The following is a 57,671-nucleotide window of genomic DNA, read 5'->3' as shown; positions in this document are numbered from 1 at the left end:
TTTGAATACGGGTACTCACTGGCATCGCCCAATGCATTAGTAATATGGGAAGCTCAGTTTGGCGATTTTGCAAACGGCGCCCAAACCATCATTGACCAATTTATCACCAGTGGTGAACAGAAGTGGAATAGGATGAGTGGATTGGTAATGTTATTGCCGCACGGTTATGAAGGACAAGGGCCAGAGCATAGTAGTGCACGTATGGAACGCTTTCTCATAGCTTGTGCAGAGCTCAATATTGTTGTAACCAATATTACCACTGCAGCTAATTACTTCCATGCATTGCGCCGTCAGCTGGCATGGCCGTTCAGAAAACCTTTAATCAACTTTGCACCTAAGGCATACTTGCGCCATCCGGGAACTTATTCCTCAAAAGAAGAATTCCTGAATGGTTCATTTAAGGAAGTAATTGATGACAGCGACGCTAATCCGGCGGATGTGAAAAAAGTACTCTTTTGTACTGGTAAAGTGTATTACGAATTATTGGAGAAAAAATTGGCCGATAACCGTAAAGATGTGGCCATCGTAAGACTCGAACAGATATATCCTTTACCTACTAAGCAATTGGAAGCATTGTATGCAAAATATAAAAATGCCGTTTGGTATTGGGTACAGGAAGAGCCCTTGAATATGGGTGCCGCTTCCTTCCTACAAATGAACCTCAAGAGTCTGAACTATGGCATTATCGGCCGTAAAGCGAGTGCTTCTACCGCTTCCGGATTTATGAAAGTGCACAAAGCTGAGCAGGCAGAGATTATCAATACTGCTTTTTCTATTTAGTAGCTGAATTAACAAATTAGGTATAATAAAGTATCGGGCGGAATAGACATTCCGCCCTCTTGTATTCAAAACTAAACATGAGATGTTTTAAATAAGCTTTTTGTTCAAGGCTTTTACTACAGCTTCCGCCACAGAATTTACCTGCAACTTTTCGTATATTTTTTTGATATGAGTATTGACGGTGTGAATACTTAACCCACAGGCAGAAGCTACCATTTTATGACTATAGCCTTTTACCAGGAAACCTAGCATTTCTCTTTCCCGGGGTGTTAATGAAATTTCCTGGTCATTCTCATAAAACACGTTTTTTTGAAAAGCAGTTAATACTTTTTTGGCTATAGAAGCAGTCATCGCTGCATCTCCGTTATATACGTCTTCGATCGCTTGTAAGAGTTGTGCAGGACTCGATTTTTTTAAGATATAACCCGATGCCCCCGCGCAAATGGAAGCAAAGATTTTATCATCATCTTCAAATACGGTTTGCATCAACACTTGAACTTTTGGGAAATTCACCCGGATTAACTTTACACCTTCGATGCCGTTTACATTAGGCATGTCAATATCCATCAATACCACATCGGGGGCCGATCTTCTCACATCGGCAATAACATTACTACAGTCAAAGAATGCCCCAGTGCAAGTCATTTTTGGCGATGAGTTAATCAGCATACACAGACTTTCTCTGCGATATGCATTATCATCAAATACTGCAACTCTAATTGTTGTATTACCCATCTTATAATCAAAGATAATTGATAAGGTGTTAGTAATTCATCACTAATTCATGGGATAGGTAGCCACAATTTTTAGTTTATGTGAAGTATACTTACTTCCTGAGAATGTGCAATAACCCAATAAGTTCTGAGTAGGCATTTAAGAGGAGTTTTTGAAGCATTTCAGTAATGGAGTTTCTTAAAAGTGGTGCTGTGCTGAATGGGGAGGAGATGTTCTTTATGTTTAAAATTGTTAAAACGAATACGTAATTATCAATTTATTAAATATACATTTATTAATATATTATTGTTTATTCTATTTTTGTAGTTGCTTGGTAGCTAGGGAAATATAAGTGCAGATAGTTCTTGGGTGCTAGAAAGGTGCTATCGGTACCTATGGAAAGAGGTATGATGTGTGGGCGTATATGCGAAAGAGTTATTAAATCAAAATTGTTGCATCCTTAAAGACTAAGGTGGAATTCTTGAGGGATTAGGACCTTTAAAAGTATAATTAGTGGCTGGTAAAGAACCTTAGTATACGAATATTGTTAGTGATACAAACGCATAGCAGATAGCAGGGGGTAACCAAGCAAGTATAACTCCAAGGCTCAGAGGAAAACTTGTAAAAGCTTATCTCGGGACTATACTGGTGGTTGGACATGTAAAAATTGGCGCTCATTTGTTACTTTCGGTATTGTCATTTTTACGTAATTTGCCGAACTATTACAAAAAGTATTATTTATGGCTGTTGAAATAAAAGTGCCTACGGTTGGCGAGTCGATAAGTGAAGTAACTTTATTGCGATGGGTGAAAAAAACAGGTGATTATGTGGAGCGTGATGAGGTAATAGCTGAACTAGAGAGTGAGAAAGCCACTTTTGAGGTAAATGCGGAAAAAGCAGGTGTGTTGACAACCTTAGTTGCTGAAGGGGACTCCATCAATATCGGATCGGTAATTGCCTCAATAGATGATTCAGCAGCCAAGCCTGCATCAGCACCTGCACCTGTTGAAGATAAAGCCACTGAAGCAAAAACTGTAGCTCCTGAAGAAATACCAGCAGCGTCCTTGCAAGTTACCGGCAAACAGGTCGAATTAAAGATACCTACAGTGGGTGAATCCATCAGCGAAGTAACCCTTCTGAGATGGGTGAAACAGTCTGGTGATTATGTAGAGCGCGATGAAGTAGTAGCAGAACTGGAGAGTGAGAAGGCCACATTCGAAGTAAATGCTGAAATTGCGGGATTACTCGAAACCTCGGTAGCTGAAGGCGATACTTTGAAAATTGGCGATGTTATCGCCGTGATTAAAGAAACCACAGGAAAACCTGCAGCAGCCAAACCGGCACAGCCTGCTCCAGCGGCAGCTAAGCCGGAAACAAAAGTTGAGACCGATACCGCCATCAAAAAGCCCGATGTTAAAGCTACGCCTGTGGCTTCTGCTATTATAGCCGATAAAAAAGTTGATCCCAAATCGATAAAGCCTTCTGGATTTTCGGGAAGAATTGTAAAAGAAGATGTGTTGGCTGCTATTGCCAATGCAGGGCGCAAAGCTTTTGATGGTGCTGAGTTGTTCAGTCGTAATGAGCGTGCGGAAAGAATGTCTAATCTGCGCAGAACCATCAGCCGCCGTCTGGTAGAAGCTAAAAATACTACGGCAATGCTGACCACTTTTAACGAAGTGGACATGCAGCCGATTATGGATATACGCAAACAGTATAAGGATAAGTTTAAGGAAGTACACGGTGTGAATCTGGGCTTCATGAGTTTCTTCTCCAAAGCTTGCGCTATTGCCCTCTCTGAGTGGCCCAGCATCAATGCGTATATCGATGGAGACAATATTATTTATCACGATTATGTAGATATCAGCATAGCAGTAAGTACTCCTCGAGGATTAACCGTACCGGTAATCAGAAATGTAGAAAGCCTGAGTTTAGCCGAAATTGAAAGAAAAGTGTTAGAACTGGCGGCCAAAGCTCGCGATAGCAAGCTTACAGCTGAAGATCTTACTGGAGGTACGTTTACAATCACCAATGGCGGTGTATTTGGTTCATTACTCAGTACCCCCATTATCAATATGCCTCAGAGTGCTATCTTAGGTATGCATAAAATACAGGAGCGCCCGGTGGCAATAAACGGTCAGGTGGTAATCAGGCCGATGATGTATGTTGCATTGAGTTATGACCATCGTATTGTGGATGGTCGAGAGTCGGTGAGCTTCTTGGTGCGTGTAAAAGAGTTGCTGGAAAATCCTGCATTACTCTTGATTCAGAAAGACCCGATAAAAACTTTATTGGAAATCTAAGCGTATATAATTTTAAGAAAATAAGAAGCTGTCTTAAGAGCGTTTCATGCTCTTAAGCAGCTTTTTTAATAATGGGAGGATGCAAAATTTAAAGCTCAATCATTTCTATTCTTATGTGAATACGGCATCGGCCATCATACAGTCATATGATGGCAGCATCCCTTTTGCACATTTTATCAAAGACTATTTTTCCAGAAACAAAAAGTTCGGCAGTAGAGACCGTAAGTATATTACACAGTTTTGTTACAGTTATTTTCGGTTAGGAAGATCTTATCCTCAGTGCAGTGTGCATCAGAAAATACTGAAAGGTCTCGAGTGCACCGGATTTAAACTCGATCCCACACATGTAGCTGTTTTAAAGGGAGCTGCGCTACCCCAGGATAAGCCCCAAAAGATTTTTAATTATGATGCTCCTTTAAGTGAGCATATTGACCAAGCTGCATTTGAACAATCCCATTTAGTACAGCCGGATCTGTTTTTACGTATTCGGCCTGGGAACGAAAATGCAGTCATTAATAAACTACAATTATCTGCCGTAAATTTTACTGTAGAAGGGAATTCGGTGCGGCTGCCTAATAGTTTTAAGGCGGAATCGGTTATTGCCATCAATAGAGAGGCCGTTATACAGGACCTGAATTCGCAGAATGTAGGAACTTTATTGGAGCTTTATAAGGAACAGGCTGCAAAGGATGCTAAAATAAAAGTATGGGATTGTTGTGCTGCCAGTGGAGGTAAATCTATTTTGGCAAAAGATATTCTATCAGATATCGAACTTACTGTATCTGATCTTAGACCCTCGATTATTAGCAATTTGAGACGGCGATTTGAAGAAGCGGGTATTAAGCGCTATAAATCCTTTGTTACAGATGCCACTAAGGCTCGCCCCGATCATCTTTTTGATTTGATAATAGCCGATGTGCCCTGTAGTGGAAGCGGTACCTGGGCGCGAACACCTGAGCAGTTATTATTTTTTAGTGAAGATAAGATTGGTGATTATGCTGCATTACAACGTGCCATCCTCTCAAATGTGATAAAATATCTAAAACCGGGGGGCTATTTGCTGTATATAACCTGTTCGGTATTCCGTCAGGAAAATGAAGATCAAGTACATTATCTTCAGGAGCAAGGGGTGCAGGCCATTCAGCAGCAAGTTTTTAAAGGGTATGAGATAAAGGCCGACACCATGTTTGGCGCATTGTTAAGAAAGTAAATCGGTAGCGTGGAACAAAGACTTATCCATTATATATTTGCAGCATGACACAGGAAAAGTTACAGGATATGCGGTCCCGCATTCTCGGGATAAGGAGGTTTCTTTGACGTCGATAACCGCGAACAAAAAATTCAACAGGATAAGCAGTTATCGCTAAGCCCTGGTTTCTGGGACGATAACAAGAGAGCAACCGAGATACTTAAGTCGTTAAAAATAAACGAATATTGGGTTGACTTGTACCGTCGTGCTGAAACGGCGGTAGAGGATTTTGCCGTACTATTTGAATTCTGGAAAAGTGGAGATGCTACGGAAGAGGAAACCCAGCAGGCTTATGATCAGGCATTGGAGACATTGGATGAGGTAGAATTCAAAAGCACGCTGAACGAGCCGGAGGATGAACTTCCAGCTATATTACAAATTAATTCCGGAGCAGGCGGAACCGAGAGTCAGGACTGGGCTGAAATGCTGGCTCGTATGTATCGTATGTATGGCGAAAAGCAAGGCTGGAAGGTTACGGAGCTAGATTGGCAGTGGGGTGACGGTGCCGGCATTAAAACCGCTACGCTACAATTTGATGGCCCCTTTGCATATGGATTCTTAAAGGCTGAGTCAGGCGTGCATCGTCTGGTGCGTATTTCTCCTTTTGATAGTAATGCTAGGAGACACACTTCGTTTGCTTCGGTATTTGTGTACCCACTAGTGGATGATTCTATCGAGATAGAAATAAAAGATAGTGATGTAAAGATGGAAACTGCCCGCAGTGGAGGCGCTGGTGGACAAAACGTAAACAAAGTAGAAACTAAAGTGATGCTGACGCACATACCCACAGGAATCGTAGTAGTTTGTCAGACCGAGCGCACGCAGCTAGGCAACCGTGAAAAAGCCATGCAAATGCTGAAAAGCCGCTTATATGAAGAAGAGTTACGTAAGCGTGAAGAATTGAAAAACGCCGCCAACGCCAATAAAAAGAAGATAGAATGGGGTAGTCAGATCCGCAGCTATGTATTCCATCCTTACAAAATGATTAAAGACCATCGTACCGATTATGAAGTAGGTAATGTACAGGCCGTTATGGATGGCGATCTGGATGGCTTCATAAAGGCTTATCTCATGGCCAGTAAAAGTGACGAGTAGGCAAATCGATAGATGTAGTATTGTGCTCACCTTTGCTCAAAGGGACTGAAAACCATGGGAGATCTTTTTGTAGGCCGCGAAAGCGGCTTACCTTTGTTACAGCTATTGTAAACCATTCATATAAAAAGTATATATGTACCAGGGAACATTTTCATATCCGTTACCAGCCAATGAGCCCGTACTCAACTATGCTCCGGGTTCTAAAGAAAGAGAACAATTGAAAGCAACGCTAGCCCAATTGAAAAGCGAGCAGATTGAAATTCCTATGTATATAGGAGCTGAGAAAGTGTATACAAAGAATAGAGTGCCTATACATCCTCCTCACGAAAGAAATTTTATATTGGGATATTTTTCCAGAGGCGATAAAAAACATGTGCAACAAGCAATAGATGCGGCTTTGGCAGCAAAAGAGCAGTGGGCCGCTATGAGTTGGGAAAATCGCGCCAATATATTTTTGAAAGCAGCCGACCTTATCGCTACCAAGTATCGTTTTCACATGAACGGTGCGACTATGTTGGGCCAGAGCAAAAATGCATATCAAGCAGAAATAGACAGTGCTTGTGAAATTATAGATTTCCTCCGCTTCAATGTGCATTACTTAAGTGAAATCTATAAGCAACAGCCCATTAGCAGTCCGGGTATGCATAATAGAGTTGAGTATCGTCCGCTGGAAGGGTTTGTATTAGCTGTAACGCCGTTTAATTTTACCGCAATTGGAGGCAATCTCCCTACTTCGGCTGCTATGTGTGGCAACGTGGTGGTGTGGAAACCTGCCGATACACAAGTATACTCCGCCCAGATGTTTATGCGCATTTTGAAAGAAGCTGGTTTGCCCGATGGTGTAATTAATCTCATTTATGTAGATGGTCCCGAGTTGGGAGATGTATGCTTTAATCATAAAGACTTTGCCGGTGTCCATTTTACCGGCTCTACCCGTGTATTTAATACCATGTGGGAAACCATCGGCAGAAATATTGGTAAATACAAAAGTTATCCCCGTATTGTAGGTGAAACCGGTGGTAAGGATTTTGTGATTGCACACAAGAGTGCTGATCCTGATGTGTTAGTAACAGCATTGTTGCGTGGAGCTTTTGAATATCAGGGACAAAAATGTTCTGCAGCCTCACGTGCCTATATTTCTTCCAATATCGCAAAAGAAGTAAAAAAGAAGCTTGTAGATGGCGTGCGTAGTTTCAAAATGGGAACTGTGGAAGATTTTAGCAATTTTATCAATGCGGTGATTGATGAGAAAAGTTTTGATAAAATTAAAGGATATATAGACAGAGCGAAAAAGGATAAGGATGCGACTATATTGGTGGGCGGCGATTATGATAAAAAAGAAGGATATTTTATCAGCCCTACTATTATCGAAACCAAAAATCCTCAGTATGTAACTATGTGTGAGGAGATTTTTGGGCCGGTACTTACATTATATGTTTATCCTGCCAACCAATTTGAAAAAACTCTGGAGCTGGTTAATCAAACCTCACCTTATGCACTTACCGGTTCTATTATTGCAACCGACCGTTATGCGGTAGAACTGGCAACCCAAAAGCTTTCCAACGCAGCCGGAAACTTTTATATCAATGATAAACCTACCGGTGCCGTAGTAGGACAGCAACCCTTTGGTGGAGGCCGTGCATCGGGAACCAACGACAAGGCAGGTTCTATGCTGAATCTTTATCGCTGGTTAAGTGCAAGAACTATTAAGGAAACCTTTAATCCGCCAACTGATTACAGATATCCTTTTCTTTCAGAGGAGTAGCTTGGTTACTCTTCTGAAAGGAAGTTGTAATGCTCTATGAAAAGTGTGTGAAAAGATTTATCTTCCGATTTTCATTTTAAAGGAGATACAAAGTGAAGTCGATATTAAATAAAGAACATATTGCAATTACCATTAAAAGACTGGCACAGCAGATTATAGAAAATCATGCTGATGCATCGAATGTTGTAATCATTGGTTTGCAGCCTCGGGGTATATATCTTTCCGATAGAATCTATAAGGAGATCTTGCAATCGGAAAAGGATGCGAAATTGCAGTATGGTAAGTTAGACATAACTTTTTATAGAGATGATGTTCGCAATGCATTGCATAAAGCCAACACAACAGATATTCCTTTTAGTATACAGGATAAAACAGTAATCCTGATTGACGATGTGTTGTACACAGGGCGCACCATTCGGGCTGCGTTAGACGCCCTATTGGATTTTGGCCGTCCTGCAAAAGTGGAACTTTGTGTATTAATTGATAGAAGATTCAGCCGAGAATTTCCAATACAGGCGGATTATGTAGGTAAGTCGATTGACAGTTTCGAAAATCAAAAAGTATTAGTACGCTGGGTCGAAAATAGTGATAAGGAAGGCGTATTTATACAAGGATAGAGCGTGCAGTATAAGATGTTATAACTGATTTCAGTTACAATTAGTTTTCCAAAATATCAATCCGATAATAAGTATTCCCATACTTGTTATCGGATTTCTTTTTATTGAAACCCTTTCCTATAAAGCACTTCAGACGATGTTTTAAAGCGCTTGATGCCTGTTGTCGAGCATCACTCATTTTAGTTATCCTCTCAAATTGAAAAGCTAGGTAATTTTACTTGTAAATCTAAAGTGATTGCTGTGCAAGTGGTAACCGAGAAAAAGCAACTACAATTAATGCACTTTTAACCTTGTAAAAATTAATATTATGCCTATTGAACCCTACGGAATTGGCGGAACCGAAGTAAAAAACGATGCTTCTGAAGCCTTTGCTGACATTCCTCAGAATCGCGTATTAATGGTTGAAAAATTAACCGATCTGCCGCCTGTACGCCCCGAAATTGTTCACGGGCTTACAACGATTGAGGCTGTATTTGAACATTACAATCCTTCGGTGGAAATGGAGTTTGAAACTGAAGACGGAGCTTCAATGCAGGAAGAGCTTCATTTCAAAGGTCTTGATGATTTTGGCTCCAAGGGTATTATCCGCCAAAGTCAATATTTAAGTGAGTTAGATATGAAGCGTACGCAATATGAGAAAATAGTTAAGCAGCTTAAGACTAATAAGCTGTTAAGACAAGCCTTGTCCGATAAAAGCATGAAAGATAATCTTGTGTCAGCATTAAAAGTACTGGTGCAGGAACTTGAAGGCAAATCAAAATAATTATTCAAAAACTAATCATACCGTTATGTCTACAACTCAAAATCAACTTTCTCCCGAAGAGCAAAATATGCAGAAAGAGTACCGCGAACCTGCGGCAGCGGAGTTGGGTACTCTGGATTCCTATTTGCAACCACTTGCTAAACTAGGTGGGTACGATTTGTTGGAATCCGCAATTGATAATGTGCAGAACCTCAATCCAGAAAGAAAGGCAAGAAAGAAAATCTTTCTAGAAGAAAATAGTAAAAAGCGGGAAAGAGAAGAACTGAAAAATACGCTCAACTGGTGGATTGGTATTCTGCAGTCGACAGATGATGTAGGAGAGATGGTGGAGCATTGCAATCAGCTTGCAGAGCAGGCCGATAGAACGCTTAAGACGAATGTTAAAAAAGCGTTGGAGCGCACTGCCGATTTGGAGCGTTCCTATCGTTCTGTAGGATTGTTCTTTAAGAATACTGAAAGTTCAAAGGTGAAGAATGTGTCCTTTATGAACGCTGAGTTGGATCAGCTTAAAGACTTGGACAATACGCGTTTTATTGATTCTGTAAGGGAAGAGTTGGTTAACAATTTTGATAGACTTGATCTCCGTAATAATTATGGCATTTTGATTATACCGGGTTATCTGGGCTCAAATAAAGTTGTAGAGAAGTGGGCAAAGATTGCTCATGAGAATAAAGTGATGATGGTGACCGATTTTGAAAATTTGGACACACCTGACGATGTGATGGAATTATTCGAAGCAGCAAATCTTACAGGAGGTGATATCTATCGCTCCAATGTAGTAATGACTTGTAACTGGCTGGTAGGCCGTGAAAAGGATACACAGGTAGGGGAGGAAGAGGATTTATATGTGCCCCCTTCTTCAGCATTGGGAGGAAAGATTTATTACACACTGATGTCGCAGGTAACGGCCGGAAAGAAGCACGGGTCTATGAACGAGGTAGACGGCGTACGGTTCGATCTAAAGAAAAGTGAAATCGCCAGTCTGGAAAAATTAGGGTTGGTGCCTATGGCAAAAGAATACGGAAAGGTGATGGCATTTTCTGCAAAGACTTTGTTTAATGGCGACAATATAGGCCTGCAAACCTATTCGGTAGTACGTGTATTTGATTATGTAGCAAAAGTAATGATGGATTTTCTCAACAGAAGAGCTTTCGAAAACTTTAATGCCAATACCCGTAAAGAGTTGAATAGCCAGATAGTAAAATTCCTGGATAGCATTACAGGCCCGAATAAACTTATTGAAAACTTCACTATTAAAAGGTTTGAGCAGGATCCCCTGCAAAAGGATAGAGTATTTCTGGATATACATCTGAAACCGTATTTCCCTGCCAAAACATTTCTTATTAAACTGGATGGGCAGAAAGGTGATGACGCTGATGGTGTGGCATGGGCTTCCAGTTACGAACAAGATTAAAGATTCCGTCTATTTAAACTTTTAGTAAAATCTATTTATTCACTAATAAACTAAAATACTCCAGTTATGTCATTTAAAGCACAATTAGAAGTAGCAGGAACCAAACACAATATCCTTGACCTTAGTTATGCAATGAAGCAAGAAACCGATGCTACCGGACGTCCTTCATCCATTACCAGAGGCGGGCAGATTACTATTACGGTAGAGTCAACCGGCGACACCAAATTCTTTGAATGGATGTGTAATAATTTTGAAAGAAAAGATGGTAAAATTACTTTTACCAAAAGAGACTCTGACGCTACAATGAAGGAGCTGTCTTTTAAGGAAGGCTATCTCGTATCTTATCATGAGCATTTTAATGCTACGGGCGAAAATCCTATCATCGAAACATTTACTATCAGTGCTAGAGAAATCAGCATGGGGAATGCCAGCCATGTTAATGAGTGGGCTGTGTAGGTGTTGATAATAACTTGCTTCATGCAAGTTTGTTTTAACTCTCATTATGTGCATGATGATGAGGCTTGTACAGGCTGAGTCGGATGCTACGCTAACCTGTAGGAAAAGAAGCTTATAGGTTATATTGATCAGTTATTGAACAATGTTCTAACTGTTGGTCAGCTATTGTTCATTTTTTACCTTACTGTATAGGTGAAATAGGCTTCTGTTTTCTGTTGTTTTATCCCTGACTATTAATTTATGCAATTATCCCCGACGCTTCAAAAGGCAATTAACATAGCCAAGGCTATTGCCAAGGAAAATATGCATCCACGCTATGCAGCTCCACATTTGTTAAGAGCATTACTTCACGACGATGTGGAGCTAGATGCATGGCTGATGAAAGCCGATATCGATATGTATTATCTTGCCGAATGGGCTGATGTACGTATCGAGAATTTACCTAAAAGCACTGCACCAAAGGATGAGATCCCGCCGGCTGATGACGTTACTGCTATTCTTGATGATGCAGATAATATTCGGCTAAAACTTCAGAGCGACGAGATTCAGCCTCTTTATGTATTGGCCTCATTGAGCACCCCGGGCGTAGCTTTTTCCTTCGATCAGCTGAAGACTTTTCCTTTAAAGCGTGATGATCTTATCGGGCTGGCTCAGGTAGGAAGCGATGTAGATCAACTGTTGCGCGATATTCAAGTAGGAGCTTCGGAACAGCGAGGTCCCCTTCCGGCAAACAATGCGTTGCAGAAATACTGTATTGATAAAACTTTACTCGCATTAGAAGGGAAACTAGATCCTATCATCGGCCGCGATCAGGAAGTGCGGATGATGGCAGAGATTTTATGCCGTCGCAGTAAACCCAATGTGATTTTAGTAGGGGAGCCTGGTGTAGGGAAAACGGCACTTGTGGATGGTTTTGCTCTTGCCATTGCCGATGAAAAAGTTCCCGCAATCCTGAAAAATGCCAGAGTGTTTGAACTCAATAATGGGGCTATGGCTGCTGGAGCTTCTTATAAAGGAGAAACAGAGGAAAGGTTAAAATCGGTAATAACCGAGATTAAAAAGTTTGAGAAAGCAATTTTATTTATAGATGAGATTCATGTATTGCTGGATAAAAGTGGTCCGTTTGCCGGTGCTGCTAATTTATTAAAGCCCGAACTAGCGCGAGGAGCCATTACCATCATCGGAGCTACTACTATTGATGAGTACCGGAAGCATATCGAACGTGATGAAGCTTTTGCACGTCGCTTTGAGATGCTAGATGTTGATGAACCTACTCCAGCTGTGGCATTCAGAATGATGAAAATGGTGATGCCCTTATATGAGCAACATCACAAAATATCGGTGCCGGACGAAACCATGCAAGAAGCAATCCGCTTGGCAAAAAGATATATTAAAGATCGTCGCTTACCCGATGCCGCTATCGATCTGATGGACCGATCTATGGCAGCATTACGATTAGTATCAGATACCGGTGCTACAACACTTGCATTACGCAAATCTGATTATGAAAAGCTGAAGGAATCTTCTGATGCCGATCTTGCAGAATACAAATGGCATTATCACCAGCTTAAAACAGGAATGAGCCCTGTAGTATGGAGTGCCGTTCCAGCTGCCGATGATCCAGAAAAAATGCAGTCTGTAAAAGAAATTTCTGATTTTCTTGATAAAGTATATGAAGTATTGCAGCCTTTGACAAATGAGGACCGTACTGTGTTGGATAAGCATGATGTAATTTCCATCGTAGCTGATAAAACCGGTATTCCTTTAGGAAAACTCCAAGCTCAGGAAAAGGAAAGACTGCTAAATATTAAAGAAATTTTATCACAAAGAGTAGTAGGACAGGATCACGCTATTAAGGTAGTAAGTGATGCGATCCTAGAATCCCGATCAGGATTGGGTAAGCCGGGACAACCTATCGGTTCGTTTTTCTTCCTTGGCCCTACTGGAACGGGTAAAACAGAGTTAGCCAAATCGCTGGCGGATTTTCTGTTTCAAGATTCTTCGAACATTATTCGCTTTGACATGAGCGAATTTAAGGAAGAACATTCAGCTGCATTACTGTATGGGGCACCTCCCGGATATGTAGGTTACGAAGAAGGAGGTTTGTTGGTGAATAAAATTAGACAACAACCTTATGCCGTGGTATTGTTTGATGAAATAGAAAAAGCCCACCCCTCTGTTTTCGATCTTTTCCTGCAAATACTGGACGAAGGTAAATTACATGATAAGCTGGGTAAGGAAGGTGATTTTTCCAATGCACTTATCGTATTTACTTCCAATATTGGCAGCCAGTATGTGGTGGATTCGTTCAATAGTGGTAGTGTGCCCGATCATACACATTTGTTAGGTGTGATGGGAAATTATTTCCGTCCAGAATTTTTGGGGCGTCTTACTGAGATTGTTCCTTTTGCTCCTATGACACAGCAAATGGTAGAACGCATCTTAGAAATTAACTTAAAGGATCTGCATACAGCATTGGAGAGACAACAAATTACCTTAACGATTACTGCCGATGCTAAGGCAAAGATTGCTCAACTGGGTTTTACCCCTGAGTTTGGAGCCCGTCCTTTGCATGGTGCCATACGGTCACAGATTCGCAGACCTTTATCTCAAAAGATTATTGCCGGCGAATTGAGCGCTGGAAGCCATATTACGTTAGATCTAGAAGAGTATGAGTTAAAATGGATATTAGAATGAGTTATAAATGTTGTTCTTTGAAATTGTCCTTTTCTAAAATAGAAAAGCTATGTTAACATGGGAATGCTAGATCTGTACATAGCCGTTCCGAATTGTTCAAGCGTATATGAGTAGGTGATGTTGAAGGGGGATGTAGGTAGTTCCCTTGGTGTATTATTACAGTATAGCATCTAGGAGATTCACAATAGGATCTACACTTGCACTGAAAAGTATGCATATCGTTGAGATAAAAGACAGTCAATGAAACAAAGGAAAAAGAATTGCAAAAGGAGGCAAGGAGCTGGTATAAATGGTAGGTCATACACATATCGTAATTACCCTAAGGAATTATCCAATAATTGTTGACTCCGAACGAACTACATGGTTTAGGGAAGAGTATTCGAGTATTAAATAATAAAATCTATTTTTTTATGAAGAAGATAAGTTTATTACTACTTGTGGCACTAGCAGCATTGGCAACACAATGTACTAAAGAAGGGCCTGCTGGCCCCGTTGGCCCCGAAGGACCTCAAGGACCTCAGGGTATGCAAGGTCCGAAAGGAGACAAGGGCGACAGAGGCGATCGAGGCCCGGCAGGGGCGCAGGGACCTCAGGGCCCGCAAGGGCCTCAGGGACCACAAGGTCCTGCAGGCACTGCCAACGTTATTTACAGTGACTGGCTAAATTTTGCGCAGGCACAGCGGGATTCATTGATTGACGGGAGCAATGTGAAAGTCAATCACTTCACTGTACCCCGGTTAACGCAAGCGATTATCGACGGTGGAGTCATTCAAGTGTATATGAGATTTGCAAGTACCGTCATACCATTGCCATATACCTCCGATGCCGGTACAGGAACCGGCCCCGCGAAAGCCAGCACCGTTAGTTTTATACCGAAAGTGGGCGGTCTGGTGATTACTCGCTATACACACGATAATTCTGCATCAATCGGGTTTGGTGGTGTGCAATTTCGTTATGTACTTATTCCCGGAGAAGTTTGGGCAAGCTCGTTAAGCTTGAGCGAAAAAACGGTTGAGCTAAACGGCAAAATGTACACGGAGAGTGAATTTAAAGCCATGCCTTATGAGCAATTATGCCAGTTGACGGGCATTCCGAAATAAGTAAGCAATATTATACATCACTCACTATTAAAGTCGTCTCATAAGATTGAGACGGCTTTTTTTATAGGCTTTCGATGGGTTAGAATTTGCATTCTGAGTTGGTGAAGGAGCATTGTGCCTTATCTAAATTTGCTTAAGTGAGAAACGTCTGGTTTATGATTGCCCCAATGAATTATTTAATGATTATTGAACCCAAGCGGTCAACTTTATTTAGGGGGATATGTATATTGATATATTTTGTGACATGGGAAAATGAGAATGTTTTAAAAGAAAAATCTTAAATGTAGTAGCGTATTTACAATCTTGTTCTGTTCTCTTGGTGACAAAAAAAGAGCCTGCTTCAAACTTGTGAGACAGGCTCTTTTGGTGTGATTAAATCTAAAATTATTAAGGGAAAATGCCTAATTCGGAATAAGTAGTTGCAACTTTGTTGATAGCTACTACATATGCTGCAGTGCGCATATCGGGAATGCGAGGGTCGGCTTTCCATTGTTCCATGATTTCTCGAGTAGCTGAAATCATGGTTTCTTCCAGACCACTGTACACCAGATCGATTTCATCGGCGCCATGTTTTATCAATGAGCGACTGCCATCTTCAACGCGTTTGCCGGTGAGTTTTTCCATTTCATCCAGTATCCGTGCATTCATATTTTCGGTAAACCTTTTTTCTAATCGTCCATAGCGCACGTGGCTCAGGTTCTTCAGCCATTCGAAATAGGAAACGGTGACACCTCCTGCGTTCAGATAAATATCGGGAATGATCAGTACGTTTTTCTGTAGCAGAATTTCGTCGGCTTCGGGTGTGATAGGTCCGTTGGCCGCTTCTCCGATAATTTTTGCACGGATGCGTGGAGCGTTCTCGGCATTGATGACATTTTCTAAAGCCGCAGGAATGAGAATGTCACAATCCAACTCCAGTGCAGCTTTCTTGTTCTCCAGATTCTCGGCACCGGGGAAGTTCAGGATGGAGCCCGTACTCTTGCGGTGATTCACAAGCTCGTTGATATCAATACCATCTGCTTTATAAATAGCTCCTTCATATTCTGCTACGCCGATAATGAGGGCCCCTGCTTCGTGAAAGAATTTTGCGGTATGGTATCCTACGTTACCCAATCCTTGTATCACTACTCTTTTCCCTTCCACGCCGGGTGTAAGCCCCCGTTTGGCCATTTCATCTTCCATAGAGCACACCTCCTTTATTCCGTAAAACACACCTAATCCTGTGGCTTCTCGACGTCCTCTCACACCACCTTGGGATACCGGTTTACCTGTTACACATCCTGCAGCGTCAATGTCATGCGAATGCATAGCAGTATAAGTGTCAAGAATCCAGGCCATTTCACGCTCTCCGGTTCCGTAGTCAGGAGCAGGAACATCTACGGCTGGGCCGATAAAATTTTTCTTAATCAGTTCTGAGGTGTAACGGCGGGTAATTTTTTCCAGTTCGTAAGGAGTATATTTTTTAGGATCGATTTTAATACCTCCTTTAGCTCCTCCGAAGGGTACGTTTACAATGGCACATTTATAAGTCATCAAGGCAGCAAGAGCCATCACTTCGTCTTGGTTTACCGCTGTAGAAAAGCGAATACCACCTTTACAAGGGGTTTTGTGGTGGGAGTGTTGTACACGATAAGCTTCAATTACTTCTATTGTGCCGTCTTCTTTTTTTAGTGGGAATCGTATACGGTATACCGCATTGCAGGCACTGATCTGTTCTAACAACCCCTTATCCCAGTGGGTAAATTGAGCTGCCTTGTTAAAACTCTTTTCCACAGCTGCAAAAAAGCTGTAATTATTAATGCTTGACATAGGATTTATATTTAAAGTATTCTAAGCAATCCGTTAGGTGTGTTTGATGCAATAGTAAGGTACGGTGAAGTAGAGGAAGGTTAGCTGCTTTCCTTTTCCAGTCTGTTCAGTTTGCGTTCAATTCTTATGAGGTATAAAATAACCCCTAAAAGAATAATTAGTAAAACGGCAATAACCACATAAATTCTTCCACTGCTGTACATGAAACTTTGTTCGGTTTGCGTTTGTGCAAACACCCATGAAGGAAGCAGCAATAAGAGGATGGATAATAGTTTCATTATTGAAAGTTTATTTAAGTAAATGTTTTTCTCTGATATAATGCAATCTTATCTTAAGTGTCGCAATCCATACACCTAATAAGGTCCATCCGATAAAAGCCGGATATTCAATCATGCGCAGCTCTGGACTGGCGTCTTTGAAGTTGAGGGCCGGATTACCTTCCTGTCCGGGATGCAGACTGGGTAGTAATCGGGGTACGATCATAATAGTTGGGAATAGCATTGCAAATGCAAATATGTTATATACTGCACTGATTTTAGCTTTCTGGTCTATATCCTGAATAGAGCTTCTTAAAATGAAATACGCAAAATATATCAGCAATGCTATAGCAGTACCTATTAATTTGGGCTCTCTCGCTACGGCACTGAAAGAGTCGAACGCGGGATTATTGGGATCGGCCCAGGTGTAACTAGCCCATACAGCGCCGGTGGCGTAACCTAATATACCAAAAAGGATACCTACTGAAGCGTATTGGCTGGCTGCAATATCATTCTTTAAATTGGAATTTCGCAAGTAGCGAATAGAGTGTACTAGTGAGCAGGTGAATAATACAAACATGGCTGCCCACATCCCTACATGGTAGAATAGATTGCGAATGGTTTCTCCTAAAACAGGCAGGTTAGGAATTTTTACCAGCATACCGCCAACAATGGCATATACCAGCAAAATAACACATAGAATTTTCCACCATGCCTTTTTCATATAATAAAAATTCAGTTTAGATTGATAAACGCAAAAGTAAGAGGAAAGTTCATATTATGAATTGATTAATTGGATGATTAAAATTTTATGCTCCTTTTTAGCTTCTATGTTTGAATTTAATCTTTCCAGAGAAAAGGAAACAGGATGACCGACAGCAGTCCCACCAGTAAATCCATGGCAATCAGTAAAAGGATGTCATTCCAGTGAAAGGGTATATCGGCACGTAAAGTACTTTGCGAAAGTTTCATTAACAGCATAAGTTGGGGAATAATCAGGGGAAAGCCGAGTACAGCCATGATGGCTGCATTCTGTCTTGCTTTTGCGGCAATGGCCGCCAGAAAGGTGAAGACCATACTGAGGCTAAAACCACCCAATAGCGCAATACCAAAGAAAGCGCCTATTTTTTGAATGGGATTACCGATAAATGCAAAGAAAAGCCCTAAACTAATGGTAGTCATGGCCAGCATGAGTACACTATTGAACAGGATTTTGGCCACCACGAAATGTACTGGAGACGAGACCGTGTAGAAATAGAGCATTCGGGCCTTGGTTTCCTGCATAAAAGATTTGGCTACAGCATTAATGCAGATAAATAATTGTATTACCCAAAAAAGTCCATTCCATATTTCTTTTTCGGGCTCCTCCACTGCCATGAAAAGCACAAAAATAGTCGCCGCTATGTATAGAAGAATACCATAAAAGCTGTACTGCTGTCTTATTTCCAGCAACAAGTCTTTTCGAAATAAAGTGAAAACGGCTTTCAAAACGGGTTGAGTATGATTTTGCTGATTAATAATATTCAAAATTAGGAACTTTTAGTCCTCCTTCTCATAATAGCATTTGCGGCAACGGGGTTCATATACATCCATGGCCCCCAACATCAACTGATCGTCATCGGGCAGTTTTCGGTACGAGTATTGTGCTATAGCGCCGCATTTCACACAAATAGCATGCAATTTGGTTATATAATCCGCTTTTGCCAACAAGAAAGGCATCTGACCAAAAGGTTTCCCGGCGTAATCCATGTCCAAGCCAGCCACAATGATTCTAAGTCCTTTGCAGGCGAGTTGGTCACAGACGTCGGGCAAACCATCGTCAAAAAATTGAGCTTCATCAATTCCAATCACATTGGCATCCTGTGCCATCAGCAATATTTCCTGAGAGCTAGTTACAGGAGTAGAACGGATGGTATTGGTATCATGCGAAACAATATCCGATTCATCGTAACGCGTATCGATAGCGGGTTTAAATATTTCCACCTTCAGACCCGCAAACTGAACCCTCTTTAATCTCCGGATAAGTTCTTCTGTTTTTCCGCTAAACATGGAGCCACAGATCACTTCAATCCAGCCATTTCTTTTACCACTTAGGTTTGGTTCAATAAACATTGTTAATATTTGTTTATTTATTGATGTCGGAACAATAATTGTGTTTTCTGTTCGTATATAGTTTTAGCCCAAACGTACAAGAAATTTTTCATTCGCTGGATAGGATTGTATGAAATCCCGATAGCGTTTTCAGGTTCTTAAACCGGGGATGTGTGCTATTTTTAGTAATTGTATTAAATTTTTTGATAAATTTATATGCTGTATGGCATTGAGTTTGTAGCCACACTTCCCTTTAAATCCTTTATTTATTAACAATGGGAATGGAAAAAATCAAAAGCCTTGTTGAAAAGGTCAAGAGACAGACTGAAGAGGGGGCTCCCTTGGAGCAGTTATTGGCTACGGTTCAAATGTTACAAAAAGAAATCGTCGGTTGTCAGAAAGAGATTAGTGTGCTTGGGGCATCGCGCATCGCGGTGATGGGACCTGCTGTTCCTCAGGCAATTGATAGTGCCGAAGTTAGCATTGTTAAGGAGGAGAAGGAGTATTTTGAATTAAATGTGGATGCCGACGTATTCAGTGAAGAAGAGCTACCTCCTGCAGGTATTCCCACTTACGAAGAAGTAGAGCAACTGATGAAACATTCACAGCAGGGAGCTAAAGGAAGCGCGGTGATAAATATTGTTGCAGACCCTACGATGGAGGAGCTGCCTACACTTGCTAGACAGCCTAAACCTCCCACCCGAGTAGCCAAGCAAGCACCACGCTCGGGGAAAAGTAGTATTAAAGATTTACGCAAAGCGATCAATGCTCAGGATCGGCTTCGTTATATAAAGGAACTTTTCCGGGGGGATGAAAGTACGTTTGATAGAAGTATTCAGACGATTAACAGGTTTAACACTTATAATGAAGCTGACTACTGGATTACCCGAGAGCTGAGGACTAAAAACGGCTGGCTGAGTTCCAATCCTACCGTCCAAGAATTTGAGCAACTGGTTAGGAGAAGGTTCTCCTAACCCATGTAATAATCTTTTCTGTGGCGCCGGTATTGTTTTTCACAAATTGATCGGCTGCGGTACCGACTGATTGTAATTTTTGCTCATTTCCCAATAAAGATTGTACCACTTTAATCAGTTCGTTGTCATTTTGATAACTAAATCCACCACCGCAGTTGATTAACCCCACGGCTTCTGCAAATTTTTGATAATTGGGCCCGAATACTACTGGTTTGCCATATACAGCAGCTTCTAATGTATTATGTATGCCAGATTTATTAAAGCCACCACCAATGTAGCTTATTGTACTGTAATGATAAAGCTTTGAGAGCATGCCAATATTATCGATTATCAGTACGGAGCCATTTAGTTGGGGATTTTGCTTGAGCTGCGAGTAGAACACGCAGCCGGGGAAGGTATTGTTTACAAATTGTAAATGGGTTTCGGTGATTTCATGAGGCGCTATTATCAGCAACATCTCATCCTCAAGCTGATCCATAAGTTTTTTCAGCTGTATTTCATCCTCAGGCCAGGTGCTGCCGGCTACAATTACTTTTCTGTCTTTAATAAAATCTGCAATAGCCGGAATCGGTTCGAAGCTACCTGCAATCTCATATACACGGTCAAATCGAGTATCGCCTGCAAGCGTAATTTTTTCAGAAGAAACGAATTGTTTGACGCGTTCAACGCTATCGTATGTTTGCACAAACAGGTGACTAAACAGTTGTAGCATCTTTCGGTGCAAGGCTCCATACCATTTAAAGAATATGGCATTCTCTCTGAAAATGGCAGATATGAGTATCGCAGGAGTGTATGTGTTATGGAGTTCGTTTAGATAATGATACCAGTATTCGTATTTAACAAATACGGCCAACTTTGGCTGTACTAACTGTACAAATGTGCGAGCATTGGATTTTGTATCGGCAGGCAGATAAAATACCCAGTCGGCCTGATTATAATTTTTTCTGATTTCGTAACCAGAGGGAGAGAAGAAAGTCAGCAAGATTTTATAATCCGGAAACTCTCGTTTGAATCTTTCAATAAGAGGACGGCCCTGCTCAAACTCCCCCAAAGAAGCGCAGTGCACCCATAAAATGGGGTGTGTATTACCGGATAAAGCGTTACTCAATTTGGTAAAAATATCTTTTCTACCATTTACCCATAGGCGGGCTTTTTCATTGAACAGCGCTGCTATGCGAATGGCTGTCTGATACAGAAAGATGAATGTATTATAAATTGCAATCTCCACATACTTGTCTTTCGGCAAAAGTAAAAGCAATCAATATAAATTGCCGTATTTTTGTTCACTTTAAAACTAAAATATATTTGATGCGTCCTATACAAATGGTTGATACACGCAACCAGTATCTTAAGATTAAGAATGAGGTTGATAAAGCGGTGTTGGAAGTGATGGACAGTGCTGCTTATATCAACGGTCCTGCGGTTAAAGAATTTGCCAGTAATCTGGCGGCTTATTTACAGGTAAAGCATGTGATTCCCTGTGCCAATGGTACTGATGCACTGCAGATTGCTTTAATGGCATTAGACTTAAAACCCGGGGATGAGGTAATCACGCCGTCCTTTACCTATATTGCTACAACTGAGGTAGTGGCTTTGTTGGGACTGAAACCGGTGTTCGTGGAAGTTGATAAGGATACCTTTTGCATGGATATTGCCGATCTGGAAAAAAAGATCACCCCCAATACAAAAGTAATCGTACCAGTGCATCTGTATGGTCAAGCGGCAAATATGGAAGCTATTATGCAGATAGCCGAAAAATATCAACTGTATGTAGTCGAGGATAACGCCCAAGCTATCGGTTGTACCGTAACTTTTACCAATGGCGAAAAGAAAAAAACCAGCACTATTGGGCATATTGGCTGTACATCATTTTATCCCAGTAAAAATCTCGGCGCTTTTGGCGATGGGGGTGCAATATGTACCAACGACGATGACCTAGCTGATAAAATGCAAATGATTGCGAATCACGGGCAAAGCCGCAGATATTATCATGATGTAGTAGGCTGTAACAGTAGACTGGACAGTATACAGGCTGCTATACTAAATGTGAAGTTGAAGCACCTAGATGTTTATAATGCAGCAAGGCAAAAGGTAGCTGCGTATTATGATCAAGCATTTAGTGGTAATAAAAAAATTATTACGCCGATTACGGCTGCTTTTACAAATCATGTTTATCATCAGTATACCTTAAAACTGAATAATGTAGACAGAGATGGATTAGTAGCCTTTCTCGCAGATAAGAAAATCCCTGCTATGATTTATTATCCTGTACCTGGGCATAGACAAAAAATGTTTGCGCATTTTAAAACCGAGCAACAGGATATGCCGGTTACAGACTGGCTTACAGAGCGTGTGATTTCTCTTCCCATTCATACCGAAATGGATGAGGAGCAGCTTCAATATATTACACACTCTGTGTTGGAGTTCGTAAATCAGTAATGCCACTTGTGTAGCAATGTATAAAGACCTATTAGAAAAGCAGACAAAATTGGCAGTTATAGGGTTGGGCTATGTGGGGAAGTCCATAGCGCTGTAGTTTGTGGATTGAAGTTGATTAATGATCTTTGATACTGAATAATGAAATTTTTTGAAGCACCAGCTGGCGATAGATGGTTATTGCCGACCTAAAGGGTATCTATAGAAATAAAATTATTAACAGAAGTTACTTTAGCTTGTAGTATGGCTTTTACGGAAACAGGTATAGAAGGGTTGTTGATATTTGAACCCAGAGTTTTTGAAGACTATCGGGGATATTTTTTTGAATCCTACAACCAATCGGCATTTGAAGCGGCTGGCCTGCATTACAATTTTGTACAAGACAATCAGTCTTTTTCAAAATATGGGGTAGTGCGGGGGTTGCACTATCAGTTGAATCCGTATGCACAAGCTAAACTGGTCAGGGTATTGCAAGGCCGGATTTTGGATGTCGCTGTAGATATGCGAAAAAGTTCTCCTACCTATGGTAAACATTTTGCTATTGAGCTCTCTGATGAAAATAAGAAGCAATTGTTGATACCTAAAGGTTTTGCCCATGGTTTTTCCGTATTGAGTGAAACTGCTCTTGTAATGTATAAATGCGATGCTTTCTACAATAAAGAGAGTGAGGCCGGTATTATTTATAATGATGTAGATTTAGCTATTGATTGGCGGTTACCCGGAGGCGCGGCTATCGTATCAGAAAAAGATTTGGAGCTGCCTTCCTTTAAAGAGTGCATCAATAACTTCGAATAAGGAATGGATGAAAGAAAAAAAATACTGGTTACAGGTGCCAGAGGTCAATTGGGATCGGAAATAAAGACTATTGCAGACAAGTACCCTGCGTTTGAATTTTTATTTACCGATCGTGAAACCCTTTCCGTAACGGATGAAGCAGCCATTCTATCTTATTTTCAGCAGCATCAGCCGCAATATTGCATTAACTGTGCTGCCTATACGGCGGTAGATAAAGCTGAAGATCCTGCAGAGCGTAGTCTTGTAGAAGCTTTAAATAGCGAAGCGCCCGGCTATCTTGCAAAAGCTTGTACTGCTTATGGAGCTAAACTGATCCATATTTCTACAGATTATGTGTTTGACGGAAATGGAACTGTTCCTTATAAAGAAGAGGATCCTACCGGCCCTGTCAGTGTGTATGGTATTACTAAGCTGGAAGGAGAGAAAAAGGCGTTGCAGTATACAGATGCCATCATTATCCGTACGGCGTGGGTGTATTCCACATATGGGAAAAACTTTGTGAAGACTATGATACGGTTAATGCAGGAGCGTCCGCATATTAATGTAGTATGTGATCAGTATGGTACACCTACTTACGCCGCAGATTTAGCCGAAGCTATTATGCAAATTATTGTTTCAAAAAAATGGCGTTCGGGTATTTATCATTACTCTAATGAAGGGAAAATTAGTTGGTACGACTTTGCTGTGGCTATTAAAGATCTCATACATGCCGATACGGAGATAAAAGCTATTCCCACTGTAGCCTATCCTACACCGGCAAAAAGACCGGCATGGAGTGTATTGGATAAGACGAAAATTAAAGAAACATATAATGTCCCTATACCAAATTGGAGCAACAGTTTACAAGCTTGTATTCAGAAATTGCAATAAGAACAATTTGAATAGCTTATTGTTGTTATCTTAAGTGCCTAAAAGCTTTGTATTACTGAAAAGTACGGGGAAGGTGTTTAAATATTGTATTAGAATAAATTACAAATACATGAAGCAATTGCTTATTATCCTGATGTCATTATGGGTGGGCTGGGGTGTAAGTGCTCAGGATTCGACGCATGTGAGATTTTCTTACGCGCACAAAAGAGTGAATAATCAAGTAGTGGAATTCACGATAACTGCTCATGTATTGCAGTCTGATACCCGCCTTTACCCGTTGCAGCAAAAACCTGAGGATGCTGTATATTCTCAAGTAGTATTTGATAGCAGTGTTTTTTCATTTTTAAATGGGGCTATTGTAGAGAAAGGCACTATCGAAACGGAGTACGATGCTATTTTATCGGTCGATGTACGGTGTGTCAAGGACTCCGTACAATGGGTACAACAGCTCAATATCCCTGCTTCGGAAACTGCTGTAGTAAAGGGGCAAATTAATTATATGTATAAATCCGGCGATACGTTCTCGTCGGCAGAAGCAGTTTTTCGTGAAATTATAGAACCCAATGCTGGAGATGGGCCAACGATAGGCGTAGCCCCTGCTGACACAGAGGGCGCTAATCCCAGGGATAATTCGTTATGGTGGATCTTTCTGGCTTCCTTTGGTGGCGGGCTGATAGCATTAATCACTCCTTGTGTATACTCTATGATACCGGTTACCGTAAGCTTCTTCACCAAAAGAAGCAACACGAAGGCCAAAGGAATACAGAATGCCATTGCGTATTCTTTATCCATCATCATTATTTTTACTTTACTAGGATTTGTAATTACACTGATTTTCGGGCCTGATGCACTTAATAAGTTGGCCACGCACTGGCTAGCCAATTTGATATTCTTTTTAATATTTCTGGTCTTTGGTATTTCCTTTCTGGGCGCCTTCGATATTGAATTGCCAGCTAAATGGAGTACGGCTGCTGATAGTAATGCCAACACTAAAAGTTTTAAAGGCATCTTTTTCATGGCTCTTACTTTGGTGATTGTGTCGTTTTCCTGCACTGGTCCTATTATTGGCAACCTATTGGTGTTGGCTTCGCAAGGTAGCCGGTTAGGTCCACTCGTGGGTATGTTCGGTTTTTCACTGGCACTCGCTTTACCATTTGCATTTTTTGCCTTTTTCCCCAGCAAGTTAAACGCACTGGGAAAAGCAGGGGGGTGGCTTAACTCAGTAAAGGTAACTTTAGGTTTTCTGGAGCTAGCTTTAGCGCTCAAGTTTCTTTCCAACGCCGACCTTACACAAGGGTGGCGCATTCTGGATAGAGAAATCTTTTTAGTACTCTGGATTGCAATTTTCCTTTTGTTAAGCTTGTACTTATTGGGAAAGCTCAAGTTTAAACATGATGACGAATTGCCCAAAAATGATTTCGGATTACCATATTTATCTATCACACGTTTATTTTTCGCGATAGTTTCTTTGTCATTTACGATATATCTAGTTCCCGGTTTGTGGGGTGCTCCGCTGCATGGAGTAAGTGCTTTCTTGCCGCCCATGGGAACTCAGGACTTTAATGCAGATGATATTCCCTCGGGGCATTCTTTAAATAGTGTTCCTTATGTCTCTGGTGCCGCAGACGCTGAAAGTGGAGTACTTCCTAGACCTAAAAAGTTTGCAGAGGTGATGAAGAATAATGAACCCGCTGTAGTTGTAAATAATGGGCTGGTTACGTATTTCGATTATGAAGAAGCGTTGGAAGTTGCTCGGAAAGTGAAGAAACCATTGATGCTTGATTTTACCGGTGTGAACTGTGTCAATTGTCGAAAAATGGAAGGACAAGTGTGGAGTCATCCCGAAGTTATGCGTCGTTTGAAAGAGCATTTTGTTATAGCGTCTTTATATATGGATGTACATGGCAAGGGAGTAGTTTTGCCCGTTGAAGAACAGTACTACTCCAAACATCTCGGAAAACATGTTGAAACACTTGGTGAAAAAAATACCGATTTGCAAATATCTCGTTTTGGCTCTAATGCACAGCCTATTTATTTCTTTTTAGACCAAAACGAATCGCCTCTGGCTCCCCAAGGCTACGGTTATGATGCATCAGTAGAAAAATTTATCAATCATCTCGATAAAGTAGTCGAAGAATATCGGAATAGGCAAGAAGAATAAAAGCATTCTTATGAAACTCTTATTTTAGTACTTTCATAATGAAAGTTATTGTAATGAGAATGCTTATGAAATTTCTGTTCTGGATAAAATTCTTGCAAAACGATTTACATCGGCTTCAGGAAGGATAGGAGCATTTTGAGTAATATGAGCAACTAATTGCGCAGCAAAATAAGGCGCAAGGGAGCAACCTTTAGTTCCTAATCCGTTTAATATGCCCACATGAGGATATAAAGGATGAAATCCTACAAAGGGTCTGCGTTCTACAGTTGCAGGACGTATAGCAGCTTTATGCTCCACAATGCGAAAAGGTATTTTTAGCCAGCTTTTTAATACTTCTTCGGTATGTTTTCTGAAGGATTCGGTAGGCATATCGTCGTCAAAGTCCCATAAATAATTAGTACCAACCCAAAACAGTCCTTCCTTGCCAAAGGGAGCTAGTGTCATTGATTTTTTATAAACCATGTCGGATGGTAAACCAGGTATATCCAATATGAGGGCCTCGCCTTTATTGAGTGCAAAAGGAAGCAGAGAGAAGAACGGATTGTGGTTGCCCGGAGAGCCATCGCAGAAAATGATTTTTTCTGCCGCTATATTTTGATAGTTAATTTGATTTTTGTCAACCTTCAGTTCCGAAAATTTAAAACTGCTTGATATGAGGAGGTTGTTCTTTAATAGAAACTGACGCCAGGCGGGCAATAGGTTTTGCAAGTGCACAATATAGGCAGGCGCTATTTTCCCGACTCCGAATTCATATTGAAAATATTCCGAAAAATAGTTTTTTTCATCAATAATACTGATATAAGGAGCTCCCTGGCTGATTTTTTTCAGGAAGCTTTCTTTCATAAAAGGATTAGGAAAGAAATCAATAATACTGGTGGAGGAAATGGCAGTAATATTTAAGAAGTCTGCCATTGTCTTATAGGTTCTTTCAGCAAAAGGCAATAGTATATCATCCATCCAGACGGTTACCACACGACGACCTGTTACAGGATTAATTATTCCTGCTGCAGTTCTGGATGGGGTATTGCTGATATTATCATCTATAACGACAAAATCAATCCCTTCTTTGTATAAAAACCAAGACAGCATGGTGCCTGCAATGCCCTGACCAACGACGATAACCTTTGTTTTGTTCATTCAGGCTAATTATTAAATATTTTATTAAAGATAAATCGGTTGTAAATATGTTAAAAATTTTAATGACTTAAAGCCACCTTTAAAAATTATATCGTATGTGCAACTTATTGACTTAATTTGCCATCATTATGAGAATGTTATTAACCCGTTGACTATTAGGGATGAAATTGTTATTATTTTGTGCAAGAAATATATTGATAATAAAATAAATTGGAGTCATATATGAGTAATCGAATATTGAAAGCTTCACTGTTTCTTATAATCAGTGGCATATTGTTTTCGGGGTGTGTAAGTACCAAGAAGTTTACGGCTTTACAGGAAGACTATAATAGTCTTAACAGCCGATATCAAACGGTGGTGAGTCAACATCAGAATACCCAGATAGAATTGGCTGCAAGTCAAGCACGTGTGAAAAGCTTGGAGGAGCTATTGAGGCAGGAGCGAGCCAATAACGCATCGCTTAAAAAATCGCTTGCTTCACTACAGGCTACGCTGGATAAGAGCATTACCCAAAATACACAAGGTAATATCAACATATCAAAACTGGTGGATGAAATTAATGCCTCAAATCGCTATATCCAGCATTTGGTAAATGCTAAGAACAAAAGCGATTCTTTAAATATTATTCTAATTAACAATCTTACCCGTTCTCTCAGCCGCGATGAGTTGAAGGATGTAGACATTAAGGTGCTGAAAGGGGTGGTATATATCTCCTTATCTGATAATATGCTTTACAAATCGGGAAGCTATGAGATCTCGGAACGTGCAGGAGAAGTATTGCGTAAGATTGCAAAAATTATTTTGGACTATAAAGATTATGATGTGCTGGTAGAAGGTAATACCGATAACGTACCTATTCATCGTCCGAATATTCGTAATAATTGGGATTTGAGTGCCCTGCGTGCATCATCTGTAGTTCAAGCTTTGCAAAACGATTATGGAGTGGATCCCAAACGCCTGACAGCTGGAGGACGTGGTGAGTATAATCCCGTGGCTGATAATGATACCGAAGAAGGGCGCACCAGAAACCGCCGTACCGAGATTATCATTACGCCTAAATTGGATCAGTTTATGGAGTTGATTGAGCAAGCTCCCAAAAATGAGGAAAGCTCAGTAACCAACGGGTAATAACGAAAAATGATTAAGGTATGATAATGGCCGCTTCCTAGCGGCCATTCTTTTTATATCAGTTGTTTCCCATTTTTTATATACTCCGAAGGACCGATATTAAAGTGCTTTTTTTAAGTTATTCCCCAGCTGAGTTATATCCGCGCTATATGCTACTTCATTGAGCCTTGCTGAGGGATTACTCAACAGTTCAGCAGCTTTTTTCAAGCGTACCAGATTGATCATTTTGGAGGGAGATAGATTGATATGGAGCTGATTTTTCTGTAGAGGTTGGTGCGGCTCATGTTCATGCATTTGGCCAGTAAAGCTACGTCCAAATCGGGGTTCATGAATATTCTCATTAATATATTTGTCCAGGGTTTCCATAAATACTTTATCAGTATTTGTATGCGCAATAGTGGTGATATGCACGGTAGGGGACTGGCATAATAATTTTGGATTTTTTCGCTGTTTCTTAAAAGACTTCTGATATATCGAAAGTCGGATTTTATAGTATCGCAGAAGCTGAGCCCATCTATCTCTGGCATCATAATATCTGTGATAATAAGATGTCCATTTTCTTTATCAAGTTCGTTTATGGCTGCTTTAGCATTTTGGGCGCATATGGAATTGTATTGTGTATTAAAGCCATCTGATAAAACGAATAGTAAATCTTCGTTATCGTCTACAATCAGAATCTTTGTTAGTTTGTTGTCCGTACAGATAAGTATTATGTAAATGTTAGCATTATTGAACTGTAGGAAGAGTGAGAATAAAGGTGTTGGGATTATATTTTATTAACCCTTTGATGCTTCCTAAATAGTGCCTTCGTCATCTTTAAAGATGGATTGGTAATTAAACTGATTATTTAAGAGACCGCTTTGTTGTGTAAATATCTTCATTTTACGATTGTGATACTCCATGCGAACCAGTCCATGTGAGGTAGTGATCCCGTAATTTGGGTGATTATCCTGAGCAATGTTGTAAATAATAATCCTGGGCAATTCATTCTTAGTTGTATAATGTTTTGTATCCAGATTGTTAAAATTGACACTGTAAGGGCTATCTGTTGTTTATATCCATAAAGTGTTATTCCTATCTTCCATCAAGTAGACAATACGCGTTGCGTTCAAAACGTTCATATTATTTATATGGATTTTGAGTGAGCCCATTTTAATATCTTCTCAATAAATAAGCTTCTGTATAGTGTTCCAATCCAAATGTTGTTTATACGGGTCTAAATAATTGCAGAATGAAAGCAATTGGGAGGGGAATCCTTTAGTGCTTGAAAATATTTGTTTTTATATTAAACTCAAAAATACCTTCTTCGGTACAAATCAAAATACGATTATCGAATGTTTGTACAATATTTCTGTAAATATTTTTCTGACCACGTTTTTGGGCATATAATAGTTTGTGTACTGATATTTTTCGTATCAAACATTAAGGCTCCTTCTATAGAAGTTTTGATTATCACTGTATCGGTGGTATGGTTTCAATGCTATTTTGTTAGACTGCGAGATGCTGTGGATGTGTAAGGTGTCATGTCTAAAGTTGCCCATTTCTTCGTTTGCGAAGTCTATTCAGATAGCAGAAGAAGATTAGCATGTGATCATTGATGACGATATGTATTAATACTTTCCCGAAATTTGTTATAAATAGGCGTAGTTTTGGTACAAATTGAATATTCTCTTTAATAAAGCCCAGTTGTTTTACGTTTCATGGAACAGGTATGTATTTCCTTGTAAATGCAATCTTATTTGACAGAACAATAATTTTTTGTCCGCTGCAAATAAGACTGGAGTTAGAACTAAATTTTAAATATTAATTAATATGATTAGGTATTGTGTATTATTATTAGGTTTTTGGCTTGCCTCTTTATTTACCATTGATGCTCAGATACGTAAGGCCCCGGCATATCCGCTAATTACACACGACCCGTACTTTAGCGTCTGGTCATTTACTGATGATGTTACTGCATCTACAACAAGACACTGGACGGGGACGGAGCATTCGCTTACAGGGTTTATTAAAGTGGATAATAAAATATACAGATTTTTAGGAGATGTAGAGCGTATGTACGACGTAGTACTACCTGCTACAGAAGATAATGATTACACTGTAAAGTATACAGAGCAAAAGCCCACTGACGATTGGAACCATATTCAGTACGATGATAAAAACTGGAAAGAAGGGCTAGCGCCGTTTGGTGATGATAAAGGAGTGGTCAAAACTTTCTGGAAATCCAATGATTTATGGGTAAGACGATCATTTACGTTGACCGATAATAAAATGGATGATCTTTATCTCAAGCTGAATCATGACGATAATATAATTGTGTATTTGAATGGTGTTGAAATATACAACACTGTGGGATGGGTGCACAAGTTTATTTATATCCCTATTAGAAACGCCTCATCTATTCTTAAAAAAGGGAAAAATGTGTTAGCCGTTCATATTAAAAATACAGCAGGTGGACAACATCTGGATTTTGGATTGGTAAAAGAAAGGAAGTTCGATGTGTCAAAAGATTTATTAGTTGCCAAGCAGCAAAATGTTGAAGTAAAAGCCACCCAGACTACCTATGATTTTAGCTGTGGACCTGTAGATTTGAATGTGACTTTTACTTCTCCTTTGATTCTTACGGATATTGATTTAATGGCTCGCCCCGTTTCATATGTGACTTTTACTGCTACTTCCAAAGATGGAAAGCAAAGAGACGTTGAGATTTTGTTCAATGCTTCCACAAATTTAGCAGTAAATACACCTTCGCAAGAAGTAATAGCCAGTAGGTATAACTCCAGTAATCTTTCTGTCCTAAAAGCAGGTACTACTGCTCAACCTGTATTGGAAAAGAAGGGAGATGATCTCCGTATCGATTGGGGGTATTTGCATATCGCTACGTCAAAAAATGCAGCGTCAAAGCAGTTTATTGTTGCTTCTGGTGAAGAAGCTTTGAAGGTGTTAAATAAAAAGATTAAAGCCCCTGAAATATCTCATCGCAAAGGAAAACAAATGGTTTTAAGTACCATATTAAAATTAAATACAACCCAATCTGCTAGCAGTAAGGTTTTGGTAGCATATGATGATATATGGTCTATTCAATTCTTTGGACAAAACTTGAGACCATGGTGGAACCGCAACAATAACTCAACCATTGAACAACAATTGCAAGCTGCTTACCAGGATTATGAATCCGTTTTGGCTAGTTGTAAAAAGCTGAATGAGACAATTTATGGAGATGCTTTACGAGCTGGAGGTGAAGAGTATGCACGACTTTGTGAAATTAGCTACAGGCAGGTAATGGCTGCTCATAAGTTGGTACAGAGCCCACAGGGAGAACTTTTGTGGTTGTCTAAAGAAAACTACAGCAACGGCTGTATCAATACGGTGGATCTTACTTACCCATCAGCTCCGTTATTTTTAGTATACAATCCTGAACTGCAAAAGGGAATGATGAATGGGATTTTTTATTACAGTGAGAGTGGCAAATGGAAAAAGCCCTTTGCCGCACATGATATTGGTACTTATCCTTTAGCTAACGGACAAGTATATGGTGAGGATATGCCGGTCGAGGAATCAGGTAATATGGTGATTCTAGCGGCTGCTATTGCTAAAGTGGAAGGGAATGCAGCATATGCTAAAAAACATTGGGAAACCTTAACTACTTGGACTAATTATCTTGTTGAGTCAGGGTTTGACCCGGCGAATCAGTTATGTACTGATGATTTTGCTGGACATTTAGCACGGAATGCCAATCTTTCATTAAAAGCCATTATGGGTATAGCAAGCTATGCAATGCTGGCAAAGATGCAGGGCATGCAGGATGTGTATGAAAAGTATCACAATATCGCTTTGAAGATGGTCCCTGAGTGGATACGTCTGGCCGATGATGGTGATCATTATACACTGGCATTTGAAAAGAAAGGCACCTGGAGCCAGAAATATAACCTTGTTTGGGACAGGGTGTTAGGTTTTAATATATTCCCTAAAGAAGTAGCACAAAAAGAAATAAAATATTATCTACGTCAACAGCAGCAATACGGTCTTCCACTGGATAGTCGTAAAACTTACACCAAAAGCGATTGGATTCTATGGACAGCTTGTTTAACAGGAAATGATGAGGATTTTCGTGCATTAATGCTACCAGTTTATAAATACGCATTGGAAACACCAACCCGTGTTCCTCTTAGCGATTGGTATGAAACTACAAATGGTCAGAAAGTAGGATTTCAAGCTCGTAGTGTTATAGGTGGACATTGGATGAAAGTTCTGGACGCTAAACTGAAAAAATAGTGCATACTTTATTTATAATAGTTTCCTGATGCTATGAAATATAAAAGCCCGCAAATGCGGGCTTTTATATTGTTAGTGCTGACCTTTATTCAATAGTGATGCGCATCCCCTCGCTATGAGCAGTGAACTCGGGCGCATACATACATTGAATACTGGTAATACCGTTGCTGAAGTTGCCAGTAACACTTGCATGTAAGCTATACTCAAATACATATGTACCCTTGGGAAGATAGTCGAAGAAGAAATGGGTGCCAGCGTCTTTTGTGGTTTCATAATAGTCTAGCCCACCTTGCCATTTGTATTGGCTTAAAACGTTTACGGGTTCCAGTGCTGAGGCTCTCATGTCTTTCATGTGTACGAACTCCATATCTCGATCTACTTTCAGCTCTATACGCACTTTGATTTTATCGCCTACTTTTATTTTGTCCTCTACCGTAATAGGCATTAATACAGGCCCTCGCTCTGTATTTCTTTCAATAAACAGCTTCTTATTGAGCTGTAGGGGGGTGGCCGCGGTGGTAATTTTGTCAAGATCTTCAAAGTACTGCCAATACACACTTCCCCAGGTTGGTAAGGAGGCATTAGATGGAGTTTGCTCCACGTTTACGGTTATATTGCCCATATCCGGTCTTACCTTATAACCTTCTATTACTTTTTGGAAATAACCTGTACCGGCTTCACTTTCTGTATTATCAAATGTAGTATTTCCGAGTGCAACACTTACTTGTGGTGTTATACTTGTCCAGTCAGAGCCACGCAGTAAAAGTGCATACACTGCCTCGGCAGTGGCTTTTGTGCTTTCCCATTTGTTCGTTTGTTTATTCTTCAATAACCATGTTCTTAAATCATCGGCAGTTTTACTGTCTTTGGTGATTTCTTCAAATGCTTCTATAATCAATGATTGTGTTTCAATGGGTGCTTCATACCACCACCAGCTTCTGTATGTATTTTTATAATACATACCTAGCTCTTCATGTCGTATTGCCGTTTCATCTAAAGATTTTAAAATAGCTTTAGGTGTAATCTGATCATTATTTCTATGCAATGCCAGAGCAATCATTGCCTGCATATACTTATTTTGTTTTGTCCAAGTCTTTTGAGCTCGTTCAATAAGGTATTTTACAACCGGCTCGGTAGCTGTCGGGATTTTGTTTTGCGGGAAGAAACTACGCATGTAGAGATAGTGAATGAAGATATAAGAAGGAGTATATCTCTCGAGGTTTATTTTGCTTTCTTTGAGCATGTCATACTCCCGTTTAATTCGTGCATCTACATAGGGTAAAGCTTTTTGTAAAATACGATTCAGATTGGCTTCCTGCACGCCACTTACTGCTTTTAATTTTTTAAGATGCCCGATTCCAGTCAAGATATACTGCGTGATATAAAGATTATCTAATCCGCCTTTAAACCAAGCGAAACCTCCATTGGGTGTTTGTAGTTCTTTTAACTTTTCATATGTCTTGTGTAGTGCTGCGTTCATTTTTATCAAATCGAAGAGCAGCGCTATATTTTTCTTTTGTTGAGATTCGTTTTTAGCAGCCAGTACCCATGGCGTTTCTTCCAGTAATATCGATTTTAATGTTTCATTTTTGTGAAGATTACTTAACAGGGCACTGCTATCCTGTGTCTGCCAATGTTCAAATATTTCTTTGATTTTAGGTATTTGATCTACGATGTGATGTGCTAGTGCATTAGCGAAATAACGATTCCAAGTTTGCTCGGAGCATTCGTAAGGATATTCCATCATATAAGGAAGTGCCTGCACAGCATACCATACCGGATTGGATGTATATTCAATTGTGAGAGATTGAGTAGTTAAAGTTTCGCTATTGCTGCTATTTATTAATTTATCGAACTTAAAGGTTCTCGAACCATTACCTCTCATATGGAGAGGCATAGCTTCTGTTACTAACATGCGGTTTGTTAGAACTGGAAGTATATTCTCTTCTCCATCACTCAAATTCTGTCCCTGGGCATTTACCGAATCTGTTTTAGCGATAATTCTCCAGGCGATTGCTTTATTAAAGTGATAGGGCACTTCGATAGGGAATTGTATAGCCTGACTTTCTCCTGCACCGAGGGTAAAGTATTGTTGCGGAATAACATTTTTAAACCAACCATCGACAGTGTCGTAGGTTTCCGCATCAAATAACTGTAAAGAGGCAATGCCGGTAATTTCTTTATCAGAAAGATTTACCACTTTAGCGCTAAAATGTAGTTTATCTCCTTCTCTTAAAAATCTGGGTGGATTGGGTTGTACCATTAAATCTTTTTGTGTGATGATTTCGTGGGTGCTATATCCAAAAGCCAGATCCTTGGTGTGCGCAAGTGCTTGAAATTTCCACTTTGTAAGCGCTTCAGGAATGGTGAAGGTGAAGCTGATATTATCGTCCTTGTCTGTCTTCAGTTTGGGGAAGAAAAAGGCGGTTTCATTAAAGTTGGTACGTATTTGTATATTGTCGTTCTTGAGATGATCACTTTGTTGAGTATCGGGTAGCGGTGCTATTACTTCTTCATTTTTTACTGTCGGGGCTTCACTCATATTTACAAATCCTTCGGCATTGCTGTCTACTGCTTTCGCCATGGCAAGACCAGATACTCTACCAGATAATACATGATCAATGGTATTCTCGTATAAAATATTACTTGTAGATATGAATATAAATCTGTCGTACTCTTTTTTAAAGCTTTCTATTGATGTGGAATAGCTTCCTTTTTCATAAGCATCTACTTTTTTAAAATTTGAATATGCTGTCCAGTCAGTTCGGTTGTAATAGTTGTTCCATATGTATGGAACTTTCCAATGGTGAGGGTAGAACTGGTCTAAAGATGCGTCATACATACTTGCCATTACTTCTGCCAGTACTTTCTCCTTTTTATTGCCTGATATTTTGATAGTCCATTGTTCTTCGGATCCCGGTAGTGTTTTATCTCGGAATGTACTGTATTCAACTTTTAATTCTTTGTTAGACCAAGGAACAACTATTGTATGTTGCTTTTTGAAGAGTCTGTTATGCCTTACAAATACAAAGTTGACACCATAGCCACCTCGATCGTTTTCGGTTGCAGCAAACACAAATGTTTTATTTCCGTTGTTGAGTTTGTGGTAATCAAATTGACTGTCTTCTTTTTGAATGTGTTTGATTAAAAAGATATCATTTGCAGCTGTGGTGAATTCGATATTTGCTTTTTCTCCAGGTTCTATTGTGCGTGGTGTAGATGTTTCTATATAGCTTAGAGCGTTTGAGTGTTGCTGTTTGCCATAGATTTCTATGTAACGAACATCTTTAATCTCGTTGCCATCACTATCTTGAGTGGTTACCTGTAGTGCGTATCGTCCTGGTTGTATTGCTTTTGTTGAGTGCAGTGTGAATATACCTGAATCTTCTGTCATGCCCGATTGCTGTAGTACCACTGCGCCTCTTTTCCAAGAATTTGGATCGTCTTCATTGTCATAAATGTCATTTGGAAAATTGTGTACATAAGTAGCCTTGTCGATTGCGAACTGATCAGGTTTTTCCCAGTAACGTGGGCGTAATAATCGTTGTTCGGGTATCAACTCCGTAATAGTTACTTGAATATTGGTTGGGACGAAATTGCCCGCCATATTTTCTGTACGGATGTGCAAAGTTTTCAGACTATCTATGTGTACTTTTTCATCGATGGTTGTTTTCAGTAATATAGATTTGTACCCAGCTGATACATATTGGCTACCGCTTCGGGTTTCACCATTGATATCGGTAACATCCACATAGATTTTATAATGAAATACAGGGTCGGTTTTTTTATCCAGTTTTAAATCCGGAAGAGCTGTAAATGAAATTTGGAAGAAACCTTTATCATCTGTACTAGTTGTGCCATGAGCGATTTGTGCCGAAGCTGTTCTGGGCCAGAACCAGCTACGTAATAACCAGGGATAAGGAAAATAAACTTCTCGCACTATACGATATTTAACTTGTGCTCCACTGATATTGTTACCGGCATAAGCTTTCGCAAATCCAGTTACTTTTATTTCGTCATTTACCTTATAAGCTTCTTTAATCGCTTCAAACTCTACATAAAATTTAGGGCGCTTGTATTCTTCCACTCGGAAGGAAACGTTGCCATAATTTTTTTTAGTGCGAATGCTGAATAGCCCATTCAACCCGCTTGCGGGTAGTGTAAATTGCCCGCTAAAAGTACCATATTCATTTGTGGTAAGCTGAAGTGTGCTTACTTTCTGCCCATTTGCACTGTAAAGTATGATGGAGTCTTTGTATCCTTCATATACGACCGCTTTTTTGCCATCACTTTGCTTTTTAATGACAAGTCCTTTAAAGTATACCGTTTGTCCCGGTCTGTAGATACTTCTATCGGTAAATAAAAAAATTTGGGGTTTGGTATCTGTAGTGTGGTTGTCAAAATTTGAATAGCTGTAATATGTGAAGTTGCTTTTCTCAAGAAAGAGTCTGTCATTTTCATGTTCTATTTCAAAAAGTAGCTCTTTTCTTTCATTTGGGTTTAAGTTGGATGTAAGAGTTATTGTAGCCTGTCCATCTTTATTTGTAATGTAACTACCCACTTTCTCTTTTCTTTGTTTTGATGTAGTGTAATTGTAACGCGATTGCCACAAGTGTACTTTTGCATTAGATAAGGGGTGTCCTGTATTGCGATGTAAAACGAATATGTTGTTTTCAAATGTTACATAACTGATATTAGAGATATGAGTAAGAGCGGCCGCTAGAATATTATCCTTAGTGCTGAAATTATCTTCAATTGATGCAATAATAAAGTATTCTCCTATAGGTAATGGATCAATTTTGATTTCCACCAGATGTTCTTGTAGATCGTTAGTTTTAGGTAGTTCTTGAGCCCAACTTCTGATAGGGGTTTTATGGAGAAGACTGGACCAGATGGAATCTCTGTAGCTATAATCTGCAAAATCTTTTTTCAATGCTTCATTTGCTGAAATTATGCGTAGATGAATATTCTGAATGTTTTTATATCGAATTAGCATTCTGAAGGGTAAATCCGGAATGTTGACGTTTTCCACCTCACAGCTAAGTTGTGGAGTAAGGAGTTGTTGTTTGAGGTTGTATGCATTGACCCAACCTTCACTTTTTTCTTGTTGCTTTAAAATAATAGCTGTTATTTCTCTGGCTTTTATGCGTTCGTAACGATAGGCGGTATCTTTATTGGGAGTATATTCTTTTCCTAAATCAGCATGCCATTCGGCCATTAAAAAATATGCTTGAGCTGTGGCCGGTATATTCCCAAATTTTTGGGTAATCTGTTTTAAAGCATGATAATAGAGAATATCATTTAAGTTAGCAGGGGAAGTGGTAATTGGTAATTCGGGATAAGAAGATATACTTTTAGTAATGACGTGTATGGCCCCGTTTAAGGCTTTGTTACCGTATAGTGCAACAGCTTCTTGAGGAGGAATGATTTGAACCGATTCGATCAAATCCATCGGCATATCTAGAGCGTGAACGGGTTGTCCATCTACTATATAGAATGAACGGGTATGATCTTCGGGAACTACAAAATGGGATCGTACAAATTGTAATCGTTTAAGATCTACGTCTATTAGAGCATCCGGTTTGGGATCATTTAAGTGAAAGCGTATCAATTTCTGATAAATTAGTAGCGCTACGTATTTAGGTGCAGTAGAATCGGTCGTAAGTAATTCGGTATTTGCAAAGGCGGTGGCAGGAGCAAAAGCATCAGCTTGTTTGATTTCGAATTTATTTTCTGGTTGGATGATCTCTATTTCGTCGTTTTCAAAATAATCTAATGCTTCATGAGCCAAAAGGTCAAATAGGGTGGGTCTTAAATGTCGACTGTTGCCTTTCTGGATGAGAGCATCGTACGGCTCAAGTTTTGTTTGCTGAAGTTGTTTTGAGTTTTGTAATGAAGCGAGATATAATTCAGTAATTTTTTTATGAAAATCTTCGGCACTCCATGTGGCTATGTCATCTTTTTGATATGTGGGGGTATTCGTTCTATTGTATAATTTGTATCGGATGTCTTGAAAAAATTCCCAGTAAAGCGTTGCGAGATAATTTCGAAGTATGGATGCTGCGGGTTCTGTGCTTTGGGTGATTTCATCTTCTATTTCTTTGATGCTTTTTTCCAGATTGTCTTCGCGATTCTCATCTTGTAGTTGTGTAATATACATCAGCGATTTAATCACTTGCGCATCTTGTTTTTGGGCCTTGGCTTTTTGGTATATATCTTTTACTATCTTTAAGGCAGAGATAGGGCGTCCTTCCTCTATCAATTTTTCTACATTCATCCAGTCCGTTTTGTAGTATTCAGTTTGAGCATTACTTTTCATCACGGTAAAAATTATAATGGTCAGGATTATGATGGTATGTAAAGATTTTTTCATGTTTTTCAATAAACTTTTAAGATTCCGTTTCAATTGATGCAAAAAAATTAAAACTGCATAAAAGAAAGCTTGTATTTTTATGAAATAACGTATAACTATGGTTCGCTATTTATTAAGTATAGTGCTTTTTCTTTTTTTCACTTCGTTTGGTAATGCCCAGTATTACGACTCGGTGTGTGTAGTAAATGCACCTTGGAAGGTGGAAAAACTGGGTCCTAAAGTAAAGTTATATCATTATCACTTCACTAATGGCAAATTATTTAAAGCCAATCAGCATATTAGTTTTATAGTGGCGAAGAATAAGAGGGCTTGGTATGAGTTTGCCATGGCGGCCGAACCTCGACAATTGCGTACCGTAAGTGATTTTGCTGGACAATATGAGGCGATAGGGGCTATTAATGGTAACTTTTTCGATATGAAGAATGGAGGTGCTGTGGACTTCACAAAAGTGAACGGAGATGTTATCAATACAAATAAGCCGGGTAAAAATGGAAAACCGGAGTTCCACCAAAAGGCTGCTGTGGTAATTGACGATAAAGGAAGTATCGGGATTAAAAAATGGGATGGGCTAGTAAACTGGGATGAGTGGTTGAAAGAGCCACATGTGATGTTTACCGGGCCTTTGTTACTCCTAGATAGACAAATAGAGAAACTGGACTCGAATAGTTTTAATGTAACCAGACACCCGCGTACTGCTGTTGGTATTGCGAAAAGAGGAAAAGTGATTATGCTGGTGGTGGACGGCCGTCATACTAATTCGGCGGGGATGAGTCTTTTTGAGCTCACCAAGGTGATGCGCTGGTTGGGATGTGTCAGTGCTATCAATTTAGATGGGGGAGGGTCCTCTACTTTATGGGTAAAAGGAAAAGGTGTTGTAAATTATCCCTCCGATAACAAAAAATGGGACCATGAGGGTGAAAGGAAAGTTGCTAATATCTTATATTTGAAAAAACGTAAATAATATTTATTCGCGAAAGTCAACTTCAACTAACTGCTAGAAAAAATGCCGAAGGGTAAAAATCCTCGGCATTTTTATTTGATTAATTATCAAATACAATTGTTTTGTTGTGGTATACGAGTACTTTATCCTGTAATACCAATTGCAGAGCATGTGCCAGCACCGATTTCTCTATTTCTCTTCCGAGTTTTACCATATCTCTTACCGAATGTGCGTGATTTACCGGAATTGTTTGCTGGGCAATAATGGGCCCTTCATCCAATACATTGGTGACAAAATGTGCAGTGGCCCCGATGAGTTTTACTCCACGCTCATGAGCCTGTTTGTACGGATGAGCTCCTACAAATGCCGGCAAGAATGAATGGTGAATATTGATGATTTGAGACGGGTATTGTTGTACAAACTCTGGTGAGAGGATGCGCATGAACTTGGCTAGCACGATATAGTCAAATTTGTATTGAGCAAGTGTTTGCAAAATTTCCTGTTCAAATACATGTTTTTCTTTGCCTTCATGCGTGATGTAGTGAAAAGGAATATCAAATTTTTCGGTGAGTGACTGTAAAATGTCATAGTTTCCTATGACACATTCTACTGAAGCTCCAAGTGTGTTAAAATAATTGCGCAGTAGAATATCTCCTAGGCAATGGTATTCCTTTGTTACCAGAACCGCAATTTTCTTCTTGACATAAGGGCGTATGCTGATTTCTGTATCTGCAGGTAAGCGGTTCTTAATTTGATTTTGGAGTTGTTCTAAATCGGTCTCTCCACTAACTTCCACACGAATATAAAAGCGATTTTCATCTACATGAACATACTCCTTCATGGATACGATATTTAGATTAGCGGCGGCCATGATAGCCGCAATATCTGCCACTAGTCCTACTCTGTCGCTACATTGTAATAGTATAACCATCTTACTTTATTAGCTTTAATGTTAGTTGAGGTATATTCACTCTTTAAATCTGATCAACAAAGGCTTTTAGACTTTCGAACAGCAAATCTATATCAGAATGCGGTAATGTAACATTTTTATTGGTTGTAGTTACGAAAACCGTGTACATGCCCGCATAGCGTCCAAATTTCATATCACTAAGACTATTACCTACGATAATGCATTTCTCCGGCTGAATGTCAGGAAAGTCCCGAATAGCCTGAAAAGCCATGCCCGGATTCGGTTTACGGTAAAATGCCAGGTCATCGATATCGGTACAGTAATAAATGCGCTCAATATTTCCTCCGACTTGCTTTACGCTTTGCAGCATTTTTTCATTCATGGTTATGAGATCCTCGTGTTGGATAATACCTCTGCCTACGCCACGCTGATTGGTGACAACAATAATACGTTTAAACTTGTCGGAAAGCTTTTTGAATAATGCGGGCGCCCCTTTTGTGAATACGAATTCATCGGGGGTTGTGATATAGTCTCCCGGCTTGTCTTCATTAATCACCCCGTCTCTGTCGAGAAAAAGTGTCCAGTCATCATGGATGTCTGATAAATTCAATAGAGGCCTAGCAAATTCTTGCTGTGCACGGTTATAATCTTCAGGAATACCGATATCGATAAAATAAGCATCTTGTTCTACTCCTGAGAACTTTTTATCAGTAATAAACCGCTCCAAATAATCCTTTTCAAAGGAAAATTTTGTGGGAAATAGTTTTTGTAAAAAACTTTCTTTATTAATAAGGTATACGCCTGCGTTGATCAGTCCTTGAGCGTAATATTGTTTTTCCTTAAAATGCGTAATAGTATTGTCTCCGGCCAGCGCTACCACTCCATATCTATCAAAGTGCAGCATGGGTTTTAATGCCAGCGTACATGCTGCATTGGATGTAAGATGTTGCTGCAACATTTTTGCTGCATCAAAACGGAATAGGGTATCCCCATTAACGATAAAAATGTTCTCTGTTTTTGTTTTCTGCAAAGCAAATTGAATGGCACCTCCGGTTCCCAGAGGTTCATCTTCGATAACGCATTCATAGTCCAGCGTGGGATATTCTGCTTGAAGCCAGTTCAGGATGGCCTCATGCATATATCCTAGACTAAAAATTAGTCGACTGATTCCCTGCATGCGCAGATGATTAATAACGTAGTATAGAAAAGGTCTCCCTGCTACAGGTGCCATACATTTGGGTAAATCAGGAACGGCACTTCGTAGGCGTGTACCCAAACCTCCAGCTAGAATAATGGCTTCGGTCTGTTGTAGATTCTTAACCGTAAGATGTTGCTGTTGGCTCATCAAAAACATTCCCATTGATATGTTATCCAAAAATTCTTTCTTCAACCAGCTGACAAATAATATGCCCTAGCAACATATGGCTTTCCTGTATGCGAGGGGTATCAGTAGCAGGTATATTAATGAGGTAATCACTCAGGTCTTTCATGGCACCACCTGTGCTACCTGTAAATCCTACTGTAATCATGCCTTTGGCTCGTGCTGTTTCAAAGGCTTGTACAACATTTTTAGAATTTCCGGAGGTACTGAGGCCAATTAGTACATCGCCGGGTTTCCCCAATCCCTGAATCAGCCTTGCATAAATAAGATCAAAACTGTAGTCATTTGCTACAGCTGTGAGGTAGGAGGTGTTGCAATGTAATGCTTCTGCAGGCAGTGCTTTTCTATCTTTATAAAATCTTCCGCTGAACTCTGCTGCCAAGTGTTGAGCATCTGCAGCGCTACCGCCATTGCCGCAAAAGTAAACGGTGTTGCCACTCTGAAATGCCGCTACAATAGCGTCGGTTACATTGCTTACGATTTGCAATAATGCTTCGTTTTGCAACACTTGCTGCTTTGTGAATATAGATGCCTGAATAAGTTCCTGTATCTGTTGTTTCATTAAAAATGAATTTGTATTATGATATTTGCCTGCTAAGTTAAACCGTCCAGGTTTTTAGGCCATGCTTGGTAAACTGATAATTGTGTGGTTTGCCGCCAAACTGTTCTAGTGCTTGAATGACTTTGTATTTGGTATTGCCAGGGCAATAAAAAATCATAAACCCGCCGCCCCCTGCACCACTTATTTTCCCTCCGGTCGCTCCTGCACTTTTAGCAGCATAGTAAATATCATCGATAAGCTGGTTATTTATTCCAGATGCCATTCGTCTTTTTTGTTCAAAACCGATGTCAAGAATATGGCCTATCTGTTCGAGCTGTCCTTTGAGCAATGCTTCCTTCATCAACTGAGCTTGTTCTTTTAATTGATGCATCGCTTCGATGGAGCTTTGATTTCTTTTGACTACATTTTGACTTTGCTCCTCTATAATCTTCGCCGATTCTCTACTGGTAGAGGTGTAATAAAGTAGTAAATTATTTTCTAATTCGTCCAAATAGCGTTGACGGATGCGCAAGGGGTTGACAATAACTTTGTCATCACTGTAAAACTCCATAAAGTTTACGCCTCCAAACGTTGCGGCATATTGGTCTTGGCGTCCTCCGGCTAATTGAAGGTCTTTTCTTTCGATATCATAAGCATAATGGGCGATGTCGTATTCTCCCAATGGTAGTTGTAGCATTTCTGCAAAAGCGCCCACGATTGCCACTACAAGTGTGGAAGAGGTGCCTAGGCCTGAGCCGGCTGGTGCATCTACATAGGTGCTCAGCTTGATACCTTTTTTCTCAAACGGATAGTCTTTCTGAATACGGTTGTATACGCCTTTTAATAGATCCAAATGTCCGTTTAAAGGGAGCATGGTAGCCCACTCGAATATTTCTTTTTCATCTCGGTCAAATGCTTCCAGAATTATTTTGTGTTCTTCAATCTCTTCAATGGTGGCGTAAGCATTCAAAGATATGGTGGCATTGAGAATAGCGCCTCCAAACTCATCGCAGTACGGGCTTACATCGGTACCGCCTCCGGCCAAACCAATTCTGAGAGGTGCTTTACTTCTATGTATCATACTGATATTTCAAATCGTTTAGTATATGTTTAATAAGAATATTTATACTTTGGAGATAATGGCTTCTGCTATATTCCCCCAACCGTATTTTTGTTTTTCATTTTGAAGATGAGGGATAAAATGTTTTTCTCCCAATTCATAAAACCGACGGATACCCTCTGCGATGGACTGTGGTTCCGGTTGAACGATTAATCCACATTTTTCATGAGGCACTAAGTCCGGCAATCCGCCTACATTGGTTACAACCATCGGTTTTTCGAAAAAGTATGCCAAAGGGGTTACACCGCTTTGAGTAGCATTTTTGTAGGGTTGTACCAACACATCTGCAGCACACAAATAATACTTTACTTCACTGTCTGCAATAAAGTTGGATTTTAATATTACGATATCCTGAATTTGCAATTCTTGGATTAAATCAGAGTAAGGTTTTTCATCTTCGTAAAATTCCCCGGCTATTAAAAGTTTGAGATTAGGAATTTGGTTTTTTAGTAGGGCAATGGCATTTAATAATAAATCCAGTCCCTTATATTTCCTTATAAATCCGAAGAATAAAACAATATTAGCCTCTTGGGGTAAATTTAGGTGTAGTCGGGCTGTCTCTTTAGAAATGATAGCTCCGAAATTATCATATAAAGGATGTTGCACCAATGCAGCAGGAGCTTGAGTAGTAAAAGTTCTGAGATCCTTCATTACCTTTTCACTCATGGTAATGAAGCCATCCACAGGTTTAATAAAATATTTCGTAAAGGCAGTATCGCCAGGTCTCTTTTCATGGGGTATGATATTATCGGCAATGCATACGATTTTAGCTTGGCCACTTTTTTTAGCTGATCTTAAAATAGTACCCAGTGCAGGTCCCATAAATGGCAGCCAATAACGCACCACAATAATATCGGCATTTTCTTTTTGTAACTGCCGTCCTACTTTCAGCCAGTTTAGTGGATTTATGGAGTTGATAACTGTTTTAATCGAAATGCCTTCCGGAGCCGGTTCATCCGAATATTGCGTCTTACCGGGGAATAGCAGAGACGGATATTGCAGGCTAAATGAATAAATAGTACAATCATGACCCATTGCAATAAATTCTTTTGCAAGTCGATGATTAAATGTTGCCAATCCTCCGCGTAAAGGATGCGCCGGGCCTATGATAATGATTTTAGCCATATATAGGGCAAATATAAATGATAGTTGTAAGGTATACATATCTGCTATTTTTAGTGGAAAAGATTGTGATAAAATAAGTTCTGAAGGTCGCTTCTCGTCAACTTATTAACTAATCATTTACATTTGCTGTATGAGGCGTAGTTATGAAGATACTTACAGGCACAAGGGATTAAGAAAAAAACTTGTTGAGGGTATCCGGAGCAAGGGTATTAAGGATGAAAATGTGCTCAACGCCATCAATACGGTACCTCGACATTTTTTTCTGGACTCAGCATTTGATGATGTGGCTTATGTAGACAAGGCTTTTCCTATTGGCGAAGGACAAACCATTTCTCAGCCTTATACTGTTGCGTACCAGTCGGCGTTATTGGAAGTGAAAAAAGGAGAGAAAGTATTGGAGATCGGTACGGGCAGCGCTTATCAGGCGGTGATATTGGCTGTGTTGGGCGCGATGGTATATACTATTGAGCGGCAGAAGAAGTTATATGATGAAAACAAAAAGTTTACTTATCTCAAACAATTTCCTACAATAAAGTTTTTTTATGGCGACGGCTATGAAGGCCTCAAAGCCTACGCCCCCTTCGATAAGATTATCATTACGGCCGCCGCACCGGAAATTCCTCCAAAACTTCTGGAGCAGCTGAAGGTAGGAGGGAAAATGGTTATACCTGTGGATATTGGTAACGTGCAGCAAATGCGTCGTATTACAAAACTGGAGGATGGTATCGATATCGAGTATTTTGACAACTTCTCATTTGTTCCCATGTTGCAAGGTCGAAATTCATAAATACTACCCATGAAAGGCGCGCTACGGATTTTTTTTACCGGAATGTTGGTGAGTTTTTTGGGTAGTCTACCATTGGGTACGCTCAACATTGCCGCTATGCAAATTGCCATTGCAGAGTCGGTGCGAAACGCGTTACTTTTTTCATTGGGTTCATTGACTGCAGAAATGATATATGTGCGTCTCTCGTTGGTAGCCATGGACTGGATTCGGAGGCAGGAAAAAATTTTTAAACTTTTCGACTGGCTGGCACTGCTTATTATTATAGCCCTAGCAGTAAGTAGTTTTATAGCGGCATCACATCCTCATGAAAACAGGAATGTTATCCTAAATAATAATTTACCGTCTTTCCTTTTGGGGTTAGCTATGAGTGCGGTTAATCCCATGCAAATTCCTTTTTGGTTTGGTTGGAGTACGCTATTATTTGCCAAGAAAATTCTATTGCCTGTAAAGGTTCATTATAATTTTTACACTATTGGCATCGGAATAGGTACACTATTGGGTAATTGTGTTTTTATATTTGGCGGAAGGCTGATTGCATCTAAAATTCAGAACAATCAGTCTGTTGTTAACTATGCCATTGCTGGAATCTTTGTGCTTACAGCACTAATTCAAATATGGCGGATGGTGGTAAAAAAGAAAGACTTCAGTAAACAGCTACATGAAGCTGAACAAAAAAAACAATAGCGGTTTAGCTTTCTGCCATCCATTTACTACGGTCTTCGGGACTAAATTTCCAAGGTGCAAAATTGTTTTCGATATTGCTAAACATGGCATTCCATTCCTGTGGAGCATTACTTTCTTCCATGATCAACTGACGACGTAATTGCAGAATAATGTCCAGAGGATTGATGCTAACCGGACATTCTTGTACACAAGCATTGCAGGTGGTGCAGGCACGCAACTCTTCTACGGTGATATAATTATGCAACAGGCTTTTACCATCACCGTTCCAGGCTTCGTCTTTAGATTTTTGTTGGATGATTTCTTCGGCCCGGTCGCGTGTATCCATCATAATCTTACGTGGCGAAAGCTTTTTGCCGGTAATATTGGCAGGACAAGCGGCAGTACATCTTCCGCATTCGGTACAGGAATAGGCGTCTAGAATATTTTTCCACGAAAGATCGGTTACATCTTTAGCTCCAAAACGTGTAGGTGGAGTCGCATCCGTAGGAGCCAATTCGGGCTGCATGGCATATAATACTTCCTGCTGCACCTGTGGCATATTCTCCATCTTTCCCAAAGGAGTAAGTCGCGCATAATAAGCATTGGGGAATGCCAGAATAATATGTAAATGCTTAGAATAAGGCAGATAGTTAAGAAATGCAAATATGCCGATGATATGCAGCCACCAACAAGTTCTTTCTACTCCAATAAGCTGGGAATTGCTCATGCTTTGTAATAACGGATGTAGCCATTGAGAAATTATGAAGTTGCCGGTATTGGCTTCGGTATAATGACTGATACCTCTTTGTTGCAAAAGGGTATCGCCACTGTTCATGGTGAGGAACAGCAGCATCAATATAATTTCGGTAAACAATATGTAGTTGGCATCACTACGAGGCCAGCCGTCCAGTTCTTTGCTGATGAAGCGCTGTAGTTTGATAATATTTCTTCTGATAAGAAATATTGCACAGGCAACAATAACCAGCAATGCCAGTACTTCGAAGGCATTAATCAAAAAAAGATATAAAGTCCCTAAACTGTTAGCAAATAATCTATGCGTGCCTAACAGTCCGTCTAAAATAATTTCTAGTATTTCTATATTGATAATAATAAATCCGGCGTATACCAGAAAGTGCAATACTCCCACTAGCGGGTTGCGGAACATTTTTTTCTGTCCGAAAGCCAAGAGCAGCACATTACGCCAACGTTGCGCTTTATTGTCGGCGATCTCTTCCTCAACACCAAGCTGGATAGCTTTTCTTATTTGTCGGATTTTTTTAGTGAAAAGGGTGACCGCTGTAACGACAAGCAGGAGGAATAATATTTGTTGCAGAATATGCATACAGTTTGGATTATAATTGCTAATTTACGTTATGTAAGCGAGTATTAATATTTTTGTTGATTTAAGTTAGGATTTAAATGTCCAAGGAAACATGGCTAAAGAGAAAAAATATATTTTAAGTAGCGACATTGTGAACCGGAAGTTGAGCCGGCTGGCACTGGAGATAATTGAGGGCAATATGGGGGAGAAGGAGCTTGTTTTTGTGGGAATAGAATCCACGGGTGTTATTCTTGCAAAACGGCTGCAACAACTGGTGGAGGCTCAATCTGTTTTAAAGGTAGAGCTCCTAACAACGTCGATGAATAAGCAAAAGCCGGAGGAAATTGTATTAAGCAAAGAATTGAATTTTGATAATAAAGTTATTGTTATCATTGATGATGTTACCAATACCGGCAAAACATTGCTATATGCGATGAAGCCTTTTCTAAGATTTCATCCACGTGCCATACAGACATTGGTATTAGTAGAAAGAAGCTATACCCAGTTCCCCATTAGAGCCAATTATAAAGGGTATTCCCTTGCTACTACCTTTCAGGAGCATATTACAGTAGAAGTAGAAGGCGATAATATTACGGGTGTATATCTGTCTTAATTAGTGATCTGTAGAATCTTTTTTCCACAAATTAGGTATGTCATTGGGTGCAGGAGTTCTGTGCTTGCGTGCATTGGGCATCTGTTCGCGATAAGCGGGCAAGATGCAGGGCATGTTATCCTGTTTTAGGCGTCCTACCTTTCCATATTTGTAGGTATACTTATGCGAACTGTCTAGTAAAGACGGATACTTTCGATCTGAGTGCGTATCGGGCAAAGCAGGGCGTTTCTCTCGAAGCTCATCCTGAGCATTGACGGCTGTGCTGAGTAACATTAAGGCAGCCATGAAAACAGTTTTCATAATTAATGATTTTTAGGCCGTGATGTTGTTCCCTCTTTATAGGGATGCTTGTAGGAGATAAATTACACAACGCGGGCATGGATTTTTTTTAGATTTGAGCAATAATGGTTTATCATAAAAACAATAAAAAAGCAGGGTAGGGATCCCTGCTTTTCAACGTGATATGTAAGGACTTTTATTGTCTCATTTTTTTATACATATTGATGAGTGCATTGGTGCTGCTATCATGACCTGTCACCTCTTCATCTCCCTGTAATTCGGGTAGAATTTTGTTTGCCAATTGTTTGCCTAATTCAACCCCCCATTGGTCAAAACTGAAAATATTAAAGATAATGCCTTGTACAAAGATTTTATGTTCGTAAAGCGCAATCAGTTGACCCAGTGTAAAGGGCGTGATTTTTTTAATTAGGAAAGAGTTGGTTGGTTTATTCCCTTCAAATACTTTGAATGGCGCCAATTTGGCAATAGCTTTACTGTCCAATCCTTGTTTTTTCAACTCGGCTTTTACTTCGGCCAATGTCTTACCATTCATTAAAGCTTCTGTCTGGGCAAAAAAGTTACTGAGTAGTTTGGCATGGTGGTCGCCAATGGGATTATGTGTTTGTGCCGGCGCTATGAAATCGCAAGGAATGAGTTCTGTGCCCTGATGAATGAGCTGATAAAAAGCATGTTGGCCATTAGTGCCGGGTTCTCCCCAGATGATTGGCCCTGTCTGGTAGGTAACTCTTTTGCCGTTTCTGTCTACACTCTTTCCATTACTTTCCATGTTGCCTTGTTGGAAGTAGGCCGCAAAGCGATGCAGGTATTGATCGTAAGGTAAAATCGCTTCGGACTGGGCACCCAGAAAAGTGGTGTTCCACAAGCCTACCAGTGCCATAATTACAGGGATGTTTTTTTCGAAAGATGTTTTTTTGAAATGTATATCCACATCGTGGGCACCTCTCAACAATTCCTCGAAGTTGTCATACCCGATGGTAAGCGCAATAGATAAGCCGATGGCGCTCCATAGTGAATAACGTCCGCCTACCCAATCCCAGAACTCAAACATGTTCTTGGTGTCGATACCAAATTCCTTTACGGCAGCAGCATTAGTACTGAGTGCCACAAAGTGCTTAGCAATATGTTTTTCTTCCTTTGCCTTTTTCAGGAACCATTCTCGAGCTGTATGGGCGTTGGTCATGGTTTCCTGAGTTGTAAAGGTTTTGGAAGCAACTAAAAATAGCGTGGTTTCGGGATTTACTTTTTTCAGTGTTTCTGCTATATGGGTACCATCGACGTTAGAAACGAAATAGGTTTCGATGCCCTTTATTTTGTAGGGTTTCAATGCCTCGGTTACCATCAGAGGTCCTAAATCGCTACCGCCGATTCCTATGTTGACAATGGATTTTATTTTCTTTCCGGTATACCCTACATGTTTTCCCGAGTGTACCGCCTGGCAGAAGTTTTTCATTTTTTTCAGTACGGCTTTTACTTCAGGCATTACGTCTTTGCCGTTGCTTTTGATAGGGTCTTTACCAAAATGGCGTAATGCCACATGCAATACAGAGCGATTTTCAGTTTGGTTGATTGCAGCACCACTGAACATCGCTTTAATGCCGTCGGCCACGTGGGTTTGTTCGGCTAGTGCTAAAAGGGTTTGTAGTGTTTTTGAAGTAATCAGATTTTTTGAATAATCGAAGTATATATCTCCATGTTGTAGGGAGAAAGCACGGGCGCGGTCAGGGTCTTCCGCAAAAAGCTGTCGCATATTCCAATGCCGCGCTTCTTCGGCCTGCTTGAGTAGTTGTTTCCATGCTTTTGTTTTAGTAGGATTAATTGTTGGAAGAGTCATAAATCTCGTTTTTCGGTTTAAATAAATGAAGTTAAATATTTAAAGTGCATTCAGCACCTCGATGGTTCTTGCTACCATCGCTTCAGTAATATCTAAATGAAGAACCAGTCGCACTCTGTAAGGTGCAATGGCATAGCCCAGAATCTGATGTTGTTTCAATTTTTCAACCAGCTCTTTTGCTGTAATACCTTTGGTTTCAAAGATGATGATATTGGTTTCTATAGGTAAAATGCTTGCCACAAAAGGCTTATTTTCCAAAGCCGCTTCAATGAGTCTTGCGTGTTCATGGTCTTTCTGCAGTCTATCTATATTGTTTGTTAATGCATAGATACCTGCTGCGGCTAAAAAACCTGCCTGTCTCATTCCTCCGCCCAGTACCTTTCTGATACGTCGGGCTTGCTTAATGAATGACTTACTACCTAGCAATATACTTCCTACCGGACAGCCCAGGCTTTTGGAAAGGCAAATGGAAATACTATCGAATAACGCACCGTATTGTTGAGGCGACTGGCCTTTTGCTACCATAGCGTTGAACAGGCGAGCCCCGTCTATATGAAATGCCAAATGGTGCTCGGCCCAAACCTGTTTTATTTTCTCCAGTGCTTCCCATTCATAACAACTTCCGCCGCCACGGTTGCTGGTATTTTCTACACATACTAGGCTAGTACGTGCTCTGTGCACATCATCAGGCTGAATGGCTTGGCGTACTTGTTCGGCATTGATACGCCCTCTGTCGCCCGATAATAATTTTACAGAACACCCCGAATTAAAGGCAATCCCGCCTCCTTCGTATTGGTAAATATGTGCATCTGCATCGCAGATAACTTCATCACCCGGTTGTGTATGACATTTGATGGCTATCTGATTGGTCATGGTACCACTGGGGCAGAACAAAGCCGCTTCCATACCAAACATCGAGGCTGCTAGGCTCTCAAGCTCATTGGCGCTAGGGTCCTCACCAAATACATCATCTCCCACACGGGCCTGCATCATGGTATCCAGCATAGCGGGAGAAGGGCGCGTAACCGTATCGGATCGAAAATCGATATAGGTGTTCATAAAATCAGTTGTGAATTCAAATTTACAGGAATGACAGTATTTGCACGAAGTTTGTGTGTATATTTGACAATACCTGCTTGCCTTGCTGGTGTTTTATGCAGGATATCATTAAGAGTGATTTTATAAGATTGCCTACAGATTTCAGGGGCTGTAGGCTTTGTATACTTATATCGTTTGAACTAAAAGTAAATTTGGAAATATGCCTTCATTCGATTTTGTTAGTAAAGTAGATGCGCAGGCGCTCGATAATGCCGTTAATGTAGTTCATAAGGAACTCTCTAATCGTTTTGACTTTAAAGGCTCGCATCTAGTCATTGATTTGGACCGTAAGAATTATATCTTGAAAGTGGAAACAGAGGATGAAATGAAAATGAAGCAGCTGATTGATGTGTTAATCAATCGAGCTCATAAGCAAGGAATTGCTCCGGAAGCATTTGACCTGAGTAAAGAGGGCGGAATGGTTGGTAAAGCGTGGAAAAAGGAAATTTCAGTGCGCAATGGTATTAAACAGGAAGATGCGAAAAAAATCGTTAAGCTGATTAAGGATACCGGACTGAAAGTACAAGCTTCCATTAACGATAATCTGGTGCGGGTAACCGGTAAGAAAATCGATGACCTGCAGTCTGTTATTCAAGCATCCCGCGGCTGGGATCTGGGAATCCCCCTGCAGGTAGAAAATATGAGGAGCTAGGTAAAAATTTCAGGTTTTGGGCCTAATATTTCTTATTTATCAGTTAATATCTTACCTTTGCGCTCCCTTAAGCGCGAAAAAATTATTTAATAATTGTACGGCAAAATCCGTACAACCTTAAAAATCATATAGTTATGAAACAAGGTATCCATCCTGAAAATTACCGCCTCGTGGTGTTCAAAGACATGAGTAACGGTGATGCTTTTTTATGCAGATCTACTGTAAACTCTAAAGAAACCATAAAATGGGAAGACGGTAATGAATATCCGCTGATCAAATTGGAAATTTCCAATACATCACACCCGTTCTTTACTGGTAAAAATGTGTTGGTTGATACTGCAGGACGTATTGATAAATTCAAAAGAAAATACGCAAAGAAGTAATCTTTCAGGTTTAAAAAATATTTATTATTCTATGGTACCCTGCTTCAGCAGGGTATTTTTTTGCTTGCTGGGTTTCGACAATCGTGTAATTATTACACCTCACATTTTATTATCTTAGCGCCTTCAACATGCGGCTGTTATTTTCCCATACCAATATAGATGTGAAAAACTTATATCCTTTTACTCTTACTAGAAGGGTTGAAGATATCAGGGTGGGGATTTTTACTATTCGGGAAAAATGGCTTAAGGGTTTGGGGCTGCGTGAAAGCGCTATTGTAACCTCCTCAGCTGATGATACGCTTATCATTGCGGCTAATATTGTTCCGGGAAAGGGGATGATAAATAAGGTGAAGAAGCTAAAACCCGGACAGCGCATGAGTGATGAAGCAGGCAATACGCTGGTGCAATATGGTATGACAGTCTCCGGTGAACCTGTTGTTGTGGACGATTTTCTAAGAATTGAGTATTCCTGGAATATATTTCAGTATAACGGTCAGGCGTTGACATGGGACTTTGATCTGGCAAGAAAAGGACGGAAGCCGATGAGCAGCCTGAAAAATATCTACGTAAGTAATAAAAAAAATGTTTTTATAGAGAAAGGGGCTGTAGTGAAGCATGCTATTATTAATGCAGATGAAGGTCCGGTGTTTATTGAAAAAGGGGCATTAATAATGGAGGGTGCGCTATTGCGTGGTCCGCTTTATATCGGTAACGGTGCGGTAATAAAAATGGGCGCTAAGATATATGGTGCCACAACTATAGGTCCGGGGTGTACAGTAGGGGGTGAGGTAAAGAACTCTGTACTGTTTGCTTATTCCAATAAGGCGCATGACGGTTACCTAGGCGATTCCGTAATTGGTGAATGGTGTAACCTTGGAGGGGGAACCTCTAATAGTAATTTGAAAAATACAGGGGGGGATATCACAGTGTATTTACAGCGTCAAGCATTTAAAGTAGGTAAGAAATGTGGTGTGTTGATGGGCGATTACACGCGTACTGCTGTAAACACTTCTATTAATTCGGGTACCGTAATAGGCATTAGTGCCAATGTATTCGGTACGGGTCTTACTCCTAAGTATATCCCTTCATTTAGTTGGGGATATGATGATAAGGTAAAGTACAAGCTGGATAAGGCATTGCAGGATATTGAGCAGTGGAAAAGTTTTAAAAATGCCATACTTACTGAAGAAGAAAAACAACTGATCACTAATATTTATAAAAGTAAAACAAAGTAAAATGAGAAAACAAATTGCAGCAGCAAATTGGAAAATGAATCTGACTTATTCGGAAGGTCAACAATTGTTGAGCGATATATTAAAAGAAAATATTGGCGGTAAAGAAAATCATGAAGTGATTTTTGCCGTTCCGTTTCCTTATCTAGCAATGGCTAAAGAAAAAACCAATGGTATTCAAAATTATCATATAGCCGCTCAAAACTGCAGCCATAAAAAATCCGGAGCTTATACAGGTGAAGTATCTGTAGGTATGCTGAAATCTATCGATGTAAATTATTGCATCATCGGGCACAGTGAAAGAAGAGAGTACTTTAATGAGACCAATGAGGTGCTGGCAGAAAAAGTGAACTTGTTATTGGAAGCTGGTATGACGCCTATCTTCTGTTGCGGGGAACCTTTATCTATAAGAGAAGCGGGTACGCAAAACGAATTTGTTGCTAATCAACTGAAAGAATCCTTATTTCATCTGAATGCAGATGATATTAAAAAAGTAATCATTGCTTATGAACCTATCTGGGCTATAGGAACCGGTAAAACCGCTACCACCGAGCAGGCTCAGGAAATGCATGCTTACCTGCGTTCTGTAATTGCAGCGCAATATGGAGCCGATGTAGCTAATGAGATTTCGATTTTGTACGGAGGAAGCGTAAAAGCTAACAATGCAAAAGAATTATTTGCTTGTGCTGATGTAGACGGCGGACTTGTAGGGGGAGCCTCTTTAATCGCTACAGAATTCGTAGAAATAATAAAAGCGTTGAAATAAAATTCAACGCTTTTATCTTTTTATAAAGCTGTATTTATACTTAAAATACCAGATTATTGAGATAGGCGGCACCTTCCTTCACACAATCCAGAGGTGCTTTTTCGTATGCTTCTTGTTCCAGTATGTAGTACTGCATTCCCAGATTTTTAGCTTCGCCTAAAATAGTTTTGAAATCGATAGAGCCGGTACCCACGATACAGCTATTATTGTCATCGCCGTTAGGACGTGCATTTTTCTTACGGTCTTTGATATGGCATAATTTGAAGCGCCATCTGTAGCGTTTCATCCACTCTACCGGATTTTGTCCGGCTGCAACTACCCAATACATATCCATTTCAAAGTCTACTAAGGCGGGGTCGGTGTGTTCCATCAAAATATCCTGTGGAAACTGATTATTTTGCTGACGGAAGCTGTAGTCGTGATTATGATAGGCAAACCGTAATCCGTTTTTCCGGCATATTTCGCCCGCTTTGTTAAATTCATCCGCAATTTTCTTATAATCGTCTAAAGATCTTTGTGGGTCTACCCATGGGCATATCAGATATTTCATGCCAATTTCTCCGGCTTGGGCAGCCTTTTTCTCAAAATCTTTTGTATGGTCACAGTGGCTGCTCACTATAGTGAGACGTAGACTGTCCATGTATTGTTTAAAACCTTTGTGCCCGAGGCCCCAGAACATGCCTTGAGGTCCTTCGTAACTTTCAATTTCTTTATACCCGAAAGAAGCTAGTTGCTTTAGTACGCCTTTTGGGTCTTTAGGCAAATCGTCTCTGAGCGAATATAATTGAATGCCTAGATTTTTGATGGTGCCTTTGTTAGTATTAGCTTTTCCTCCGAAGCAGGAAGCAAATGCTGCACTCATGGCAGCGCCCCCGCTGAGTTTTAAAAAGTCTTTTCTGTTCATGTCCTCGAGTTTAAATGTTTTCGTTTATGAAAAGTCCTGAAGGACCTCTTTGAATACGGATTGCGCTATTTTCTATACATCACATACATGTACCGCCTCTTCTAGGGCTTTAAGTCTATCTTCCTTGGTTTTTCCGGTGGGAATGAATTCCTGAGCCACATATCCTTTAAAACCGGTTTCTACAATGGCTTTCATGATGGCAGGGTAATATAGTTCCTGCTGGTCATTCAGTTCATGTCTTCCTGGTACACCTGCTGTATGATAATGTGCAATGTACTGATGGTTATCTCTAATTGTCTGTATGACGTTGCCCTCATCTACCTGCATATGATAGATATCGTAGAGCAACTTGAAGTTTTCACTTCCTAGGCGCTTACATAGCTCTACACCCCAGGCAGTATGGTCACACATGTAATCCTTGTGGTCTCGTTTGCTATTGAGCAATTCCATTACCAATACCACTTTGTGTTTTTCAGCAAGGGGTAGAATTTTTTTCAAGCCTTCCTCACAGTTTTTTAATCCGGTTTCATCATCCATACCTCTGCGATTACCGCTGAAGCAGATGAGGTTTTTATATCCTGCTTTAGCTACCAGAGGAATACCTTCTTCATAATCTTTTATGAGGGATGCATGAAACTCTTTTCCGGCAAAGCCATCAGTCAGACTTACTTTTCCGGGAATGTAGCACATGCTACAGGTAAGGCCGTGTTTTTGAATAGTAGGCCAGTCTTTAGGTGCCAGCAGGTCTATAGCTGTTATTCCTATTTTTTTTGCAAATACACACAATTCATCCAGCGGCATATTACCATAAGTCCACTGGGTTACACTGTGATTGATATTGCCCTTTAATGGATACATAATTTTTTCGTTATTAGCATAAGTACTCAGTGGGGAAAGACTTGCAGCAATAGAACCGGCGGCAAGCGTTTTTAATACATCTCTTCTGCTAGGCATTAATTTCAACTTTTTTATCGTTTTTAAATACAAGTGCAAATAGTACACTTACTATAGCCGCGATGGCTGCAGGCACCAACCATACATTGTGCCAGTAACCGACATTGTCAGGATTGGTTGCTTTATAATGTTCGGTTACGAACCCTGCTACCCAAAATCCAATGAGCATACCTACACCGTAGGTGGCTAATGTAATTAGGCCCTGTGCTGAGCTTTTGTATTTTTCACCAGCCTTTGCATCGGTATAAATCTGACCTGATACAAAGAAGAAATCATAACAAATACCGTGCAAAGCAATACCGATAATGAGCATAAATGCTAGTTCGCCGGCATTACCATAGGCAAACAATACATATCTTACTATCCAGGCCAGCATACCAATAAGAATGGTATTCTTAAATCCAAATCTATTAAAGAGGAAAGGTATTAAGAGCAGGAATAATACTTCAGAGGCCTGGCCGATGGCCATTTTTGCGGTAGGGTTCTCAAGGCCTACAGCTGTTAAAAATGGATTGGCATTTTGATAGTAAAAAGCCAGTGGAATACAAATTAATATAGATGCAATAAAGAAAATCAAGAAGTTTTTATCCTTTAGTAGTTTCAAAGCATCCAGTCCCAGTATCTGACTTATCGAGGCTCCTTGTTCTGTTTTAGCAGGAGGCGTTTTAGGAAGGGTAAAGCTAAATAATCCCAGTAGCAACGATGCTAGAGACGTCATGAGGAACGTATTTCTTAGTGAGTCGTTAGTAATATTATTTTGTTCATTATCCCAATGGAATACATAGCTGATCAGTACTCCTGCCACAATCCAACCTATCGTTCCGAAAATTCTTATGCTAGGAAATTCTTTTTCGGGATTCGACATCTGACGGAAAGAAACTGAATTTACCAGCG

The 57,671-nt window shown here is 40.1% G+C and carries 49 protein-coding genes and 1 pseudogene (2 of these 50 only partly in view); 26 read left to right on the top strand and 24 right to left on the bottom strand.

Annotated elements, in window-relative coordinates; all coding sequences use genetic code 11:
- A protein-coding gene (locus V2H41_RS07460; RefSeq protein WP_330974514.1) for a 2-oxoglutarate dehydrogenase E1 component crosses the window boundary here: on the top strand, positions 1-780 show its final stretch. 1,977 nt of this gene lie to the left of the window's left edge; 780 of the gene's 2,757 nt are visible here — the last part of the coding sequence; its start codon lies off the left edge, out of view; its stop codon occupies positions 778-780.
- An 87-nt stretch (positions 781-867) separates the two neighbouring features.
- Here the strand turns inward: V2H41_RS07460 and V2H41_RS07455 are convergent, their stop codons facing one another.
- Positions 868-1,515 carry a response regulator transcription factor gene (locus tag V2H41_RS07455; RefSeq protein WP_330974513.1) on the bottom strand — a complete coding sequence of 216 codons (648 nt, stop codon included), beginning with the start codon at positions 1,513-1,515 and terminating at the stop codon, positions 868-870.
- A gap of 719 nt (positions 1,516-2,234) precedes the next feature.
- Between V2H41_RS07455 and odhB the strand changes: the two genes are divergently transcribed.
- The 10 genes from odhB (at position 2,235) to V2H41_RS07405 (ending at position 14,950) form a co-directional block, all read left to right on the top strand.
- Positions 2,235-3,794 carry a 2-oxoglutarate dehydrogenase complex dihydrolipoyllysine-residue succinyltransferase gene (odhB, locus tag V2H41_RS07450; RefSeq protein WP_330974512.1) on the top strand — a complete coding sequence of 520 codons (1,560 nt, stop codon included), beginning with the start codon at positions 2,235-2,237 and terminating at the stop codon, positions 3,792-3,794.
- Between the two features lie 79 nt (positions 3,795-3,873).
- Positions 3,874-5,004 carry an RsmB/NOP family class I SAM-dependent RNA methyltransferase gene (locus V2H41_RS07445; protein ID WP_330974511.1) on the top strand — a complete coding sequence of 377 codons (1,131 nt, stop codon included), beginning with the start codon at positions 3,874-3,876 and terminating at the stop codon, positions 5,002-5,004.
- Positions 5,005-5,048: 44 nt separating this feature from the next.
- Positions 5,049-6,138 (top strand): peptide chain release factor 2 gene (prfB, locus tag V2H41_RS07440; protein WP_330974510.1). Its coding sequence is split into 2 segments (ribosomal slippage): positions 5,049-5,096 and positions 5,098-6,138, totalling 1,089 coding nucleotides; the frame shifts between segments, so codons are not numbered across the junction.
- A gap of 133 nt (positions 6,139-6,271) precedes the next feature.
- Positions 6,272-7,903: an L-glutamate gamma-semialdehyde dehydrogenase gene (gene pruA / locus V2H41_RS07435; RefSeq protein ID WP_330974509.1), complete on the top strand. Its 1,632-nt coding sequence runs from the start codon at positions 6,272-6,274 to the stop codon at positions 7,901-7,903.
- Between the two features lie 92 nt (positions 7,904-7,995).
- Entirely contained in the window at positions 7,996-8,520 is a 525-nt protein-coding gene (pyrR, locus tag V2H41_RS07430) for a bifunctional pyr operon transcriptional regulator/uracil phosphoribosyltransferase PyrR (RefSeq protein WP_330974508.1), read from the top strand.
- 307 nt (positions 8,521-8,827) lie between these two features.
- Positions 8,828-9,283 (top strand): type VI secretion system contractile sheath small subunit, encoded by a 456-nt coding sequence (locus V2H41_RS07425; RefSeq protein ID WP_330974507.1) that lies wholly within the window; start codon positions 8,828-8,830, stop codon positions 9,281-9,283.
- A 25-nt stretch (positions 9,284-9,308) separates the two neighbouring features.
- Complete coding sequence (locus V2H41_RS07420) at positions 9,309-10,697, top strand: DUF5458 family protein (RefSeq protein WP_330974506.1); 1,389 nt, start codon at positions 9,309-9,311, stop codon at positions 10,695-10,697.
- 66 nt (positions 10,698-10,763) lie between these two features.
- Positions 10,764-11,153, top strand: coding sequence for a type VI secretion system tube protein TssD (tssD, locus tag V2H41_RS07415; protein ID WP_330974505.1), 390 nt, complete (start codon positions 10,764-10,766; stop codon positions 11,151-11,153).
- Between the two features lie 240 nt (positions 11,154-11,393).
- A complete protein-coding gene (locus V2H41_RS07410; RefSeq protein ID WP_330974504.1) occupies positions 11,394-13,850 on the top strand; it encodes an ATP-dependent Clp protease ATP-binding subunit in 2,457 nt (818 codons plus the stop codon).
- Positions 13,851-14,260: 410 nt separating this feature from the next.
- Entirely contained in the window at positions 14,261-14,950 is a 690-nt protein-coding gene (locus tag V2H41_RS07405; RefSeq protein WP_330974503.1) for a hypothetical protein, read from the top strand.
- Positions 14,951-15,337: 387 nt separating this feature from the next.
- Here the strand turns inward: V2H41_RS07405 and V2H41_RS07400 are convergent, their stop codons facing one another.
- From V2H41_RS07400 to V2H41_RS07380, 5 genes are all read right to left on the bottom strand, one after another.
- A complete protein-coding gene (locus tag V2H41_RS07400) occupies positions 15,338-16,759 on the bottom strand; it encodes a Glu/Leu/Phe/Val family dehydrogenase (protein ID WP_330974502.1) in 1,422 nt (473 codons plus the stop codon).
- 80 nt (positions 16,760-16,839) lie between these two features.
- On the bottom strand, positions 16,840-17,037 hold the full coding sequence (locus tag V2H41_RS07395) for a CcmD family protein (protein WP_330974501.1): 198 nt from the start codon (positions 17,035-17,037) through the stop codon (positions 16,840-16,842).
- Positions 17,038-17,047: 10 nt separating this feature from the next.
- Positions 17,048-17,740: an ABC transporter permease gene (locus V2H41_RS07390; protein WP_330974500.1), complete on the bottom strand. Its 693-nt coding sequence runs from the start codon at positions 17,738-17,740 to the stop codon at positions 17,048-17,050.
- Positions 17,741-17,856: 116 nt separating this feature from the next.
- Entirely contained in the window at positions 17,857-18,543 is a 687-nt protein-coding gene (locus V2H41_RS07385; RefSeq protein ID WP_330974499.1) for a heme exporter protein CcmB, read from the bottom strand.
- Positions 18,544-18,555: 12 nt separating this feature from the next.
- Positions 18,556-19,128 carry a thymidine kinase gene (locus tag V2H41_RS07380; protein ID WP_330974498.1) on the bottom strand — a complete coding sequence of 191 codons (573 nt, stop codon included), beginning with the start codon at positions 19,126-19,128 and terminating at the stop codon, positions 18,556-18,558.
- A 260-nt stretch (positions 19,129-19,388) separates the two neighbouring features.
- Between V2H41_RS07380 and V2H41_RS07375 the strand changes: the two genes are divergently transcribed.
- A complete protein-coding gene (locus tag V2H41_RS07375; RefSeq protein WP_330974497.1) occupies positions 19,389-20,081 on the top strand; it encodes a hypothetical protein in 693 nt (230 codons plus the stop codon).
- Here the strand turns inward: V2H41_RS07375 and V2H41_RS07370 are convergent.
- Positions 20,062-21,309, bottom strand: a complete 1,248-nt coding sequence (locus V2H41_RS07370; protein WP_330974496.1) for a 3-deoxy-D-manno-octulosonic acid transferase — start codon at positions 21,307-21,309, stop codon at positions 20,062-20,064. The genes V2H41_RS07375 and V2H41_RS07370 overlap by 20 nt on opposite strands.
- 80 nt (positions 21,310-21,389) lie before the next feature.
- Between V2H41_RS07370 and V2H41_RS07365 the strand changes: the two genes are divergently transcribed.
- The 4 genes from V2H41_RS07365 to V2H41_RS07350 all read left to right on the top strand — a co-directional run bounded on the left by V2H41_RS07365 (position 21,390) and on the right by V2H41_RS07350 (position 26,343).
- Positions 21,390-22,520 carry a DegT/DnrJ/EryC1/StrS family aminotransferase gene (locus V2H41_RS07365; RefSeq protein WP_330974495.1) on the top strand — a complete coding sequence of 377 codons (1,131 nt, stop codon included), beginning with the start codon at positions 21,390-21,392 and terminating at the stop codon, positions 22,518-22,520.
- Between the two features lie 240 nt (positions 22,521-22,760).
- A complete protein-coding gene (gene rfbC, locus V2H41_RS07360; protein WP_330974494.1) occupies positions 22,761-23,312 on the top strand; it encodes a dTDP-4-dehydrorhamnose 3,5-epimerase in 552 nt (183 codons plus the stop codon).
- A 3-nt stretch (positions 23,313-23,315) separates the two neighbouring features.
- On the top strand, positions 23,316-24,182 hold the full coding sequence (gene rfbD, locus V2H41_RS07355; RefSeq protein WP_330974493.1) for a dTDP-4-dehydrorhamnose reductase: 867 nt from the start codon (positions 23,316-23,318) through the stop codon (positions 24,180-24,182).
- Between the two features lie 109 nt (positions 24,183-24,291).
- The gene (locus V2H41_RS07350) at positions 24,292-26,343 is read left to right on the top strand and encodes a protein-disulfide reductase DsbD family protein (protein WP_330974492.1); all 2,052 of its coding nucleotides are present in this window, start codon (positions 24,292-24,294) and stop codon (positions 26,341-26,343) included.
- 63 nt (positions 26,344-26,406) lie between these two features.
- Here V2H41_RS07350 and V2H41_RS07345 read toward each other — a convergent pair whose 3' ends face one another.
- Complete coding sequence (locus V2H41_RS07345; protein WP_330974491.1) at positions 26,407-27,480, bottom strand: NAD(P)/FAD-dependent oxidoreductase; 1,074 nt, start codon at positions 27,478-27,480, stop codon at positions 26,407-26,409.
- Positions 27,481-27,702: 222 nt separating this feature from the next.
- Here V2H41_RS07345 and V2H41_RS07340 point away from each other — a divergent pair, with 222 nt between their 5' ends.
- The gene (locus V2H41_RS07340) at positions 27,703-28,608 is read left to right on the top strand and encodes an OmpA/MotB family protein (protein ID WP_330974490.1); all 906 of its coding nucleotides are present in this window, start codon (positions 27,703-27,705) and stop codon (positions 28,606-28,608) included.
- Between the two features lie 99 nt (positions 28,609-28,707).
- Here V2H41_RS07340 and V2H41_RS07335 read toward each other — a convergent pair whose 3' ends face one another.
- The 3 genes and pseudogenes from V2H41_RS07335 to V2H41_RS07330 all read right to left on the bottom strand — a co-directional run bounded on the left by V2H41_RS07335 (position 28,708) and on the right by V2H41_RS07330 (position 29,591).
- A complete protein-coding gene (locus V2H41_RS07335) occupies positions 28,708-28,974 on the bottom strand; it encodes a hypothetical protein (RefSeq protein ID WP_330974489.1) in 267 nt (88 codons plus the stop codon).
- Between the two features lie 125 nt (positions 28,975-29,099).
- Positions 29,100-29,279: pseudogene (locus V2H41_RS13955) on the bottom strand (response regulator); the annotation flags it as partial.
- Positions 29,280-29,402: 123 nt separating this feature from the next.
- Positions 29,403-29,591, bottom strand: a complete 189-nt coding sequence (locus V2H41_RS07330) for a hypothetical protein (protein ID WP_330974488.1) — start codon at positions 29,589-29,591, stop codon at positions 29,403-29,405.
- Positions 29,592-30,420: 829 nt separating this feature from the next.
- Between V2H41_RS07330 and V2H41_RS07325 the strand changes: the two genes are divergently transcribed.
- A complete protein-coding gene (locus V2H41_RS07325) occupies positions 30,421-32,883 on the top strand; it encodes a glutaminase family protein (RefSeq protein WP_330974487.1) in 2,463 nt (820 codons plus the stop codon).
- A gap of 85 nt (positions 32,884-32,968) precedes the next feature.
- Here V2H41_RS07325 and V2H41_RS07320 read toward each other — a convergent pair whose 3' ends face one another.
- Entirely contained in the window at positions 32,969-39,256 is a 6,288-nt protein-coding gene (locus V2H41_RS07320; protein ID WP_330974486.1) for an alpha-2-macroglobulin family protein, read from the bottom strand.
- 97 nt (positions 39,257-39,353) lie between these two features.
- On the opposite strand from V2H41_RS07320, the gene V2H41_RS07315 reads away from it, so the two are divergent.
- A complete protein-coding gene (locus V2H41_RS07315) occupies positions 39,354-40,217 on the top strand; it encodes a phosphodiester glycosidase family protein (protein WP_330974485.1) in 864 nt (287 codons plus the stop codon).
- Between the two features lie 79 nt (positions 40,218-40,296).
- On the opposite strand, the gene purU is transcribed toward V2H41_RS07315, so the two are convergent.
- Genes purU through V2H41_RS07290 form a run of 5 tightly spaced genes read right to left on the bottom strand, consistent with a single transcriptional unit; the run spans position 40,297 to position 45,312 of the window.
- Entirely contained in the window at positions 40,297-41,127 is an 831-nt protein-coding gene (gene purU / locus V2H41_RS07310; protein ID WP_330974484.1) for a formyltetrahydrofolate deformylase, read from the bottom strand.
- Positions 41,128-41,170: 43 nt separating this feature from the next.
- Entirely contained in the window at positions 41,171-42,496 is a 1,326-nt protein-coding gene (locus V2H41_RS07305; protein ID WP_330974483.1) for an HAD-IIIA family hydrolase, read from the bottom strand.
- On the bottom strand, positions 42,474-43,049 hold the full coding sequence (locus V2H41_RS07300) for a D-sedoheptulose-7-phosphate isomerase (RefSeq protein ID WP_330974482.1): 576 nt from the start codon (positions 43,047-43,049) through the stop codon (positions 42,474-42,476). The genes V2H41_RS07305 and V2H41_RS07300 overlap by 23 nt, the downstream gene beginning before the upstream one ends.
- 37 nt (positions 43,050-43,086) lie before the next feature.
- The gene (locus V2H41_RS07295) at positions 43,087-44,109 is read right to left on the bottom strand and encodes a GHMP family kinase ATP-binding protein (protein WP_330974481.1); all 1,023 of its coding nucleotides are present in this window, start codon (positions 44,107-44,109) and stop codon (positions 43,087-43,089) included.
- A gap of 42 nt (positions 44,110-44,151) precedes the next feature.
- The gene (locus tag V2H41_RS07290) at positions 44,152-45,312 is read right to left on the bottom strand and encodes a glycosyltransferase (RefSeq protein ID WP_330974480.1); all 1,161 of its coding nucleotides are present in this window, start codon (positions 45,310-45,312) and stop codon (positions 44,152-44,154) included.
- Positions 45,313-45,403: 91 nt separating this feature from the next.
- Between V2H41_RS07290 and V2H41_RS07285 the strand changes: the two genes are divergently transcribed.
- Both V2H41_RS07285 and V2H41_RS07280 read left to right on the top strand, forming a co-directional pair.
- A complete protein-coding gene (locus tag V2H41_RS07285; protein ID WP_330974479.1) occupies positions 45,404-46,060 on the top strand; it encodes a protein-L-isoaspartate(D-aspartate) O-methyltransferase in 657 nt (218 codons plus the stop codon).
- A 9-nt stretch (positions 46,061-46,069) separates the two neighbouring features.
- Positions 46,070-46,744, top strand: coding sequence for a LysE family translocator (locus tag V2H41_RS07280; protein ID WP_330974478.1), 675 nt, complete (start codon positions 46,070-46,072; stop codon positions 46,742-46,744).
- 4 nt (positions 46,745-46,748) lie between these two features.
- On the opposite strand, the gene V2H41_RS07275 is transcribed toward V2H41_RS07280, so the two are convergent.
- On the bottom strand, positions 46,749-48,065 hold the full coding sequence (locus tag V2H41_RS07275; RefSeq protein WP_330974477.1) for a (Fe-S)-binding protein: 1,317 nt from the start codon (positions 48,063-48,065) through the stop codon (positions 46,749-46,751).
- Between the two features lie 91 nt (positions 48,066-48,156).
- Here V2H41_RS07275 and V2H41_RS07270 point away from each other — a divergent pair, with 91 nt between their 5' ends.
- Positions 48,157-48,657, top strand: coding sequence for a phosphoribosyltransferase family protein (locus V2H41_RS07270; RefSeq protein ID WP_330974476.1), 501 nt, complete (start codon positions 48,157-48,159; stop codon positions 48,655-48,657).
- Here V2H41_RS07270 and V2H41_RS07265 read toward each other — a convergent pair whose 3' ends face one another.
- The 3 genes from V2H41_RS07265 to V2H41_RS07255 all read right to left on the bottom strand — a co-directional run bounded on the left by V2H41_RS07265 (position 48,658) and on the right by V2H41_RS07255 (position 51,847).
- Positions 48,658-48,957, bottom strand: coding sequence for a hypothetical protein (locus V2H41_RS07265; protein ID WP_330974475.1), 300 nt, complete (start codon positions 48,955-48,957; stop codon positions 48,658-48,660).
- A 175-nt stretch (positions 48,958-49,132) separates the two neighbouring features.
- Positions 49,133-50,788, bottom strand: a complete 1,656-nt coding sequence (gene pgi, locus V2H41_RS07260; RefSeq protein ID WP_330974474.1) for a glucose-6-phosphate isomerase — start codon at positions 50,786-50,788, stop codon at positions 49,133-49,135.
- 39 nt (positions 50,789-50,827) lie between these two features.
- On the bottom strand, positions 50,828-51,847 hold the full coding sequence (locus tag V2H41_RS07255; RefSeq protein WP_330974473.1) for a threonine aldolase family protein: 1,020 nt from the start codon (positions 51,845-51,847) through the stop codon (positions 50,828-50,830).
- A 199-nt stretch (positions 51,848-52,046) separates the two neighbouring features.
- Between V2H41_RS07255 and V2H41_RS07250 the strand changes: the two genes are divergently transcribed.
- The 4 genes from V2H41_RS07250 to tpiA all read left to right on the top strand — a co-directional run bounded on the left by V2H41_RS07250 (position 52,047) and on the right by tpiA (position 54,919).
- Positions 52,047-52,538, top strand: a complete 492-nt coding sequence (locus V2H41_RS07250) for a YajQ family cyclic di-GMP-binding protein (RefSeq protein ID WP_330974472.1) — start codon at positions 52,047-52,049, stop codon at positions 52,536-52,538.
- Between the two features lie 134 nt (positions 52,539-52,672).
- A complete protein-coding gene (locus V2H41_RS07245; RefSeq protein ID WP_330974471.1) occupies positions 52,673-52,921 on the top strand; it encodes a type B 50S ribosomal protein L31 in 249 nt (82 codons plus the stop codon).
- A gap of 128 nt (positions 52,922-53,049) precedes the next feature.
- Positions 53,050-54,156: a putative sugar nucleotidyl transferase gene (locus tag V2H41_RS07240; RefSeq protein WP_330974470.1), complete on the top strand. Its 1,107-nt coding sequence runs from the start codon at positions 53,050-53,052 to the stop codon at positions 54,154-54,156.
- A 1-nt stretch (position 54,157) separates the two neighbouring features.
- Positions 54,158-54,919 carry a triose-phosphate isomerase gene (gene tpiA / locus V2H41_RS07235; protein ID WP_330974469.1) on the top strand — a complete coding sequence of 254 codons (762 nt, stop codon included), beginning with the start codon at positions 54,158-54,160 and terminating at the stop codon, positions 54,917-54,919.
- A 40-nt stretch (positions 54,920-54,959) separates the two neighbouring features.
- Here the strand turns inward: tpiA and V2H41_RS07230 are convergent, their stop codons facing one another.
- The 3 genes from V2H41_RS07230 to V2H41_RS07220 all read right to left on the bottom strand — a co-directional run.
- Positions 54,960-55,823 carry a TIM barrel protein gene (locus V2H41_RS07230; RefSeq protein WP_330974468.1) on the bottom strand — a complete coding sequence of 288 codons (864 nt, stop codon included), beginning with the start codon at positions 55,821-55,823 and terminating at the stop codon, positions 54,960-54,962.
- A 72-nt stretch (positions 55,824-55,895) separates the two neighbouring features.
- Positions 55,896-56,777, bottom strand: a complete 882-nt coding sequence (locus V2H41_RS07225; RefSeq protein ID WP_330974467.1) for a hydroxypyruvate isomerase family protein — start codon at positions 56,775-56,777, stop codon at positions 55,896-55,898.
- Positions 56,770-57,671: the 3' portion of a nucleoside permease gene (locus V2H41_RS07220; protein ID WP_330974466.1), read on the bottom strand. Its footprint extends 337 nt past the window's final position; the window shows 902 of its 1,239 coding nt (coding positions 338-1,239); the start codon falls outside the window, past its right edge; the stop codon is at positions 56,770-56,772. Before V2H41_RS07220 ends, V2H41_RS07225 begins: the two co-directional genes overlap by 8 nt.

The organism is Niabella digestorum, assembly GCF_036409055.1.
GTDB classification, from domain to species: Bacteria; Bacteroidota; Bacteroidia; order Chitinophagales; family Chitinophagaceae; genus Niabella; species Niabella composti.
The sequence above is the reverse complement of the archived record's forward strand: the minus strand, read 5'-3'. Positions and strand labels throughout refer to the sequence as shown.

Bases quoted from the DNA above. Each gene is read 5' to 3' on its own strand.
- V2H41_RS07405 (WP_330974503.1), top strand. From the start codon at position 14,261: ATGAAGAAGATAAGTTTATTACTACTTGTGGCACTAGCAGCATTGGCA.
- V2H41_RS07295 (WP_330974481.1), bottom strand. From the start codon at position 44,109: ATGATACATAGAAGTAAAGCACCTCTCAGAATTGGTTTGGCCGGAGGC.
- purU (WP_330974484.1), bottom strand. From the start codon at position 41,127: ATGGTTATACTATTACAATGTAGCGACAGAGTAGGACTAGTGGCAGAT.
- V2H41_RS07445 (WP_330974511.1), top strand. From the start codon at position 3,874: ATGCAAAATTTAAAGCTCAATCATTTCTATTCTTATGTGAATACGGCA.
- V2H41_RS07250 (WP_330974472.1), top strand. From the start codon at position 52,047: ATGCCTTCATTCGATTTTGTTAGTAAAGTAGATGCGCAGGCGCTCGAT.
- V2H41_RS07225 (WP_330974467.1), bottom strand. From the start codon at position 56,777: ATGCCTAGCAGAAGAGATGTATTAAAAACGCTTGCCGCCGGTTCTATT.
- V2H41_RS07315 (WP_330974485.1), top strand. From the start codon at position 39,354: ATGGTTCGCTATTTATTAAGTATAGTGCTTTTTCTTTTTTTCACTTCG.
- V2H41_RS07275 (WP_330974477.1), bottom strand. From the start codon at position 48,065: ATGCATATTCTGCAACAAATATTATTCCTCCTGCTTGTCGTTACAGCG.
- V2H41_RS07245 (WP_330974471.1), top strand. From the start codon at position 52,673: ATGAAACAAGGTATCCATCCTGAAAATTACCGCCTCGTGGTGTTCAAA.
- V2H41_RS07300 (WP_330974482.1), bottom strand. From the start codon at position 43,049: ATGAAACAACAGATACAGGAACTTATTCAGGCATCTATATTCACAAAG.
- rfbC (WP_330974494.1), top strand. From the start codon at position 22,761: ATGGCTTTTACGGAAACAGGTATAGAAGGGTTGTTGATATTTGAACCC.
- V2H41_RS07365 (WP_330974495.1), top strand. From the start codon at position 21,390: ATGCGTCCTATACAAATGGTTGATACACGCAACCAGTATCTTAAGATT.
- pruA (WP_330974509.1), top strand. From the start codon at position 6,272: ATGTACCAGGGAACATTTTCATATCCGTTACCAGCCAATGAGCCCGTA.
- V2H41_RS07375 (WP_330974497.1), top strand. From the start codon at position 19,389: ATGGAAAAAATCAAAAGCCTTGTTGAAAAGGTCAAGAGACAGACTGAA.
- V2H41_RS07335 (WP_330974489.1), bottom strand. From the start codon at position 28,974: ATGGAAACCCTGGACAAATATATTAATGAGAATATTCATGAACCCCGA.
- V2H41_RS07425 (WP_330974507.1), top strand. From the start codon at position 8,828: ATGCCTATTGAACCCTACGGAATTGGCGGAACCGAAGTAAAAAACGAT.
- V2H41_RS07280 (WP_330974478.1), top strand. From the start codon at position 46,070: ATGAAAGGCGCGCTACGGATTTTTTTTACCGGAATGTTGGTGAGTTTT.
- V2H41_RS07400 (WP_330974502.1), bottom strand. From the start codon at position 16,759: ATGTCAAGCATTAATAATTACAGCTTTTTTGCAGCTGTGGAAAAGAGT.
- V2H41_RS07380 (WP_330974498.1), bottom strand. From the start codon at position 19,128: ATGTTTATTGAACCAAACCTAAGTGGTAAAAGAAATGGCTGGATTGAA.
- odhB (WP_330974512.1), top strand. From the start codon at position 2,235: ATGGCTGTTGAAATAAAAGTGCCTACGGTTGGCGAGTCGATAAGTGAA.
- V2H41_RS07410 (WP_330974504.1), top strand. From the start codon at position 11,394: ATGCAATTATCCCCGACGCTTCAAAAGGCAATTAACATAGCCAAGGCT.
- V2H41_RS07240 (WP_330974470.1), top strand. From the start codon at position 53,050: ATGCGGCTGTTATTTTCCCATACCAATATAGATGTGAAAAACTTATAT.
- tssD (WP_330974505.1), top strand. From the start codon at position 10,764: ATGTCATTTAAAGCACAATTAGAAGTAGCAGGAACCAAACACAATATC.
- V2H41_RS07320 (WP_330974486.1), bottom strand. From the start codon at position 39,256: ATGAAAAAATCTTTACATACCATCATAATCCTGACCATTATAATTTTT.
- V2H41_RS07230 (WP_330974468.1), bottom strand. From the start codon at position 55,823: ATGAACAGAAAAGACTTTTTAAAACTCAGCGGGGGCGCTGCCATGAGT.
- tpiA (WP_330974469.1), top strand. From the start codon at position 54,158: ATGAGAAAACAAATTGCAGCAGCAAATTGGAAAATGAATCTGACTTAT.
- pgi (WP_330974474.1), bottom strand. From the start codon at position 50,788: ATGACTCTTCCAACAATTAATCCTACTAAAACAAAAGCATGGAAACAA.
- V2H41_RS07340 (WP_330974490.1), top strand. From the start codon at position 27,703: ATGAGTAATCGAATATTGAAAGCTTCACTGTTTCTTATAATCAGTGGC.
- V2H41_RS07325 (WP_330974487.1), top strand. From the start codon at position 30,421: ATGATTAGGTATTGTGTATTATTATTAGGTTTTTGGCTTGCCTCTTTA.
- V2H41_RS07255 (WP_330974473.1), bottom strand. From the start codon at position 51,847: ATGAACACCTATATCGATTTTCGATCCGATACGGTTACGCGCCCTTCT.
- V2H41_RS07420 (WP_330974506.1), top strand. From the start codon at position 9,309: ATGTCTACAACTCAAAATCAACTTTCTCCCGAAGAGCAAAATATGCAG.
- V2H41_RS07455 (WP_330974513.1), bottom strand. From the start codon at position 1,515: ATGGGTAATACAACAATTAGAGTTGCAGTATTTGATGATAATGCATAT.
- V2H41_RS07350 (WP_330974492.1), top strand. From the start codon at position 24,292: ATGAAGCAATTGCTTATTATCCTGATGTCATTATGGGTGGGCTGGGGT.
- V2H41_RS07395 (WP_330974501.1), bottom strand. From the start codon at position 17,037: ATGAAACTATTATCCATCCTCTTATTGCTGCTTCCTTCATGGGTGTTT.
- V2H41_RS07285 (WP_330974479.1), top strand. From the start codon at position 45,404: ATGAGGCGTAGTTATGAAGATACTTACAGGCACAAGGGATTAAGAAAA.
- V2H41_RS07345 (WP_330974491.1), bottom strand. From the start codon at position 27,480: ATGAACAAAACAAAGGTTATCGTCGTTGGTCAGGGCATTGCAGGCACC.
- V2H41_RS07270 (WP_330974476.1), top strand. From the start codon at position 48,157: ATGGCTAAAGAGAAAAAATATATTTTAAGTAGCGACATTGTGAACCGG.
- V2H41_RS07390 (WP_330974500.1), bottom strand. From the start codon at position 17,740: ATGAAAAAGGCATGGTGGAAAATTCTATGTGTTATTTTGCTGGTATAT.
- rfbD (WP_330974493.1), top strand. From the start codon at position 23,316: ATGGATGAAAGAAAAAAAATACTGGTTACAGGTGCCAGAGGTCAATTG.
- V2H41_RS07265 (WP_330974475.1), bottom strand. From the start codon at position 48,957: ATGAAAACTGTTTTCATGGCTGCCTTAATGTTACTCAGCACAGCCGTC.
- V2H41_RS07290 (WP_330974480.1), bottom strand. From the start codon at position 45,312: ATGTATACCTTACAACTATCATTTATATTTGCCCTATATATGGCTAAA.